The organism is Galliscardovia ingluviei (genome assembly GCF_014635685.1).
GTDB lineage: Bacteria > Actinomycetota > Actinomycetes > Actinomycetales > Bifidobacteriaceae > Galliscardovia > Galliscardovia ingluviei.
This window is the reverse complement of sequence record NZ_BMDH01000005.1, coordinates 1-57,671: the sequence shown is the minus strand read 5'-3', so window position 1 is coordinate 57,671 and position 57,671 is coordinate 1. Positions and strand designations below refer to the sequence as shown.

Genomic DNA, 57,671 nt, shown 5'->3' with positions numbered 1-57,671 from the left:
CGTATGCGCATGCAGAGATTTTGTTAAAGACGGTTACACTCTATATGATTTCCGTAATCTGAAAAACTCGGTTAATGATGAACTCACTGGATTCTCTCAAGATGCTTCAGACGGCATGAGTGTAGTACTCCCTGATGTGATAGCCGCGATAGCGCATATAGATGTGTTCAAAGACATCCCTAACGTGCTTGAACGTTTCTGGGATATGTTTGTCACGGATGCTTTTATTCGTAATATTGATCGCAATAATACGAATTGGGGTGTGCTGATTAGTGATACTGCCATGAAGCTTGCCCCAGTATTTGCCAATAGTAACTCATTCAACAATAAGCGGACACCACACGCTATCAGCCAGCGATTACATGATACTGATTTACTACGTCAAGATGCGCTTGATGTGCACTCCTGCTTTGTGAGCACACAAGGTAAACCCATCGCGCCACTGAAATATATTGCCTCCGGTCAAGACCCTGACTGCAATGCAGCATTACAACGCTTTATCAAACACTTAGACATGCACACGATTATTGACATGTTCTACAATATCCCAGACACCGTGCGCGGTGTCGATATTATTGACGAGGACTACCGCCAATACCACTTAGCCCTACTACAATACCGCGTTGAACACGTACTCTTGCCAACCTACCAACGTTTACAAGCCGCTCAATAGTAAACCCTAAACTGAGCTACTCAAAATATCACTCTTCTCAATCATCCATAGTGTGTCAAATACATCATTACACCAACACCTAAGGCTACAATAACAAAAATACTACAGTATGAAAAAAGGTATGCAATGAAGCAGTACTCTGTGGGTCTAGATATTGGCACAGCATCAATTGGGTGGGTTGCACTTACCCCTCAAAATCGTCTAATGCGCGCAAAGGGTCATGAAATCGCAGCAAGCAGACGATATTCCCAACACCCTACAACAACTAGCTGCGAGTAAAGATAATACTTCTAAGGAGACTATACTTACTATCACAAAGGCATTAGTTGGACTAACAGCCAATTTGGATACACTGTTCCCCTAAAAAGGTTTAACTAAGAACAATAAAGATCATTGTAAAATCAAGATACCGAATGTAAGAGGATCCGACTCAAATAAACGACCAAACAAATGGGTTGCTGAAGCTTTTTCTCAAAAATTCAGCAGACATGGTACATAAAATGAAATCACTAATGCCTTGCACACAGTTTTAAGACGTGATGGCGGATATAAGGTGTAGGAGGTAAGAGCATTGTTATACGATCCAAAAGCATTCCTATGGATGGATAACCCTACATGGTATCGCAAAGTATATTTTGACGATGGTCGTCCAGACATAGTGACTGATAAGCAAGGTCATGAATACCATGTTGACCATGAATTTAGATACGAACTCACTGACGAAGCACCAGAAGAAGCGCGCAAATCATTCGAGCGTTTCAAACTCTTTAGCCAGCTTACCTGTGATGATGCATTTGAACCGTCACCAGCGTATGAAGCTTATCAAGCTTACGTCGAGCGAGAAGACAGCGAAAGTGAATAAGCTGAAATAAGTCATAACTAAGCCACCCTACAGTGACCGTTTCAGATGTCTGTCATACCAAATGCGTATTAAGTCATAATTACATACATTCACATATGCAATATCTATGCGCTCTTAACAGATAATAATATCTGCAGTCAAGCGCATAGATTACAAACGGAAAACGTATAGTAAGCAAACTACGAATCATACGTTATTACTCGTCATTGCTCTCGTGAATGCCGATAACCATTTACACGCAACACACTCATACCAACCAACCCGATAAGTGCCATAACAACTCCGACTCCAATAAGAGTCACTGTATGCGCGCCAGTCTGAGCAAGCTCGTGAGGCTCCTCGGGTGGTGTCTGCGGTGGTGAAGGAGGCTCTTCTACAGTAGTCACCTCACCTTTTATACCGAGCGGATGTGAAGCAAGCACATCTCCTCCAGCACTCCAAAGCGTGGCCTTCCAATACACTTTCCCACTCTTCGCGACCTGAATATGCTTGCTAGAGACATACAATGTACCGTCTTGAGCATAGATCGATTCACTAGTAGCACGCTCATCTTCACTAAACTTGCCGTTGTTTTGCTTACTTGTTTCCATCAACGTATTACTGTTTTCTGGAAGCTCAACTCTGTACTCGTCAAGTAATACCTTCCAAGCAGTATTTATGTTGCTACGTATAGAGCCGCCATCATCACTATCATCCTCATCAGTACTTGCAGCACTGCTAATGGATTCAGGAACTTCATATGCTGAGAACGTTATATACGCACCTTTTGGCAAAGAACCACGTATACGTGCCGTATCAAATACCGTATCTCCAGGAGCAGCACGATCAGCATTAACCGCAGTTGTCATAGTAATTGGTTCAGTTGTGGGACTAGGTGTGGGCGGCACCCATACTCGTTCCCATGCATTGTTGTATTCACTTTGAGCGGGCATTACACGGCTATCACCTTCAAAATCAAGTACAAAAACATAATATCCTGGCTCATTAGCCTCAATATTAACTGGTTTACCATGGATATCTTTGGAACCATTACCCACGCGAATAGTGCCATTAACCGCACGATACTGCCATTGTCCAACTAAAGTATGGTGTTCATCTAAACCCGGTATTTCGGTAGTACTCGGTTTATACTCCTCATTGCGAGCGCTGTTATTATGGTCACCAGCCCAGTAGAGTTCCACCGTCATATATTCGAGATCTGCACTAAAACCTGCTTGAGTATCTCCTCTAAACTTCCCATGGTCTTTAGGGAATCCTTGGACAGTAATGGTGTCACTTATGGAAGAGCCTATATGCGCTGTATGCTCGGTAACCGTTGAATCAATCTTCAGCGGTTGCCGTGTAGATGTTGACTCAGTTTTTTCAATAAATGTACTAATATAATTTCCTTGTAACCATGAAGCTACATCTTTATCCTGCTTCGCCTTATCGATTACCCATACCCATGTTCCAATACCATCTCTTTCTGTTGCGCGATATGTTTTACTCTGTGCTTGGAAATCTTGCTTGGCTATTACATGGATTTGTTGCCCGTCGCGAGTGAAATGTGCACTTGCATATGCTGTGGGCACATATCCTAGCGTCTTTAAACGTTTGATAAACTGTGATGGCTGTTCTTGTGCTGTGGGTTGTATTGGGCTCTGTAATTGTTCAGTGGTCAATCCTGTATAATAGTAGCCTTGAGCTAATACGCCAATATGGTTATGCCATACTTCATTTTTCCCTATTCGCACTGTAACCGTGTCTGAAACCGTTTCACCAGGGGTGAGCACATGTGGTACCGCTTGGGAAGTGAGTTGAGGTTGGAATCGTGCATCAACCTCAAAATCGACGCCTTCACCATCACCGTATGAGTATTCTGCGAATCTTACGTAATCTTGTGTACTTACTAAGCGCTCTAATGTGCCATGAGCATATCGTACTACTGCTTTCACTTTACCAGTGCCTGTAGCATGCCATGATATTTTTTCAGGTTGTTGCTGTGTAATCCCACGAATTTTTTGCTCGTTGTTACTGTCAAAGGCTGCTGGTCCTTGCAACACTACCTCAAATGGTATTCCTGCGACCTGCTGCTGTTGAGAGTTACTCACCTGAATATTAATATTGCCCTGTCTTATTGCTTTACTGTATTGCACCTGAGCTTTGGCTGATTGGGCGATATGTCCTTCTGATTCTTGCCATAATTGCTGTGCAAGAGGTGCTACATCTGGGTACTGTTCTGCAATCCATGGCTTCCAAATTGTCCATAAATGTTTTGTATCCGCATCTAAATGTTCATGTGCTAAATATGCGATAGCAGCGTGAGTCTTCGCATCTTTATATTGCTTATAGTGTGAGATAAGCCAAGCTATTCGCTGGTTATCAACATTATCCGCTAACTTTTCAGTAGCCGTATATTGCAGCTCTTCTTGCTCTCCCGCTTCAATGCAATATAAGTTACGTCCATCGGCACTTGTTGCCATTACCCCAAGGCGAACTGGCACATTATTTCGTTGCACAAATGAAATATATTGCTCTGTTGTTGCTAATAAATCATTTGCATATGCTTTTTTCTTTCCATAATATCCGCCTATGCAGATTGCAATAATCATTGCAAAACATATTATGGCAGTGTATAGAGGCGCACATTTATTCCTCATAGTTTTGAATTGCTTCATGGTCACTCCTATTCATTCCTAAATGTGTAGACGCGCGTATTAGTACTGTGTCAGAAAAGAACAGGAATACATATTGTTTTGAGGCACTGTTTACCAATATATGTAAACTTTTAGACTACAGAATCTTACTCGATATGCGACTTATCAAATACAGACTGCAATTAGGTTATTCCCCAAAAATATATTGCAGAATATATATTTCAAATATACAAAATGGCTGCGCTAACCACACAGCCATTGAAAATAACCTCTTCACCAACAGTCCATGCTGTGACACATAAACTGTCGATATCAGATACGCCAATATCAGATGTATCCCACTTTTATGCAAACGACATGATACAATTTCCGAGCAGAGACACAATCAGTAACTAGTTACGCTTCATATACTGCTCAGGATTAGCATCAAAACGCTCGGCACAACCTGTAGAGCAGAAGTACACTGTAGTGCCCTCATATTCGCGCTGAGCAGCAGCATGATCGGCACTCACACTCATACCACACACTGGATCCACATGCATTGCTGCATCACCTTGTGGCGCATGCATATCCATATGATGGTGCATATTATGTTCTTGTGTATGAGCATGGTCTCTGTTAAATAATGCCATTATTTTTCCTTTCCACGTAGGTTGTAGTGATTGGGCTTGAGTGCGCACCGTCCAACGATGTTGCTGGTTATCATGCGCATCAAATCTTGTTAATCGGCTGGCATTTAACACCACAGATAGTGACGAACATGCCATCGCAGCGCCCGCTATCATTGGATTGAGCATAATAGCAAATGCTGGGTAAAGTATGCCTGCTGCAATCGGAATTCCAAGTACGTTGTACCCAAATGCAAATCCGAGGTTCTGCCTAATATTACGCATCGCCGCATGAGCAATATCAAATGCTACTCCTACAGATTCCAAGGATTGAGCCATTATCGTAATATCAGCAGACTCGATAGCAATATCAGTACCAGTACCAAGTGCAAAACCAACATCAGCACGTGCGAGCGCTGGAGCATCATTAATGCCGTCACCAACCATGGCAACTCGATGCCCTTGAGCTTGCAATTGTGCGATTACTTGTGCTTTTTCCTCTGGTTTGACTTGAGCAATAACAGTGTCAATACCAACCTGCTCGGCAATAGCATGTGCAGTACGCTCATTATCTCCAGAAAGCATAACCGTTGCAATACCGTGTGATTGCAACGTAGCAATCGCCTGCTGGGAAGTTGGACGTACCGTATCAGCAATATTTATAACCACTGACAATACACCGTCAATCGCTCCCAGCACACTTGTGTATCCGCGATCAGAGGCGCTATCCATAACCTCAAATACTTGGTTTACATCGCCGCCTTCAGGCATAGCAATATTGCAGTCATCTACAAATTGCGGATTGCCAATGACTACACTATGCCCATTAACCTGTGCTTGCACACCCAAACCAGCATGTGCCTTAAACTCTGTGACATCATATGCTGACATTTGATCTGCGTTCACGCTCGCACGTATTGCTTGCGCCAATGGATGTTCTGAACGCGCTTCTACTACTGCCATCATTGTAAGTGCTTCATGCACCCTTTGCTCATACTGTCCAAAACCTACCGTTTGCACAACTTGCGGCGTTCCAACAGTAAGTGTGCCTGTTTTATCAAATACTACAGTGTCAATATTGGCGCTTTGTTCTAAAGCAGCTGCTGAACGAATCAGTATGCCATGCTGCGCGGCCTTCCCCATGGCAATAGTGACAGAAAGTGGGGTTGCTAAACCAAGTGCACACGGGCATGCAATAACTAATACACTTACTAGAGCAACGAGCGCATGAGGTATGCTCAGTTCTTGACCAAATACGAGCCATAGCGCACCAGACCATAATGCAATAATTACCACAATAGGCACAAAAATTGCAGAAACCTTATCCGCCAAACGCTGCACCGGAGCTTGCGTTGCTTGAGCTGCTGAAACAACTTCAATAATATTCGCGAGCACAGTATCTTTACCCACGCTAGTTGCACGGTATTCAATAGTGCCGGAACCATTAATTGTGGCTCCAGTAACATTATCACCCTGTGTTTTAGTTACAGGCATCGACTCGCCAGTAAGCATTGATTCATCAATTTGCGTGTATCCGCTAGTTACCACACCATCAACCGGCAGTTTTTCCCCAGGTTTTACCACAACAATGTCACCAATGTGCACATCATTGGCATCAATAGTCTGTTCTACACCATCTTTCAATACATGCGCTTCAACCGGCTGCAAGTCCATAAGTCCACGCACTGCCTGATGAGTACCCGCTCTTGCTCTCGCTTCTAAGACCTGTCCTACAAGCATAAGGGTGATAATCATACCAACTGATTCAAAATATGGTTCACGTGCCTGCTGAGGAAATACTGTTGGCACAATCATTACAGCAATCGAATACACCAATGCCGCTATCACACCTAGAGTAACCAGCGCATTCATTTCTGCCGCACGATGGGCAATAGCCGAGATTCCAGAAATAATAATTGGCCAAGCACTAAACCCAACAACTGGAAGCATGAACGCGAATTGCACCCATGCAGGCATCACAAACAGATGAAGCATTGTCGCCGCAAAAACAGGCAACGTACACACTGCCGCAACAATAAGACGAGCTACCAACATACGATATTCGCGCTGAGCAGCTAGCTGCATCTCTGCTTCGTCAGTATCTTGTTGAACTGTATCTTGGCGTGCTCTATCTTGATGTTCTGCATGCTCGATTGGTTTGGAATTCTCTGCATGCTGAGTATGCGCTGTACTTTCAGTTCCAGTTACATCGGTTAAACCAGTTACATCGGTATGAGTAGCCACATCAATGTGATTGGTTACTTTTGCACGATTCTCTGCGTCATCACGCGCACTTATCGCATGACCTACGACATGCAGCGTGCCATGCAACATATTCATACCGCAAGCAAAAGGATAATCCCCAGATTGTTGAGCTGTTAACTGTACTACAGTACTACGAAAGGCCGGTAAACTTTGATCAATACCAAAATCAGGAAATACAACATGAGATGAGCACTCCCCTGATTCTTGTCTATTAAAAATCAACCGAGCAGGGACGCCGGCTTGAATTTCGATAGATGCTGGAGAATATCCGCCTTTAACATCAATAACAATTTCCTGCATGCCTTGCTTCATTGCTGCTCGTACAATGCGCTTCGGCGCTAGAGCCAGCCACAAAATCACTGCTGTCAGTACTACAGTTATCAGCACAACTAATATATGCATTTGCACTCGCTTACTCTTTCCGTATAACTCTACATACCATATACCCCTATAGGGTATATGTCCAGCTATACTAAAAGAAATTTCCAAAAGCGAACTATAGTCAAACTAAAATCAACGATAGCCTATGAAAACAGCAAACAACGAACATCATCAACATGGTTATGCACAAGATCAGCAAGCCCTAATACACCGGCTCAGTCGCATTGAAGGGCAAGTACGTGCTATTAAAGCTATGACAGAACGCGGTGAATACTGCATTGATATTGTGACGCAAATATCCGCAACCACAAGTGCCCTCAAATCGGTTGCACAACTGATGCTTAATGACCATCTTGAACACTGTGTACACGACGCTGTGCACACTGGAGGAGAAGTTGCCGACCAAAAAATTCAAGAAGTGCAAAAAGTTGTTGCCAAACTTATGAAAGCCTAGCGTGCACATAAAAGACCAGCGCACACATGAAGCCTAACTTATATATGAAAACATAGATTAAGCAAAAAACTAGTACACAAACGAAAAGCTCTGCTTATAGGCTTGTACCACTACAGCAGAGCTTTATGTATAGCCGTTATGTAGCATGAATAGCATACTAAAGCATCGCAACCCTCTTGCTTTAAGCTTTAAGCCGCTGACATGCTAGAGACGCGGTTTACCAATTATTAGAGCCAGGTCCTTCAATTCGCACACTAAAGCCATTCTCATAATGGAGGAACATCTTAGCACCATAGCGATCAACATCGCGATGTGTAAATAGCATACGAATAGCGAATGCTATCTGTACATCCTTTGGCAAATCGCGGAAGGCCTTGTATGCGTCCCAACCATCATGCGCAACAGCCTGATCTGATACGAATGCATATCCATAGCCATCTTCATTTACATACCCCATAAATGGCAGATCCCAAGCATCATGGTCAGTAAGTTCAGCTTTATAGTGTTCTACTTGCGCAAGAGCTTCATCGCTGATGCCAAAGGAACGTGCAACTTCGTTCGCTGCTGCTGTTTTCTTATCAGGATCTACTCCGTACATGGAGGTGTTTACTGTAATTTTCCTATCCTGTGCCATATATCCTCCTTGATCTGACTACACCAACATTACACGGATTTTGTTGAAAGAACAGTATCTTTTCCTAAGTTTGCAGCCAGCATTTTCACTATTGTTTTCTTAGACCGTTCCAGCCAAAAATAGTGTTCTAAATTGAACGAATTTCCTAGGGGATAATGTTCATTTTTGTCATGTTTTGCCTTATCATGACGCGAAACTTCAATAAAATGAGCAAATGCACGGCGTGTCGCATACTGCACCGTACAATAGACGCATGAGTGATTTACATATCGAAGATAAGTCATCTACATCACGGTCGCAGTCTACGAAGACTCGCGCTACTGCATCAGTAATTACCTCATCATCGCCAACTTCTACCGCAACGAAGCGCACCACTACTCGCAAACGCACAGCTCATACTGAGCGATCCAGTAGCACCAAGGCACGCACCCGTAAAACAGCAGTTGTCGATCTTGCTCACAGTGCCGCCCCAGCGCCAACATTGCCTGTGGAAGAGCCAGGACAATTCGGCCGTGTAGCTATCCTCGATATCACACCAAATGAAGAACGAGGTCTGTACCCTGCACGTGTTGAGATTGGAGAGCAATTCCATGTCAGCGCCGAAGTATTCATCGAAGGACGCGCAAAAGCACAAGCCACAGCAGTATTGCGTACACCGCGAGGCAAAATTGAAGCCCGTATTCCTATGGTTTGCACCAATGCCGGACTAGACCGTTTTGAAGCCGACCTAGTTGCAGGAACCGCAAGTAATACACTGCCTTGGAATGATGATTTTGCTGCAGTACGCCGACACCTTGGCTTATGGAGTATCACTATCGAAGGCTGGGAAGATGTATTCGCCACTTGGCTACACGATGCAACCATTAAAATTGGCGTGCGCGATATTGATAGCAACAACGCTCTTCTTGAAGGTGCAGATATTCTAGACCGTTGGGCAGCCAGCAGCAACAAAGACTCTGGACTCAATGCTGCAGAACGCAAAGAGCTCAAAGCTGCAGCAGCACAGTTACGCAACGCCGAACTTTCTCTTGACGAACGCTTGCAAGCTGTACGCACAGCAACAATCGAACAACTACATACTACAAAACCATTGCGCGAGGCTCTGAGCGAATCTAGCCCACAAACTCTTTTAGTACAACGCCCTAAGTCCAGCTTTGCCGCATGGTATCAATTCTTTCCACGTTCAGAGGGCGCCACTTACCGCGAGGATGGAAGTATTGAGCAAGGCACTTTCGCGACTGCAATCTCAGGTCTTGAGCGGGCCAAACAAGAAGGTTTTGATATCGTCTACCTTCCTCCAATTTTCCCAATCGGCGTTACTAATCGCAAAGGTCGCAATAATACGCTTGTTGCAGGCCCGGCAGATCCTGGTTCACCGTTTGGTATCGGCTCTGAGCTCGGCGGTCACGATACTGTAGACCCACTACTCGGTACCATGGATGATTTCAAAGCATTCTGCGCCAAAGCACATGAACTTGGACTAGAAATCGCACTTGATTTTGCCTTGCAATGCTCACCTGACCACCCTTGGGTTACAGAACACCCAACATGGTTCCGTCACAAAGCCGATGGCACTATTGCCTTTGCTGAAAACCCACCGAAAAAGTATCAGGATATTTATCCTATTGATTTCAACGCTGATATGCCTGGAATCATTAAGGAAACTGTACGACTGATGAATTTGTGGATCGATGCAGGCGTGACAATATTCCGCGTTGACAATCCACACACCAAGCCAGTGCGGTTCTGGCAAGAGGTAATCGCGCAAGTAACCCATAAGCATCCAGAAACACTGTTCCTTGCTGAGGCATTTACTCGCCCTGGCATGATGCGCGCACTAAGCTATGCTGGTTTCACTCAGTCACACTGCTACTTCCCTTGGCGCAACACCAAGGAAGAAATTTCACAGTATCTGCTGGAAACTAATGGAGACAATGGCTATTATCAGCACAATACGTTCTGGCCAACGACACCAGATATTCTAACGGATTATGTGCGAGACAATGGCATTGCAGGTCATGCTGTACGTGCTGTACTTGCTGCTATGGGTAGCCCTTCATGGGGTATTTACAACGGTTTCGAGCTCATTGAAAACTGCCAGCGCCCAGGGGTCGAAGAGCAAATCGATAACGAAAAATACGAGATCAAGGTACGCGATTGGTCCAAGGCTGAAGAATACGGTATTGCAGGACTGCTAACTGCCCTAAATCGTATTCGTCGTGCTCATATGGCAACGCGCAGTTACCACAATGTGCAATTAGTGCCAACAAGTGATCCAAATATTGTGGCTTTTATGCGTCACACTCCTGCATACCTCAGTGAAGATGGTAAACCAGATACACTGATTATTGTTGTGAATTTGGATGGCCATAATGCTCACCAATCTGAGCTTGATCTTGATTTAGCAGCAATTGGCTTAGGCGATCGCCAATCTATTCGTGTACACGATGAGCTTACCGACCGCGCCTTTGAATGGGGATCCCATAATTTCGTATCCCTAGCTCCTTGGGCGGATGTCGCTCATATTCTCAGCGTGCAGTACTAGTATGCAGTAAATATAGTCTTCCGCACACTCCGCAGAAGACTGTATTTACAACCACTATTAGGTATACAAAAGTGGAGGATACCTCAACCGGTTATCCTCCACAACTTTTTCTAAACCACTGTTGTAGTCTAAGTGAGCCGTTGCTCAATACTCTCCCTCAGTTACCTATTGGGCAACTAGAGGCTAGTGTAAATTATTCCGGCGCACCAATATAAAAATTGCGCATCCTATAACAGCAAGCACAGCACACACTCCTACAAAAAGAAGTGTGGATACACCAGTTTGAGCAAGACCATCTTGCTGTCCATTCACCGCTGTAGAAGACTTTGAAGATGTCTGAGATTCATGCTGAGCATCTGTATCCGTCTGCGTAATGGTGTCTTTATCAGGTTGCTTGGTCGAGTCAGTTTGCGTACCATCATGTTCCGTTGCAGAAGCAGGAGTGAATGTGTAGCTGGCTATATCAAAGAGATACGGATGAGTTACACTACGCTCTCCTTGGGCGGGTGAAGCATGGAACGTGAATACTACATGATGCACACCAGTAACATTATCCAACGCAACGCTATAATCCCTAAACGTTGTATCTTCTCCAGACGCAGGAATAGCAACTGTTGCTATTGGATTACTATCAGGTGTATCAAGTCGCACTTCAATATTGCCACCTGCAAGCCCTGCAGCACGTACTGTAAGATTTTTTGCCCCTTGAACACCAAAATCAACATTAGATAATGCTACCCACTCACCATCGTTGATATTACTGAGTTTTTGTCCTTGGCTGTTATCTGCAGTTATATCCACAACGCGCACACCAGATGTAAGATCATATGCATTAGTAATTCCAGAATCCCACGCAATTGTTGATGCTGGGATGCCACCTTGCATATAGGCATCAAGATGCTTAACTTGTTGGAGACCGTGATACGTCATGGTAATGTCTGAGATACTGCCATCAGTTTGAACAGTCATTGGATCAAGATGCGTGTTACGATACCCCTGAGCCTGCTCCAAATTGCCACCTTGCGTGAGTGCTTTTGCAACGGTCTGCGCATGGTATGCCATATACCATTGATCTCCGAGCTTAACCATAGCATGATGATTATTACCGCCAACACCAAAATACGTTCCTGGATTCTTCATAATCTCACCTTGGTAGGTGAATGGACCCATCGGAGAATCTGCTGTCATATAAGCAATATTCCCCATACCAATCGTATGCCCATCAATTTGACGATTATGCGAAAAATTCGTGCAATATGAGTAATAGTACTTATTACCAATCTTGGCAATACCAGAATCTTCAAACATTGCGGGAGCATCAATAACTTGAGGCTTGCCAACAGTATGGATCATATCATCAGCAAGCTGAATTACACGTGCCGTCTTTGGATGCTCTTTGCCACCCTCACTATTGGGAACTCCGCCACCATAATAGAGATAGCCCGTGCCATCGTCATCCACAAATACAGCAGGGTCGAAGAGCCATACTACACCCTCAGATTCTGGAGTACCACCACGAACCAATAGCTTACCGCTCTCATCATGCCATGGTCCGACTGGGGAATCCGAAGTCAGAACACCAATACCACTGCCACCATTAGCAAAATATAAGAAGAACTTCTCTTTGCCGTCAATTGTTTTGTGTGCGACAGCAGGAGCCCACGAATTATTAGCCCATGTCGCTACGCCTTGAGGGCCAGCAACACGAATATAGCCATCATTGCGCCAATTGACCATATCATCGGTAGAGAGGACATTGATTGTGCGCACATCGCGGAAAGAATTATTCTTGATATGCCCTTTTGCATCGTACTCATAATCATATGTCAGCGAACCGTCAGCATTGATTGCCGTTGCATCTCCTGTGGTATAAACATACACACGACCGTTGTATTCCATTGCCCATGGGTCGGCACCATACCAATAATCGATAATAGGATTGGCATTACTACCAAATGCTTTTGCCGGCTGTGCAGTGCCAGTGGTAGGCGGTTCAAAAGGCACATATCCCGGATCAGTTATGGTAATATCATCTACACTAAAGTCAGCCGTACTTGTACCATATGTATTTTCAATAACTAACGATGGGTTTGAAAAATCACCATTCCCGTCAAGCTCATGCGTACCTGTGATTTGCGTCCATTCACCAGCTTTTGCTTGTCCTTTTGCAATTTGTGCACAACCAGATCCATTACCAGAGCATACAGTAATATTAAAAGTCGCAGTTTCCGTAGCTTTTATCCACATACTGCCGCTGTATTCATGCCCTTTTTCTACTTTACCGTTGAGTGACTGTATCACTCCAGCGTCAGAGGATTTTCTCGAAGTTATTTGTAAAGCAGCTTTTCCAGAATGAGCATCCTCAGTAATATTGACTTTGGAAGCACTACTATTCCATACCGTTCCAGATTTCCACGAATCTGTACCATGTTCAAAATCGCCATTGACTACAAGGTTAGGGAGTTCTGCTGCTTGAGCAGATTGCGCCGGTAACTGTGCAATGGTTAGTGTAAAACCAAGAGCACACACCACGGATACTATACTCCCTCCCAGACGCATTGCTGGGCTAATATGAGTATTCATAATGTAAGTATTCCCTTCAAAGCAGCTTATGCATCGACGCATAAGCTATCGAGAGTATATGTCTGATTCATTATGATTTTTTATTTATATACACGCTCAACTGATAGCGCATATTGGTGAGGAGATATCCATATTCGCGGCTTATGGTTCATGTAATCTATCATATTAGCTAGGACATTAAGTTAAATACTTATTCCTCTGCCCAAATAATGAACCATAAACACTGCTTGCTATACACACTTTGTACAGGACAATGGGCTTCCGTTGGAGCATACGAGTATGATGTTGCAGGTACAACCTGCATAAGGAGTAACTATGGCAGAAACATTTAATGTTGTTGTGGAAATCCCACGCGGCTCAAAGAATAAGTACGAAGTTGACCACGAAACTGGTCGTGTATTCCTCGATCGCACACTATTTACTTCTATGGGCTACCCAGACGACTACGGCTATATTGAGGGCACCTTGGGTGAAGATGGCGATCCACTTGATGCACTCGTCATGATTCCAAACTCAGTATTCCCAGGCTGCGTAGTAGAGTGCCGCGCTGTGGGTCTCTATCACATGGTTGATGAGGCTGGCGGAGATGACAAGGTATTGTGCGTACCTGCAGATGTTCGCTTTGACGATATCAAGGATATTGAGGATGTATCTGAATATCACAAGGCAGAAATTAAGCACTTCTTCGAGCAGTACAAGGCTTTGGAACCAGGCAAGGAAGTAATGCCAGGAGATTACTGGACTGGCGTTTCCGAGGCGGAAAAGGAAATCGTCGCCGCTAAGGAACGCCTAGCAGCATCCGAGCAGTAGTTTTACTGAACTCAAATACGCGAGTGCCCGCTTACCATGAGTAAGTGGGCATTCACTTTGTCAGATAACAATGTACTGAAAAACTTATAGTAATGCGTCAATAGCTAAAGTAGAGGCTGCTACAACGTATGTAGCATAGCCGCTCATCATAGCCATAGCAATACCACGGCCGAGCGCCTGACCAATCGCATCAAGAGAATTCATCGAAGCAGGGTCATTACCCCAGTGCGCGCCCTGAATCCACATCACCGTCGATGCCACTGAAATTAGCATCACCACGATAAGAGCCGCAAGCAGCCAAACACCATAGCTACGCCGCATACTTTGCGACACAGCAACTGGCAGGAATGTCCATGAAGCCCCACCCAAGGTCACAATCGATGCAACAAGCCCCGTAGAAAGAGACATAATCAAATGAGTACGCGGCTCTCTGACCATTTGCCGCACAAATAGCGCAACGAGCACCAATACCAGCGTAACTACAATAGCGGCTGCCCAATGCAAAATAAGCCGTTTACCATACATATCAATATCGCCATCATGCACTAGCCAATTAAACTCACCAAGCATACCGGTGCGTTCTAGTTCAAGAACAGCAACCACCATAGCTAGGGAAGCCAGCAACCGCGAGAAATTCAAAGTCTCATCACGATATCCGAACGGCCAAAAATTCAGCACAACTGCACAGCCAGCAACAGCAAGTAATACCAATACCGTCATTGCAATAAGTAACGATAAATCAGCAAATACTACTGCCAGACCGACAAGCAGCATCACTGCATATACAGTAAGTTGTGCCGCTAGTGCAATGGTAATCATCTGCCTCTCACGCTTGCGATTCGTTATGGTGCGTGCTGGCTTGCCTTGTGGACTCATGCATAACTCCCATGACTATTTCTTCTTTTAGTGTAGTGCATGCACTTCCAAATAGTCGACAACGCGCCACACATGACATAAATTGCGTTACAATATAGCCAGCTTGCATACTGTATTTTGCTGAATCAAGAGCACGTTATGCAACTAATATTTAAGCATCACGTGTTATGTATTTAAGGAGGTCACTTGACAGATTTAACACTTATGACCTCCGTCAGTGACCCTGCTAGTGTACTTCCAGCGCTCGCCTTACTTTCTCATCGCGTGCGCGTACTTCCTATGGATGTGGCGTCTATTGTGCGCATGCCAGAGAGCACAATTTTGTTTGTTGACGCACGAGAAGATTTGGCAACAGCACGCACTATCTGCCGTATGGTTGCTTCACATGGGTTTGCAACACCAATTATTCTAGTGCTTTCAGAAGGCGGGTTTACGGTAGTTAATGCTCTGTGGGGTATTACCGATATGGTGGTTGCTTCGGCTTCCCCAGCGGAAGTTGAAGCACGATTGCGTATTATCAGCGAGCGCGGTCCCTTGCACAGTGCTTCAGCTCCGAGTGATGAACGCGAAGAGGATGGCGAGGGCGTTATTCGTTCTGGCGACTTGATGGTTGATATTAACGGCTATACCGCAAGTTTGCATGGTGAACCTATTGATTTAGCATACAAAGAGTTTGAACTACTTAAGTACTTAGTGCAGCACCCTGGTCGGGTGTTTACTCGAGCACAACTATTGCAAGAAGTGTGGGGGTATGACTATTACGGTGGCACGCGCACAGTAGACGTGCATATTCGTCGTCTGCGAGCAAAACTCGGTGGTGAATACGAGCATATTATTGGTACAGTACGTAATGTCGGATACCGTTTTGACCCACCACAGGAGGCATCGCATGCCGAGGGAAACGAAGGCAGCTAAACAGCAGCGTGTAGCACAGGAGTATGAGATTCTCTGCCAAGAAATTCCTGAACCTAAGTGTGCGCTACATTTTTCTTCTCCTCTCGAATTACTGATTGCTACAGTGCTTAGTGCACAAACTACTGATAAGCGTGTTAATTCGGTAACTCCTGAACTTTTTGACACCTACCCTACTGCGCAAGCGTATGCTCAGGCTAATCCAGAGGATATTGAGCAGATTATCCATCCTCTAGGGTTTTATCGCGCAAAAACCAAGCACCTGATTGGTCTGGGGGCTGCATTAGTACAGCAATTCGATGGCGTTGTACCTCATACTATGGAAGAACTCGTCACTCTGCCCGGTGTAGGACGCAAAACTGCCAACGTAGTGCTTGGCAATGCCTTTAACATTCCCGGGCTTCCTGTGGATACGCACGTAATGCGTGTGAGTGGCAGACTGCATTGGCGTAGCGGCTGGACTAAACCAAATCCAGATCCTGTAAAGATTGAGCAAGAGCTTTGTGCGCTATTTCCACCAAGTGAGTGGACTAATGTGTCACATCGCCTTATTCTCTTTGGACGGTCCACTTGCCATGCTCGAAACCCGCAGTGTGGGACGTGTCCTCTTGCTGAGACGTGTCCAAGCGCAGGTAGTATGCGCTGACCCACTCGCGAAATACACTTGGCACTCAGTCCGTGTCACTCAAATACGTGTCACGGGTGCCATATTGGACACTATCCCTATCGCCTAGGTAAACATTTCGTCGAGTTACTGCACATGCAGTTTCTATCAGCGTACCTGGCATCTTTATATGCGTCTTGAACACACGCTACATTTACGTTATGCATACCACATCACACTCATCAGCAAAAACTGCAAACATGCGAAAAGTAGGCGTGCGTTCTACAGCAATCTTTCTTGTGCTACTTCTCGTTTTTGGCACGTGTGGCTGGTTTGCATATGCTGCCATCGTACATCATCAAACACCAACGCAACTCATTACGCAGCAAGGCCCCAATACTACACTGACTATTGGTAGCACCGAAGCCTTACCATCATTAGATATCCAAAAGGATACTAGTACTGCTCTTGATCAAGTTTTACTCAATAATGTGTATGAAACATTGTTGAACAGAGATCAACATAATAATCCTGTTGCCGGTATTGCTCAATCATGGCAACAAAGTGACGATGGTTTGCAATACACCTTCCAATTACATAATGCTATGCAATTTGCTAGTGGACATACGCTTGATGCTGATGATGTCGTGTGGTCATTACAACAAGTAATTGAACACCAATTTATCGGACATGAGCAATTACGTAATATTAGTGAAGTTTCTGCCCCTAATAAACATACAGTGCATATTACGCTAAGTTCTCCTAATCCAGAACTAGCATGGGCGCTTACTGGCAGAGCTGGCATTGTGTATGACAGTGAATCTCATATAGATTACACAAAACAAGTTGCAGGATCTGGTCCCTTTACTATTGGTAATTTCACAGCTGGACAGCCGATCACTCTTACTTATAATGCGCAGTATTGGGGAGAAAAAGCTCATATCGGTAGCATAGTCGTCAAACCGTATGCAGACGCACATCAAGCTGCGCAGGATTTTATTGCAGGATCACTTGATGCCCTTATTCCAGTAGATATAGCGCAAATTAGCATGCTGCAAGAACAAGCAAAAAAACACGATTTCACACTACAACAAGGCACAAGTGCCGCTAAAGTAGTGCTCGGATTTAACAGCAGCCCTGATTCACTATTTTCTGATCAATTATTACGTACTGCTGCACGACAAAGCATTGATAAAACAGCGCTCGCCAAAACTTATAACGGCACTCCTCTATACGGCCCACTCACCACACTTGACCCGGGATATGAAGATTTATCATCGAAATTCCCCTACGATCCTGCAAGCGCTCGTAGACGAATGTCCTTCTTCTACTTATCTGCTGTAAAAACATTAGTTTACCCAGATACATTCGGTGAACAAATTGGTCACACTATTGCTGATCAACTGCACCAAGTCGGCTTTAATATTGATGTCCAAATGGTAGATACTCAGACTTGGAAGGATCGTATTGCCAATAATCAATTTGATTTAACCTTGTACGAGCTACCAGATGCTCATGATTACGATTGGTATATAGCCAACGGCAATCCTTTACATTTTACTGATGCACAAAGCGAAGAACTGTATGCCAAAGCTATGCAAGCTACAAATCAACAAGACTATGCGCAAGCGTTGTCACAATATGCCGAAAGGCTCAGCGATGTATCTCCTGTTGACTGGCTGTATCAAGATAGCCCTTGGATTGTTTGGCATAACAAGGTGCAACATTTGCCAACTGCTATGGTAAGCCAGTATTTGCCACTACGCGATGTGAATATACAAGAGTGAAACTAATCTATATCCACATTAAACTTACTCTGAAATGAGATATTAGCGTGAAATAACAGCTCTTGTCACGAGACGTTTTTAGACTTGACGCTATGACTGACAGTGCAAATTCAGGGAGCATTCACGCTCATTTAACTGCCTTGCCGGATAAGGTGAGCGTAGACGGATTAGAAGATAAGTGGACTGAACAGTGGGATAACACTGGGGTGTACACTTTTGGCGGTACGCGAGATCGCAAAGCAGTGTACTCAATTGATACTCCTCCTCCAACTGTTTCCGGTTCCCTTCACGTAGGACACGTATTTAGCTATACTCACACCGATACTATTGCGCGATACAAGCGCATGCGCGGTTTTGATGTGTTTTACCCGATGGGTTGGGATGACAACGGACTTCCAACAGAACGCCGCGTGCAAAATTACTTTGGTGTGCGCGTAGACACATCCTTGCCATACGATCCTGATTTCAAGCCTCCTTTTGAGGGTACTGAAGGCAAGAAGATCCAAGCGAAAGATCAAGTACCTTGCTCTCGCCAAAACTTTATTGAACTGTGCGAACGCTTAACAAGCCAAGATGAAAAGCAGTTTGAGGCGCTATGGCGTGCTCTTGGCCTTTCTGTGGATTGGAAGCAGACCTACCATACTATTGGTGAGCATCCACGCCGCGTTGCTCAAAAAGCATTTTTGCGTAATTTGGCACGTGGTGAAGCCTACACTAAGGAAGCTCCTGGCTTATGGGATGTTACCTTCCAAACTGCAGTAGCACAAGCTGAGTTGGAAAGTCGCGAATACGCTGGCTTCTATCACCGTATTGCGTTCTATTTTGAAGACGGTACGCCAATTTATATTGAAACTACTCGTCCTGAATTATTACCTGCCTGCGGTGCGTTAATTGCTCACCCAGATGATACGCGCTACCAGAAATATTTCGGTCAGTATGTCACATCGCCACTGTTTGGTGTGAAAGTTCCAGTTTTGGCTCACACTGCTGCAGAAATGGATAAGGGCGCCGGTATTGCTATGTGCTGTACGTTCGGTGATGTTACCGACGTGCAGTGGTGGCGCGATTTGAATTTGCCAACACGTTCTATTATTCAGCGTAATGGTCGCATTATTCAGGAGACTCCAGATTGGATTGAATCTGAGTCCGGTCGCGCTATGTTTGCTCGTATTGCTGGTAAAACAACATTCTCTGCTCGTCAGGAAGTTGTGGAAGCACTGCGCGAATCTGGCGATATGGATGGCGAACCAAAGCCAACCACTCGTATGACAAACTTCTATGAAAAGGGCGATAAGCCTTTGGAGATTGTCACCTCACGCCAATGGTATTTGAAGAACGGCGGTACGGACGCGCAGCTCAATGCCGAGCTAATTGCTCGTGGTAAAGAGCTTGAATTCCATCCTGATTTCATGCGCGTGCGTTATGAGAACTGGGTTGGCGGTTTAAATGGTGATTGGTTGATTTCTCGTCAGCGTTTCTTTGGTGTGCCATTCCCATTATGGTATCCAGTACTTGCTGATGGCTCTGCGGATTATGAGCATCCTATTGTGCCAAGTGAGGATGTACTGCCAATCGACCCAACCAGTGATACTCCTGCAGGATATAGTGAAGATCAGCGCGATGTTCCAGGTGGTTTTACTGCAGAGAAAGACATTATGGATACGTGGGCTACTTCATCGCTTACCCCACAAATTGTTACCCGATGGGAAGAGCCTGGTGAAGAGAACCAAGCGATTTTCAATGCCACATTCCCTATGGATTTGCGTCCACAAGGTCAGGATATTATTCGTACTTGGCTCTTTAGCTCTGTAGACCGTGCTCATTTGGAAAATAAATGCTTACCTTGGGCACATACTGCACTCTCAGGGTGGATTTTGGATCCTGACCATAAGAAGATGTCAAAGTCCAAAGGCAATGTGGTCGTGCCGAATGAGCCATTGCAGAAGTTTGGTGCTGATGCTGTACGCTACTGGGCTGCTTCTGCACGTCTTGGCTTAGATGCCACCTACGACGAGGGCCAAATGAAAATTGGTCGTCGCTTGGCTATTAAGCTGCTTAATGCTACAAAATTTGCGTTGGCTATTGGTCGTGAGGACGAGCAGCATCATGTTGCTGCTGGCGCTGATGCAGTGTGGGATCCGCAGAATGTGACTGAGCCACTGGATCGCGCTGCCATGGCTAAGATGGCGTTAGTCGTACGTGAAGCTACTGAGGCTTTTGAAGCATACGAGCATTCTAAGGCACTGGAAGCTATTGAAAGCTACTTCTGGCAGTTCTGTGATGATTATATTGAGCTGGTGAAGAACCGTGCATATGGTACTGCTGATGTATTAGGTCATGTACCTAGCGAGGCTGCTACTCTGTCTGCACGCACTGCTCTTGGTCTCGGCTTGGATGCCTTTGCACGCCTGTTTGCGCCATTCCTGCCATATGCTACTGAAGAAGTATGGGGATGGATGCATGAGGGTGAAGGCTCAGTACATCGTGCTGCTTGGCCAGAGGCAAGCTTGTATGAGCAGGCTGCGTTCCATGAAGCTCCTGAGCTCTTAACTCGTGCTGGCGTAGCGTTAACAGCATTGCGCGGCATTAAGTCAAAGGCTAAGGTTTCAATGCGCACGCCAATCAATTCGGTAACCTTGGGCGCTAGTGAAGAAGTACGTAAGTCGTTGCAAAGCGCGCTAGGTGATATTGCTCAAGCTGCACGTGTAGTTGGCAAAATCGCTTTCGCTGGACTTGAAGCTTCTGCTAAGGCAGCGCATGACGCTATCGATGAGGCAGTGGCTGCACACGCTGACGGTGAAGCTGCTGGTGCTGCTGATATGCAGATTGAAGTTGCTGAAGCCGAGCTTGGTGAACCTCCTGCTAAGAAGCCAAAGGCAGCAAAGTAATAGTTATTGGGTTATTGGCGATGAATGTCATGAAAGCTAGAACCATCGCCAGTAGATAGACCAGTAAAGAGTATTTGGGCGGTATCATTCACAGCGTGGAAGGTACCACCCAATTTTATTTATTGTTGTTGAAATGCTTTATCAAACCATTGTGTAAAAACAAATAACAGACTTTGAAAATCCTCATCGTTGAGCTGAGCAATCTTGGGGACACGATGCTCCAATCGTGCACGTAACTCATCACTGGTAAGTGTCTCATCACGTGCTTTCAAAATAGTTATAGCGATTTTATCGTGTTCATCTTTTGTCAAGCCGTGACGTAAGCAAAACAGATTAGTCGATATTGGTTGCGTAGGAGTATCACCAAGTACCGCGGCAATTTCAAACAGCGCATCACGCAATAATGCATAATCCTGTGCAGTTCCCACTCTATATTCCATTGACGGACCTCCGTCGCTGCGAAGATTTTTAGTAAAAGCTTGAATCATATCTTCCACAACTTCATCAACCATATTTTTGATTGATGGAATATGCTGTTCAAGCTGTTTGCGAACCTTTCGAATATCCTTTGTATCACATCCCTGCGTTAGGAACTTAGCAATGACATATCGATCTTCCACAGTTAAACCATGACTGAGACAGAACTCGCTTACAGAGACCGTGTTATCAAACTTATCTGCAATCTGGAATAACGCATCACGTAGCAACAGATACTGTTCCACTGCTACCATTTCGTCTTCTGTCATAACGCCCAGCTCAGAACATCTCTAATAACTAAAGCAACAGTTGAAGCCATTCCTTCAGGAACTTTTGCTTCTTTCAAGGCTCGATATACTGCATCATATGCTGCCCTTTCTGGTATCTCTGTCCACTCTAGAAGAGGTGTTATAGCTTTTGATATGGTGTCATAATGCCGAGAAACTTGTTGCGCAACTTCTTTCCCTCCGTACCTTTCTGCTGCGGCAACAACCGCGCCTTTACTTTTTAGGGCAGCTCTTATAGCTGACTTCGCAATCTTAGTCCATATACTTCGTTCTTGTTTTAGATAAGTATAATCACTTTCCTGCGGAGGCTGACTGGTAACTACGGAAGTACTATATTGAGTAGAAGTATCCGCATAAGCAGAAGTTAACGATACTGTTGGGAATACCATGCATGAGAGCGAAAAGCTTAAACTCAGAGCAATAAATTTATTCTTTTTCATTTCTTCCTCTAAACAGTGTTTACGTAGCCTAAGATTCATCCACGCTTCTTTGCGTAGATAGTTCTTGAAATTACACCACCCGTATAATACTCATAAACTAGTTATGAGATACAGGCATATCAGCCCAATTCGACTGGATAGTCAACTTTCAAGAGCACTACCGTATATGTAATCTACACTATTCAAATATATATCCGTTAGGCAAATACATCGAGTACGCCAGCATCACCGCCAGCATCAGCAATGCGCTTATGACGCTTCTTTGCCTCAGTGACGACAAATTCGCGATACATTTCTGCAATCTGAGGGTCAAGTCCTGCGTCTTGAGCAATACGCTGTAGACGTCGAATTTGATATTCTTCACGAGAATAGTCAGCTGGAGCAAAACCAGCTTGCGCCTTGCACACACCGACACGAGATGTAGCCTTGAAGCGCTCAGCAAGCAGGTGAATAACCGCCCCATCAATATTATCAATGGTTTCGCGAAGCTCAGTAATACGCTCTACTGCGGCTTTAATCTCAGGTGAATCAGTATCAGCAGCACTAATCGTCGTGGAATGCGCTGCATCAGTTTGTTCCGCATCAGGAAGCGCTTGTGCAATATCCTTGGCTGATTGAGGTTGCCAATCATCTTGAATTTCTTCCACATCACCTAATGCTAATTCACCTTGTACTCTATTCATGCTGCGAAACCACCACGTTCTACTCGTCTGTTGTACTATAAACGATTTGCCATGAGCTATTGCAATGTGCTCACACTTCTACCCTCTAGTGTAGCGCACAGTGGCGTATAGTATTGGGGCTTATCAGACATTTGCACCATAACAATAAGGCGACCACATGATTGTAGCCGCCTTAGCTTCTCCCTTGTACAGACCCTCTAGCCTGCAATACATAGCATGTTACTTTTGATTTCCTGCAGCAATACCTGCTAAGAACTCGTGATTATTCTGCGTTTTCTTCAAACGAGGCACTAATGTCTGGTATGCCTGTTCTGGTTCCATACCGCCCATCAAACGGCGCAAGCGGTATACAATAGCAAGCTCAGACTGAGGTGTAATCAGCTCTTCACGGCGAGTACCAGAAGCATTGATATCAATTGCTGGGAAGAGACGCTTATCAGCCAAATCGCGACTTAAGCGCAATTCCATATTGCCAGTGCCCTTGAACTCTTCGAAAATAACCTCATCCATCTTGGAACCAGTTTCCACCAAGGCAGAGGAAATAATCGTCAAAGAGCCACCATTTTCAATATTGCGTGCAGCACCGAAGAACTTCTTTGGAGGATACAATGCCTGAGCATCGACACCGCCAGAAAGAATACGCCCAGATGCCGGCTGCGCAATATTGTATGCACGAGCCAAACGGGTCATAGAATCCAGCAAAACTACTACATCCTGTCCAAGCTCTACCAAACGCTTAGCACGTTCAATAGCAAGCTCAGCAACAATAGTATGGTCAGAAGCCGGACGGTCGAAAGTAGAAGAAATAACTTCGCCTTGTACCGTGCGCTCCATATCGGTAACTTCCTCAGGGCGCTCGTCCACCAGCACAACCATCAAATGCACTTCTGGGTTATTAGCAGTAATGGAGTTTGCAATATTTTGCAAAGTAATAGTCTTGCCAGCTTTTGGAGGAGAAACAATTAAACCGCGCTGACCCTTACCAATTGGCGAAACAATATCAATCAAGCGCCCAGTCAGCTTTGATGGCACTGTTTCCATGCGCAAACGCTCTTGTGGATACAGTGGCGTGAGCTTATTGAAGTGTGGACGCTGCTGTGCTTCCTCCACAGTCATACCATTAATAGACTCAATAGTCTGCAATGGTACAAACTTTTGGCGTTGTGAACGTCCTTCATGAGGAGGACGTGTAGTGCCTTGTACAGCGTCTCCCTTACGCAAGCCGTACTTCTTGACCTGCCCCATAGAAACATACACATCATTTGGACCCGGCAGATAGCCTGAGGTGCGTACGAATGCGTATGATTCCAGCACATCAATAATGCCTGCAACTGGTACTAATTCTTCAGCAGAATTCTGTTCTTCTTCTGCCTGTGCATTATGTGCGTTGCGTGATTCATGCTCTGCCTCACGCAAATCGCGTGCTACTGCTTCACGGGTGTCACGCTCTTGGCGGGCATTTTCGCGATCAGCTCGGTCAGCACGGTGCAAGCGGTCATTCTGCTCTGCACGAGTATTACGATCAGCGTTGCGATCATTGCGATCTTGACGGCTGTTAGCGTTGCGATCAACATTGCGATTACGGCGAGATTTGCGATCAGCATTACGGTCGGTATTGCGTTCAGCACGCTCTGAACGGTCTGGTAATGCATCCAAAATATCACTTAAATCGCGAGCACGCGCACTGCGCACTTCTGCTGACTCTTCATTGGTATCACGACGACGGCGACGTGGTAAGTTCAAATCTAAATCTAACCCACCAATCGTACGATTTTCTGTATGCTCTTCACGATTGGAATCTTCTTCTTGTATGTTGCGAACATTGCGGCGCACATGCTCACGACGAGAATGTGAAGCACGTTCTGCCTGATCTTGTCGCTCATCACGATCAGCGTGTGAACCACGATGCTGCTGCGCACTAGCACGGCGAGAGCGTCGTTCTGTACTATCACCATCTTCAGCGCCGTGCGCGCGAACTGTCTCAGCTGCGCCCAATTCTTCTGCTACGTCAAGTGCAGCTTGTTCATCATGTTCATGCTTGGAAGAACGCACCTCGCGGCGATTGTGCACAGGCTGTTCTTGCTGATCATCCTGTTCGTCAGCATTATGCTGTGCACTGCTAACACCAGAACCCTCAACACTGCCATCAACTGGTGTAGCACTAACGCGAATACTGACACCAGCTGGTGCTTGTCCCCCAGATCGCGCTGCTTGAATAGTTTCTACCAACTCATTCTTGCGCATCGTCGATACACCGCGCAACCCCATGCGCTTGGCAAGTTCCTTGAGTTCAGGAAGCTTCATTCCTGCAAGATTGAGGCTATCTGCCACGTGTTATGCCTTTCATGTCTACCACCACAATTGCCCTATGGCTTGTGATGATTCATAATTCGAATACATAGAGAAATCAATGAAGTATTCATGACATCTCATCTGCTTTGGAAATCCTGCAATCTATGTGCCGGACTGCCCCTTACTATACGACATCATAGCGACGAACACAACACGCGCCACACGTGAATTTGCCTGCTAGGTATTGCTGTTGAAGCCCTCTTATGGAAATTAACCGCAAATCTACAGTAATCAACTGCATTTCATTACAAATCTTCTGCAACGCAAAATGCAAAAGAGGTACAGCCGAAGCCATACCTCTATATATCACAGCGCAATCTGCAAGCGCAAATTGCAAAACGCAATAGTGCAATAGTGCAAATTCCGTAATACGGCGCACAGTATGCACATCAAGCACACCATGCGCCCATGCATTACATACTATTCCGTATTACTTGCGATGTGCGCGGTAGAACTGGATCAAGCTCTGGGTAGAAGCATCCTGAGCCGCCAAAGCATCATCATCCTGAGAAATAGCAGGAGTAATCTGCTTAGCCAACTGCTTACCCAGCTCTACACCCCACTGATCGTAGGAATCAACACCCCAAACAGTGCCTTCTACCAAAGTCACATGCTCATAGAGTGCAATAAGCTCACCAAGTGAGAATGGGGTCAAAGCATCACCCAAAATAGATGTGGTTGGGCGATTGCCTTCAAATACGCGAGCTGGAACAATCTCTTCTGGAGTGCCCTCTGCACGCACTTCATCAGCAGTCTTACCGAACGCCAATGCCTTAGTCTGTGCCAAGTAGTTGCCCAAGAAGAGCTCATGAACATCCTGATCGCCATCCTTAGTTGGGTTTGGCGTATTCACGAATGCAATGAAATCAGCTGGAATAAGCTGGGTGCCTTGGTGAATCAGCTGGTAGAAAGCATGCTGACCGTTAGTGCCAGGTTCGCCCCAGAAGATTTCACCAGTATCGGTGGTCACAGGAGTGCCATCCCAGCGTACAGACTTACCATTGGATTCCATGGTCAGCTGCTGCAAGTAAGCAGGGAAACGATGCAAATACTGATCATATGGGAGTACTGCATGGCTGGCAACCTTGAAGAAGTTGCGATACCACACATTGAGCATACCCATAATAACTACAGCATTCTTCTCAAATGGTGTAGTAGCAAAGTACTCATCAATAGCGTGGAAGCCCTGCAAGAACTCTTCAAAGCGCTCTGGACCAAAGACTACAGCCAAAGAAGTACCAACAGCAGAATCTACAGAGTAGCGTCCGCCAACCCAGTTCCAGAAGCCAAATGCATTATTTGGATCAATACCAAATTCTGCAACCTTCTCCAAGTTCGTAGAAACAGCAACAAAGTGCTTAGCAACAGCATCCTTGCGAGCGGCTTCAGAACCATCAATAGCACCGTTAGCTTGCAAAGCATCGAGCAACCAAGTGCGAGCACAACGAGCATTGGTCAAGGTTTCCAAAGTGGTAAAGGTCTTAGAAACAACAATGAACAGTGTGGTTTCTGGATCCAAGCCCTTGGTCTTTTCTGCCAAGTCGTTAGGATCAATATTGGACACGTAGCGTGCGCTAATGCCGGCATCAGCATATGGCTTCAATGCTTCATATACCATTACCGGACCCAAATCAGAGCCACCGATACCGATATTAACTACGGTTTCGATCTTCTTGCCGCTGACACCAGTCCATTCGCCAGAACGCACGCGGTTTGCAAATGCGTAAATGCGATCGAGAGTCTCACGAACATCCTTCACTACATCCTGACCGTCAACAATATACTTGCCTTCGTCGGATGCTGGACGGCGCAATGCAGTGTGCAATACTGCGCGATCCTCAGTATTGTTAATGTGTACACCAGTGTACTGCTGGTTAATGCGCTCATCGAGCTTCACTTGCTTAGCCAAATCAGCAAATAATGCCAATGTTTGAGGCTTAATCAAGTTCTTAGAAAAATCAAAATGCAAATCGCCTGCATCAAAGCTCAAAGCATCAACGCGGTCTGCGTCATCTGCAAACCACTGCTTCAAGTTAATACCTTCGGCACGAAGAGCGCTCAAATGCTCATCCAGTGCCTTCCAAGCCTGTGTAGTTGTTGCGTCAACAGGAGGATTAATGGCCATTTCGGTCCTTTCATCACAATCCATGACGTTGCCGCATTGTGCAGCAACTAGCTTTACCTTACCTCGATTAAGAGACACTACACTCTATAGTTTTGCGCTTGTATCAAGGGTTAGAACGTGCAAGTATTGAGCAAGTATCAAGCGGCTATAAGACAGTAATTAACTTGATTTTCCTGCCCTGCATCATTTGCCACGCGACACGCTACTTAAGAAATTTGCTTCACACATCGTTGTCCACTATTATCATGTCTTTGTGCAGTATTTGTACTTTACATTTGCTGTGTTGCCACTTTAGCTCAGTCGGTAGAGCGGCTCACTCGTAATGAGCAGGTCGACAGTTCGATTCTGTCAAGTGGCTCAAATCCTAAGCGTTTCCACCGTCTTAGGATGTTGCGCGAGTGGCGGAATTGGTAGACGCGCAGGATTTAGGTTCCTGTGTCTTTGACGTGTGGGTTCAAGTCCCATCTCGCGCACTGTATTATTCTCGCGCACTTTCTGAGCGAAAATCATGACAATTTCCTACATGCTTTCCGTGCATGCCTTATTATGATGTATGTCTATGGGGAAATACTGTCAAGCCAGCCCATATCATTTTGCCAATATGTAGCGAACAGATGCGAGGTATTATGTCTGCTTTACTCCATCCACTCACCCTGCTTGCTATTATTCTTGTTGGCTATATTTTCAAACGAACACATATTTTTGGACAACGTGATTATCGTGTCATCCAACGCATTGTCTTTAACCTCACGTTACCATGCGCCATTATAGTGTCATTTGCTACACGCGAGCACGACAATACACTACTGTGGATTTCGTTATTTGGCTTATTTTGCGGGTTCCTGCCTACCCCATTTCTCTTCTGGATTAGCCGTAAACGACCAGTTCGGGAACGCGCTTTTTTAATGCTGAACGGCGCTGGTTTTAATATCGGCAATTTCTGCTTTCCAGTAATGCAAGGGCTACTTGGCCCCGCATCTCTCGTACCAGGAGCCATGTTTGATGTCGGCAATTGCGTAGTCGTTTCTGCAGGCAATAATCTGCTCACCCAGCGTTTACTCCATATCGACCCAGAGCGTCCACTGCATGAACAAAATCCAGGTTCTGCACCTACTTTACCGTATCGCAAACCAACAGATCCTGATGCCAGGCGCTTGGCTCGTAGGGCGACATTGCGTAGTATTGCTAAAGGGTTTTTCACATCGGTGCCGTTTGACACCTATATCATCATGATTGTATTGATGCTTGCTAATGTGCACTTACCTCAGTGGATTCCGCAAGTTCTTGACCCTGTTGCACAGGCTAATGGTTTCTGCTCAATGCTTATGGTCGGTATGCTGATGGAGCTGCCTTCAACCAAATTAGAAACTACTGAAGTGTTGCGCGTAGTACTACTGCGCATACCATTTGCCATACTCTTTGCTCTTATCAGCTGGTATATTATGCCATTCGACGACATAACGCGCAAAGCATTGGTGATGCTCTCTCTTGCTCCAACATCCGTTTTTGGCACTCTATTTTCTGATAGAGTACTTGATAATGCGCGTATGGCAGGATTCTGCATGTCTATTACTGCAATTATTGGACTTGCCGCAATGACAGGAGTAAATATCCTGCTATAGGTCGCAGCAGAAGTGCAAGTGCATTACAGGAGTAGTAGCCTAGAGCAATGGTCAAATAAATCATACTAATGACTTGAGTAAAGCATGCTCTAGATGAATAAGTATGCCTCGCTCAAGCCATGTCGTATATTAACTATCAGCACTAAGCCGTACTGCATTGGGATATGGATTACCAGCTATTAGTTATCTGCACTAAACAGCTGCTTAACAATCACCGGAGCAATAGCATGCAATGCCTTTGAACGGTGAGAAATAGCATTCTTTTCTTCTGGTGTCATCTGTGCACTAGACAACTGACGGCCAAGCTCATCAGTACGTCCTGGCTGATCTTGTGGCACAAAAATCGGGTCATAGCCAAACCCATGCTCACCACGAGGAGCACGAATAATTCTACCAACCATATCGCCAAGCTCAACCACCTCAGTGCGCACCGCTTCACGAATATCGAAAGACACCGTATCCAAAGAACCCTGATATGGCAGTGCGGCGCATAAGCCAGAATCCACAAACCGATGCTGCGCAAAACCAGGCTCAGGAATAACCAGTGCTGCCGCACAACGGAAGCGTGCAGAACGATTCGCATCTGGAATATCTTGAATCTGATCAAGTAACAGCTGATAGTTCGCCACATCATCACCATGCTGACCGGACCAGCGTGCAGACAAAATACCAGGAGCCGAACCCAAAACATCAACAATCAGACCAGAATCATCAGCCACAGCAGGAAGTCCAGTCCTAATTGCCACATCACGCGCCTTAATAAGCGCATTTTGTTCAAAACTGATACCCGTCTCTTTAGGGTCTGGCAATCCCAAACTACCAGCAGACACCAGGCGCAGATTGGAAGCAAGATCACCAAGCTGCTGACCCAAAATACGGTTCATTTCAACAAGTTTGCCTTCATTATGTGTGGCAACAACAATAGTGCGCTCCTGCTGCATAGATCTTCCTCCCATTACTTCCGCTGATTCCACTGCTCTACTGATACTGAGCCCTACTGAAACTGATTTACTACTAGAACTGATGCTCTACCAAATTCGTTGTACTATCTACTTATTAGCTACTTATTAGCTACTTATTGAGCAAGGGCCTGCGCTTGTAACGCCTGCAATTGGCGATTACCTACTGTAGCCAAATCAAGCAATGTATTAAGCTCATCACGGCTAAACGGACGATGCTCAGCCGTGCCCTGAATTTCAATAAAATCGCCTGAACCAGTCATCGCCACATTCATATCAGTCATCGCCTGAGAATCCTCAATATATGGCAAATCAAGCATAGGCTTACCGTTGATAACACCCACAGAAACCGCAGAAACACAGTCTTTCAACACTTTTTTATTCTGCTTAATCACACCATGAGCTTTAGCCCACGCCACGGCATCAGCAAGCGCAACATACGCTCCGGTAATAGAAGCCGTACGAGTACCGCCATCAGCCTGCAACACATCGCAATCAATCTGAATCTGATTCTCACCAAGAGCACGCATATCTACAACACCGCGCAAACAACGCCCAATCAGACGGCTGATTTCATGAGTGCGCCCACCAATTTTTCCTTTAACAGACTCACGATCCGTACGTTCGCTCGTAGCTCTCGGCAGCATGGCATATTCTGCAGTCACCCAGCCTTCTCCAGAATCTCTACGCCAACGAGGCACACCTTGAGTAAAAGTTGCTGTGCACAGCACACGAGTATCACCGCATTCGATGAGGACGGAACCTTCTGGTGCTTTAGTCCAATGCCGCGTAATAGTGACCGGACGCAACTCATCCACTGCACGCCCATCTGGACGAAGCGTAATATCCTGGTTCATTAAATCCTTAATCTGCACCATAACTCCCCTATCCGTATGCACGCACCACAGGTACTTGCCTGTAGACACTTGCAAGCACTGCACTCAAGCACATAGAAACCATGCACTCAAACGCAGTCGCGCAACACACTCACACAATATACTCATTTAGACTACCAAAACAGCATGCATTAGCAATAGCTTTTCACCAGCGACTATACTTGTACAAACCTACAACACCGATTTGTGAGAACCTACAATGCGCCGCCAGCTCACACACGGTAGAATTACAGGCTATGACATTACCCACGCGAATTATTGCATCCCTATGGCGCTTTATTCTTGCAGGATTCTCAATTGCAGGCACACTCGAATTTTGGTGGATGCACAATACCACAAAGCTGGTGTATTTCACATTTCAAACGAACCTACTACTCGCCTTTATTATGATTTGGGCAGGATGCGCAACCCTTTTGGACGGTATTCAACCCCCAGCTTGGCTAAAGGGCCTAGTAACACTCAATATTATTATCACTGGCTTAGTGGCATGGCTTGTACTGCCACCCACTGACCCAAATACCGCGGTATTCCTTTTTGGCATGATGACCGCAACTATGGTGCATGTTATTTCGCCAATTATGGCAACCGTGGACTTCATACTCTTTGATGAACATCGCAGATTCCCTTGGCATTACGCGCTTTCTTGGCTTATTTACTTCCCCGTATATTTAATTTTCGTATTGGTTCGCGCGCATATTGCACCGCATTCCGGTCCAGGAAATGGCGGTAATCCATACCCATACGGGTTTATTGATTTGCAAGCACTCGGTTGGACACAACTCGGCATCAATATTGTGGTCTATCTTGCTATTTTTGCACTCTTAGCAGGGCTTCTTGTCGGCATTGATCACATTTTGCCACAAGCTACACCATTAACAGCAACTGCACGACTTGGCAAACTCAATAAACGAACATCCTCCAAAAATCGCTGATATACCGCAATTGCTTATATTGCCATTTGGTCAGTGCTATAGTGCTAACAGCAGAACGTACTACAGTCAATGGCGTACCCTATCTCACGCTAATAACGCTTGAGGGCGAGAATGAGAGGAAGCATATGAATTCTCCAGCAATGCTTACCGATATGTACGAATACACTATGCTTGACGCCGCCTTACAAGACGGAACTGCCAATAGACGATGCGTATTTGAAGTTTTTACTAGACATTTACCAACGGGTAGGCGCTACGGTATTGCAGCAGGATTAGGACGAATTCTAGAATACCTACCACATTTCAAACCAAGCGAGGACGACATCGCATTCCTCGTAGACCGCCATGTGATTAGCAAAACCACAGCACAATGGTTAGAAAACTTCCAATTCACAGGCACTATTCGAGCTTATCCAGAAGGTGAAGCTTTCTTTGCCAACTCTCCAATTGTGCAAGTTGAAGGCACATTCGCAGAGTGCACACTGCTTGAAACATTGATTCTTTCAGTACTGAACTTCGACTGTGCAGTAGCAAGCGCCGCATCGCGCATGACCAGTGCCGCAGGAGGACGACCATGCATGGACATGGGCGGTCGACGCACTAACGAGTATGCAGCAATTGCCGCAGCACGCGCCTCTATTGTGGGAGGATTCCAGGGGACCGCAAATCTGGCAGCAGCCCAAGCGTACAATCTGCCATGCATTGGCACCGCAGCACATGCCTTTACCTTGCTGCATGATAGCGAGCGCGATGCATTCGTATCACAAATTAACGCCCTAGGCGTTGGCACCACGCTGCTAACAGACACGTATAGCATTGAGGATGCTATTACTACGGCGGTTGAAGTCGCGGGGACCGAGCTCGGCGGGATTCGTATTGATTCCGGTGATTTGGCTTCCTTGGCACAGCAGGCTCGCAAACAGCTTGATGCCCTGGGCGCCACCTCCACCACTATTACCGTGACTAATGATCTTGACGAGTACGCTATTGCCGCACTGGCAACCGCTCCGGTTGATTCCTATGGCGTAGGGACTCAACTGGTAACAGGCTCTGGGCAGCCAACCTGCGCCATGGTGTACAAGCTCGTGGAGCGTGAAGGCTCCGATGGGCGCATGCACCCGGTTGCGAAGCGCTCATTTGGCAAACGCACCGATGGGTGGCGTAAGCAGGCATTGCGCTCGTATCGCTATGGGCTGGCGCAGGGCGAGCTTGTGCTGTGTGGCAGCGCAGATGATCTTGCCAAGTGGGAGCCGAGCGAAGAATACGGCGAAGTGCGCGATATGCTTATTTGCGCAGTGGATCATGGCGATATTGACACGTCACTCACCACTACTGACGCGTTATTTGCGGCACGCGATCATCATTGGAAGTCATTGCAAGATTTGCCAGTAACTGCTTTGTCACTATCTCAAGGTGATCAGGCAATTCCTACAGAAGTGCTCAATATTAGCGAATAAAATAATATTACTAGGCGTACAGTTGCTAGGAACATAACAGGGCGCAAAACCTCATATCACTGTAGGAATTGCGCCCTTACCTATTATCCTTACCTATATCGTTTTGCTTGCCAAGACCTGCAAGAACTCATAACAATATCTAGCTATGCTGTTATCAGTTATTTCATTGAGTCATAAATCGCCTTGCATTCAGGGCATACTGGATAGCCCTCAGGATTGCGCTTAGGCACCCATACTTTACCGCATAACGCTACAACCGGTCGTCCTGTTAAACGCGACTCAGCAATACGATCTGCCGGAGCATAATGCGCATAGCGGTCTGCATCGCCCGTATTGTCATCAAGTTTAGTTTCTTCTTGAATCTCAGGGCGTTCTAGTACCGCAGTGCCTGTAGAAGAATCAGGGTCTGATAGTGGAGAAAAGGTTTCCTCACTATCAACAATTCCATAACGCTTTGCATATTGATTATTAGCACTCATTGCTACCACACCATTCATACCACATTATTCACCGCATTGCATCCATATTCATAGTACCTATTAACTACGGTGTATGCACGCAACGTATTCCAGCGTTATTGTATCGCATAGTTATAAGACCTCAAAACACTGAGCCCTCGGCTAACTTCCAACATTCGCGCTAGTCTACAAGTATGACTATTGCTGTATGCCCAGGCTCGTTTGATCCAGTAACCTCTGGACATCTCGACGTAATTGAACGCTGCACTCAATTTTTTGACAACGTTCATGTTGTTGTAGCCATTAACGCTAACAAGCATCCTATGTTTAGCGCACAAGAGCGAGTAGCCATGATTAGTCAGGCACTACACGATGACGGATATCCAGATGTTGTAGTCACCACCACGGATGGTCTTATTACTGACTACTGCACTCGTGTAGGGGCGAGCGTTATTGTAAAAGGTTTACGCCAAAACGGAGATTACGAAGCTGAACTTGGCATGGCATTAGTCAATAAGCAGCTCGGCAAAGTCGAGACACTCTTTTTACCAGCAAATCCGCTAAAAGAGCATATTTCTAGTTCTATAGTTAAAGATGTAGCACGTCATGGCGGCGATGTTACAGGACTTGTGCCCCCTAGCGTGGCACCACGTCTTACCGAAGCACTTCGCAATGAATCGAGGGCATTATGAGCACACCATTTAGTAGTGATCCGTCGCCTGTCAACGATGATACTGGCGAATCAGAGGTAATCACACACGCATTTAGCGCAAATCCATCATCAGCACAGCCAGCTCAATCCGAGGTGGACGCTGCTGCTTCACCAATTCCAACATTCGCGCCAGAATTTGACACTGATGATAGCGATGATACTGGCTCTTCTCAAACAGTGCACGCTGACCAGCCAGCAAACCAGTCACCATACGTTGCTACATCACATAATACTGCTTTTACCAATTTTGATAATGACGATACTGGAGCTGCACATACTGTTGCCGCTTCCTATAGTGAGCCGTATCAACCATATACACCAACTTCTGCAGCACCATCTCAACAGCACGCAAGCGAACCACATATCGATGAGCAAGTACGCGCTGTAATGCTTGACGACGATGAGCCGCAGCAAGATAGCACCCATAGCCAATACGGCACAGTATTCGACATCGTAGAAGCAATCGAAGCACTGGTAGCAGAAGGAAAAGTAAGTGTCTTTTCAGGCGGTTTAGTACGTGTGGATCGCGATGAGTTACTCACTCTGATGAGCCAACTCAAAGAAGATCTCCCTGTACAGCTTGAACGCGCATCTGCACTAATGCGTGAAGCAGAAACCCGTCTTGATAATGCTCAATCTCAAGCTAACGCCATCATCTCTGCTTCCCAAGCACGTGCCGCAACTATTGTGCATGAAGCAGAAGAGCAAGCGGAGTTCCTAGCCAGTCAAGACAATATTGTGGCGATTGCGCGCGATAAAGCACGCGATATTGTGCACACTGCTCAGTTACAAGCTGACAAACTCACTCAGGGTGCTAACACCTACTCAAGCACAGTACTTACTCAGGTGCAAGACCAGTTAAATACTTTGCAGCAAAGTGTAACCAACGGTATTCAAGTGCTTCATGAGCGCCAACAAAAAGAAGCCGAGCAATTACGCTTATTGCAAGAAGATCACCATTAACTGAATTTGCACGTATAGTCAGTACAAACTTAACAAACTGCAACTATGCAAAACTAGTTAGTACACGAGAGCATACGCAAGCTGCAAAGGCGACTTGAATTAACTACATTTCAACCGAATAGAAAGCACTACAACACCACATGAGCCAACATGAAAACGAATCCCCTTGGGCAATTGCTGTTGACCTAGTATCAAGCAGAACCGGCTTGAGCAAAGATATTGATAGCGACTACCCTGTGCCAAGCGGCATTGGTGATGAAGTTGTACACGTTACCGAAGGCAAACCAGTACACTTAACCGCACGTATTGACTCACTAGTTGATGGGTTACTCTTAACCGGTACGCTTGACGCGCCATTAAGTGCCGAATGTACGCGCTGTTTAACACCATTGCACCGCACAGACCATATCAATATCACTGCTTTTTACCCATATGACGCGGATCCAAAAGCACATGACTTCACTGGAGATGTTGAAGTGATTGCTGGCGAAGATGAAGGCGGAGACACCTACGCATTGACTGCCAGCGGTAGATTTATGGATATAGAGGATTTGCTGCGCGATACGCTTGTAGAAGCAATGCCTTTGCAGCCGCTGTGCCGTCCTGATTGTGCGGGGCTTTGCCCGCAATGTGGTATCAATCTTAACGAGCACCCAGAGCATGAGCACACCGTTACTGATATGCGTTGGTCGGCGTTAGAGCAATTGCGCGACGCGCTCGCTCGCAACGATGAAGAGTGACACTACGTAGCGTGTACACAAAAATAAACCCGTAAGTTGGCAATGTTCGTCGTACGCGCTATAATACCGAAGGCTTAAGCTTAATGTAGATCGATCGAATAGAAGGTTTTAGAAATGGCACTGCCTAAGTATAAGATGTCGCGCGCCAATACACATTCTCGCCGCGCAAACTGGAAGACCACTGCAACTGTAACAGTAAGCTGCCCTAACTGCGGTCAGCCATCATTGCCACACATGGCATGCCCTAACTGCGGTTCATTCCGTGGTCGCGTGTATCGCTCCGCAATCAAGTCAACTCTTGCTGAGTAATACTATTTACTTGTGAATGCCTCGCCAGTACACCGTGACTAGGCGGGGCTTTCTTTATTCCAACCGTACTTGAAGAGGCATATATGACTGATTCAGCAGCAATACCAGAAACAACTACATCACAACAGCAGGAATCACACAATATGGCAGCACAGGAGCTGTTTGAACATCTTGGTGCTTCTTTGGAACCTGAATTACTCATCCATGCACTCACTCACCGTTCCTTTGCTCACGAACATGAAGGCATGCCTCATAACGAACGCCTCGAATTCCTCGGCGACGCAGTGCTGGAATTAGTTGTTACTGAAACACTATTTACGCGCCATCCAGACTATAGCGAAGGGCAAATGGCGAAAATGCGCGCAAAAGCGGTTTCTGAAGAGTCCCTTTCTGCTATTGCTCGAAACCCATTGCATTTAGGACAGTACATTCTGCTGGGCAACGGCGAACGTGATTCGGGTGGCGCTGATAAAGATTCTATTTTATGCGATACTGTTGAGGCTCTTATCGGCGCAGTTTTTGTGCAGCATGGTATTGAAACAGCACGTACCACAGTTCATAAACTTATTGATCATACGCTAGATGCTGTATCTCACGCAGGCCCAGCTTTGGATTGGAAAACCTCGTTAACAGTGAAATCGCATAGTTTGGGACTTGGCGACCCACGCTACCGTATGGAAACTGGCGGCCCGGAATACGCGCAAGAATTCACTGCTCATGCAGTATTACTTGATATTCATGGCAATGATCTCTTTGAAGTTGCACAAGCTACTGGCTCTTCCAAGCGTAAAGCCCAGTTAGCTGCTGCTGAAATTGCATGGCATGAGCTTGGTCGCGAGTCTATTCAAGAGCGTATTCACGAATTCAAGCGCAACCAAGCGTAGCAAATAGAGTTACAGAGATATAGTACTAGCACAGCAATTGCAGAAAAATAGTATAAAGTGACCACCTGCTGAACGATTACTGCAAATTACGCGCTAAGCCCATAAACTAGTGCCAACCAGCGAACGCATACGTCACAAGCGTATATGTTCGCGAGCTCCGCCACTCGTGCGGACCGGTACACACTTGAGCAGCACACTACACCCGCGTGTGCCAGCTAAGTTACCTTGGAACCACTTATCCTTGGATTTTAACCGGAAATGAGAGGACGTTATGGCACTACCAACTCCACTGCAAGCTTTTAGTGCAGTGCCCAAATCACCAACATCGCAATCACAACCTACGCAAGGCGAACCAATGACGGGTGCGCAAGCGTTGGTCCGCACTTTGGATGATTTGGGTATTATGGATGTTTTCGGACTTCCTGGTGGCGCGATTTTGCCGGTATATGACGCGCTATATGAGGAAGCAAAATTCCGCTTTGTTCTCGTGCGCCATGAACAAGCTGCAGGACATATGGCAGAAGGCTACGCTATTGCAACAGGCAAAGTTGGCGTATGCATTGTAACTTCTGGTCCTGGAGCTACAAATATGATTACCGCAATTGCTGACGCCAATATGGATTCAGTGCCAATGATTGTAATTACCGGTCAGGTTGGGGTGAATGCTATCGGAACTGACGCTTTCCAAGAAGCAGATATTGTGGGCGCCACCTACCCAATGGTGAAGCATTCATATTTAGTGACACAAGCTCAAGATATTCCACGCGTACTTGCGGAAGCGCACTATATTGCTACAACAGGTCGCCCAGGTCCAGTGCTAGTGGACCTGACAAAAACTGCGCAGACTGGCATGATGCAATACTCTTGGCCACAACGGTTAATTTTGCCAGGCTATAACCCAACTACCCAAGCGCACGGTCGCGTGATTGAACAGGCTGCAAAACTGTTTAGCACCTCATACCGCCCGGTCTTGTATGTCGGCGGTGGCGCTATTCGTTCAAAGGCAAGCGCACAAGTGCAAGCTCTAACCAAGCTCACCAACGCTCCAGTAGCCACTACTTTGACAGCACGCGGCATTATTCCAGAGCGCGATGAGCACTGTCTTGGCATGCTCGGTATGCATGGTACTATTGCCGCTACCGGAGCTGTACAACAATGCGATTTGTTAGTAGCTATTGGCGCACGTTTCGACGATCGCGTTACCGGTTCGTTGCCTGATTTTGCCCCAAGTGCGCGCGTTATCCATATTGATATTGATCCTGCAGAAATTGGCAAAAACCGTGCGCCTGATGTACCAATTGTAGGCGATGTTGCTACCGTACTTGACGCGCTTATCGAGCAGATTCAGCAAGATCAGCAGACAAACGGAGCGCCAGATATTGACGCTTGGTGGCAGCAGATTCGCGCTTGGAAGCAAGATTATCCTACGACTTACGAAGAATCCCCTGACGGCTCTTTAGCACCGCAATGGGTGGTGCGTGAGCTGTCCAATCGCGCTGCAGATGACACTATTTGGGTGGCAGGCGTAGGTCAGCATCAAATGTGGGCTTCGCAGTTTATCGACTTCAACCGGCCTAATTCTTGGCTTTCTTCTGCTGGAGCTGGCACTATGGGCTACGGTTTGCCTGCTGCTATCGGCGCCGCAGTAAGTGCACAACGCGATAAGATGGATGGCGAGCGCGAGCATCCTGTGTGGCTTATTGATGGCGATGGCAGCTTCCAAATGACTAGTGAAGAGCTGGCTACAGCGTTCTTTGAGCGCACTCCAGTGAAAATTGCGTTACTGAATAATTCAGTGTTTGGCATGGTACGTCAATGGCAAACGCTATTTTATGACAAGCATTATTCACATACCAATCTATTTGATGGCGAAGTTGGCAAAGCGGATGCACAAGCTCCAACATTTGCAGGTGCCGGGCAACCAGATTATACTCAGGCTACCGATAATCAGGAAATTATTGATGTTCCTGATTTTGTTAAGCTTGCTGAAGCATATGGCTGCGTAGGCATGCGGGCTTTTACTAAAGAAGAGGCTATTGCATGTATCAATCGTGCGAATGAAATCAACGATCGTCCGGTGCTGATTGATTTTAGAGTGTGGAAAGACGCCATGGTGTGGCCAATGGTTGCCGCCGGTCAGTCTAATTCCACAGTGAACTACCGTCCTGGCATTCAGCCACTCAAAGCACATAGTGAACACAAGGAGGGATGATATGCCAAACTATCCTGCTTCTGGACCTCATTCACATCGTCACACGCTGTCTGTGCTTGTAGAAAACCGACCAGGCGTATTGGCTCGCGTCTCTGGGCTGTTTGCAAGGCGCGCCTTTAACATCAACTCACTGTCAGTGTCACCAACAGAGCGCCCTGATATTTCGCGTATTACGGTAACTGCTGATGTTGATGATGTGCCGTTAGAGCAGATTATTAAGCAGCTTAACAAGCTACTTCATGTGCTCAAAATTGTGGAATTGGACGCGGATAATACTGTTGACCGTGAGCTTGTACTAGTTAAGGTTGCAGCAACTGCTCAGACGCGCTCTGATATTCTAGAAATTGTGCAAACATTCCGCGTGCGCGTAGTGGATATGCACCCAGAGTCGCTGGTTATTGAAGCAACAGGTTCTGGCGCAAAGCTAGATTCGCTACTGAGTTTGCTTGGCGATTATGGCGTTATCGAACTGGTACGCTCCGGATCTGTAGCATTGAGCCGAGGACCGAAGGCGCTGAGCGAAAAAGTTGTAGGATCAGAAATTACTGGTCGTTAAACTCGTGCACATAAGCACATACGCAGGTGTGATAATAGGTGTAATACAGGCATGATGAGTAGATAAAATGACGTATTCATGCGCATAATACACATAGTGCCCAAGTGCTCACTGATACATATGATCGTAAGTACTTGGGCATCAACGTATGTGTATTGTCAATGTATGTGCATTATGTTTATGCAGCGCTATTGTGCAATGCTACTTATGCAAATTCTCTAATGCCCTATGCAATACTCCAAGTAGATCCTGCAGCACTATCTTCAACAATAATACCTGCCTGTGTAAGTGTGTCACGGATAGCATCTGCAGTAGCAAAATCTTTGACAGCACGAGCCTGAGCACGCTGCTCTAATAATGCAGAAACCATAGTATCTAATGCTTCATACTCACGATTGTCTGCTTGCTGCACATGCCATTGGCTATTGTATGGATCTAATCCAAGCGTATCGAGCATAGCGCGCACTTGCAAGGTAAGCTGAGCCAAAGTGCTACGCAATGTCTCACTCTCCTGCAACTGACCAGAAGCCTGAGCAGTATCCAACTCAGCCAGCACACTATTACCTTGACGAACCAGCGCAAATACTTGAGCTAAGGCACCAGAAACATTGATGTCATCATTCATTGCGGCGACGAATGCCTCAGGAAGCTCATCCGCACGCACTGCCTGTACTTGGTTCTCATCAAAGTGCACACCTGCAGCAGTGGCATGATCTAAGAAATTCATGATGCGTTCGTATGCAGCTTTGGCCTCTACTAAAGTTTGTTCAGACCATTCAAGCATAGAACGATACTGCACGCTAGCTAAGGCATAGCGCAGTACCCAAGGTGTGCCGCACTGAGCCACTACTACTGGTACTGACAAGCCATTACCCAGTGATTTGCTCATTTTCTCACCTTTTGCAGTCACCCATGCTGAGTGCATCCACAAATGCGCAAAACCCCACCCAGCTGCACGAGACTGCGCAGTTTCATTCTCATGATGAGGGAAGCGCAAATCAAGACCGCCACCGTGAATATCAAAATCATCCCCTAAATAGCGGTGACTCATCGCAGAGCATTCCAAATGCCAGCCTGGGCGACCTGTGCCGAATGGCGTTTGCCAGCGAGCGTCAAGCGGATCAGTATCTTTTGGCGCTTTCCATAGTGCAAAATCACGAGGATTATGCTTGTCACTACTCGCGTCGGCAACATCAACAGGATTGTATTTATCTTCTCCCGTCGCGTCTACACTCGGTCCCATTTGTTCAGCAATTCGCGCAGCATCGTCAAGAGCTGCTCGAGTACCAGATTCTTGGTGCGTAAGCTCTCCATAGCGTGGCCAACTTGGTACATCAAAGTACACGTTGCCGCTCGGATTACCATGCTCATCAGGTACTACATAAGCATGTCCTCGCTCAATTAAGCGCTGAACTAACGCAATCATGTCTGGCACATGCCCAGTAGCACGTGGCTCTACAGTCGGAGCGAGCACACCCAAGGTCTGGTATGCAGTATTAAATTCGCGCTCGTAGTAGTATGCGCGAGCCCACCATTGTTGTCCTGCTGCGCTTGCTTTATCAAGGATTTTATCGTCAATATCCGTAACATTGCGCACAAAAGTTACGTCAAAACCAAGTCGCAACAACCAACGACGCACTACGTCAAAAGCAACAGCTGCACGAACATGCCCAATATGAGGAGAGCTCTGCACTGTCGCACCACACACGTACATACCCACATGACCTTCACGCAGTGGCACAAACTGCTCAACACTATGCGATGCAGTATTGTACAGGCGTAATTGCGATGCCACGGAACTGTTCATTTCAAGCGGTTGTGGAGTATGTGTCATGGTTCAAACTTTAGTTGCGTTAGTAGACAGCACTTGCACTCCAGCTCGTGTAGCACATATTCCTAGATTCGCGCACCAAGTGTTCCTATAGTGTGCCACAATAGAGGTATGGCACAACCGCAAGTTTTGATTATTCAGCATGTCCCTTGGGAGAAGCCGGGAAGGATCCTGGACTCGCTTGAAGAGCTGAACATTGCCACGCAAACGCTTACCATTCTCGATACTAAGAAACCTGATCTGCCAAATTTTGCAGATATAGCAGGTCTGGTTATTATGGGCGGACCAATGGGAGCTCTTGATTTTGACAAGTATCCCGGGCTGAAGGCAGAGGCAAAACTTGCAAAAGCTGCTATTGCTGTAGGCAAGCCTGTGATTGGCATTTGTTTAGGGCATCAAATTATTGGTACAGCGCTGGGTGGCAAATTAAAACAAGGTAAACAACCAGAGATTGGTTTTGCGCCTATTGAGCGTGTGGGGCAGCATCATTATTTTGATATGTGGGCGAAAGAACTTAATGTGCTGCATTGGCACAATGATGTGGTTAGCCTTCCTGAGGGCGCGCAATTGCTAGCAAAGTCCAAATATACAAAAAATCAGGCGTTCCGCTTTGGCTCGGCATTGGCGTTGCAATTCCATATTGAGGTCACTCCTCCACTTTTTGAAGAATGGCTTTCTACAGAACCTATGGTTGAGGGTTTGAAAAAATCTCAAATTGCTAAATTACGCGAAGAATACGCACTGTATAATCCGCAAATGCAACCGATGGCCGACACTATTTGCTCTGGCTTTGCGGCGCGATGTGCCAGCACAATAGCAAGTATGTAAGTTTATAAGCATGTAATTGTGTAATTGAAGCAGAGGCTACAGTTCTAGGCACTATTGCGTATAAGCACTCTTACTTGTAGGCATACCTGTAAGCATAATTTCATTGGGTTCAGGTACATTTGCCCTGTGCCTACCTATGATATTGGATTTGAACAAGTTTCGTTAAGTTTTGCTACAACGACTATCGCTACGAATATTACGCAAGGCGTATTTGAAGGCGACCGCATTGGTATTGTGGGTCGTAATGGCGATGGTAAATCAACGCTACTGCGCGTATTAAAAGGTGACATTGAACCTGATTCCGGTCGCGTTACCAAGCGCGGTGACTTACGTTTTGGAATGCTTGGTCAGTCTGATCAGCTTGATGATCAGGCAACAGTGCGCGAGGCAGCATTAGAAGGTCGTCAGGATTATGAGTGGGCCTCAGAACCTCAGTCACGCTCTATTGTAGAAGCATTATTAGGTGGCATAAATTTAGAGGCTCGAATTGGCGAGCTTTCCGGCGGGCAACGCCGACGAGCAGATTTGGCACGATTACTGCTCAAAGACTGGGATATATTAGCCCTTGACGAGCCAACAAATCATTTAGATGTTATTACTATTCATTGGCTTGCTAAGCATTTGGAGCAGCGTTGGCCAAAAGGTTCTGGAGCGTTACTGATTGTTACACACGACCGCTGGTTTTTAGATGAGGTATGCACTTCGATGTGGGAAGTGCATGATGCCACAATTGAGCCATTTGAAGGCGGCTATAGTGCGTACATGCTGCAACGAGTGGAGCGTGACCGTCAAGCAGATGTTCGAGAAAGTCGTCGCCGTAATTTGGCACGAAAAGAATTGGCTTGGCTGACCCGTGGTGCTAGAGCACGTTCTACTAAACAAAAGTTCCACGTGAAAACTGCGCGCGCATTGATTGCAGATGTGCCACCTGTGCGCAATAGTATTGAGCTTAAGCAGATGGCTACCTCGCGCCTTGGTAAGCAAGTTGTTGATTTAGTTGATGTTACTAATATTGTGCCTGTACCTACTGGAGTTGATGGTTCTGCTGATGTAGTAACGCCACTAGTGCAAGAGCCACAAATTTTTGGCTCGGTGGAAGTAGTTCGTGAAACTGCACAGTCTGATGATGCATCAACTGATACTGCACATGCTACTGAATCTCATGAAACTCGTGCAGCAAGCCGCGTAACTATCCGTGGACGTAAACTCCTCGATAACGTCACTTGGCTCATTGGCCCGGGTGACCGATTTGGCATTGTGGGCGCAAATGGTGCTGGTAAAACTACGTTGCTGAAACTTATTGACGGCTCACTCAAACCAACTGTCGGCAGAGTAAATATTGGTAAAACAGTAAAATTTGCCGTGCTTTCACAGCGTCTTGATGAGCTTGAGGCACTGGGTAAATACAAAATTAAAGAAGTGCTCAGCCGTTATAAGCCAACCTATATTGTCGATGGTAAAGAAGTAAGTACCGGCCAACTCATGGAACGGCTTGGCTTTAGCGCAGCCCAGCTGATGACGCCAATTAAGGATCTTTCCGGCGGTCAAAAGCGGCGTATGCAATTGCTACTTATCCTCCTTGATGAGCCAAATGTGCTGATTATGGACGAGCCTGGTAATGATTTGGATACCGACATGCTCGCCGTTATGGAAGATTTGCTCGATACTTGGCCGGGCACACTGATTGTAGTTAGCCATGACCGATACTTACTTGAGCGCGTCACCGATCAACAGTTTGCGCTGATTGGTGGCAAAATTCGACATCTACCGGGCGGCGTTGATGATTACCTTGATATGATTGAGCGCTTGCAACATGGGCAGTCTCTTGATTTCGTACCAACTAGCACTGCGCTAGGAAATCTTGGGAATGCTGATAATGCGACACCTGACGCTCATGTCAAGGGCTCCAGCACTAAGAATGCTAGCAGTCAAACCGATACCAATACTGCGAGCACCGGCACATCGACAGATACTGCACTCAGCGGCAAGGCCTTCCATGAGGCCACCAAGCGTATGAATGCTATTGAGCGCAAACTCACCAAGCTGCAAGAAGAAAAAGCCACGGTTGAAGAGCGTATGGCAGCGCATGATCAAACTGATTTTGAAGGATTAGCACAGTTTACTGCGCAGCTCACTAATATTCAAAGCCAAACTGATGAGCTTGAGACAGAGTGGATGGAGCTGAGCGAACAGCTTGAGGGGTAGCACTAGTCAACCCTGTCGATTAACAACAATACTGCCCTGCTCAAACACCATCTAGTCAAAAGCAAAATCCACATCAACTAAGCCCAACTGGCGTGTAAGCTCATGTTCAAGTGTGCGCTTACATGCCAGCATATGCACCACGTCAAGATGCGTTCCAACAGCGCGTAATTGCACATCAATGCGATAGTTCATGCCGGTTTTGAAAACCAGCACTTGCTCAAACTCAGTTTGTTCGGGAATATGTTGCACAGCATATTCTTCTACCAGCTGTTGCACATCACTATCTGTATGCACACCACCAACTAACTCAATAAATGCAGCTTTGAGCACTCCTACTGGTTCTTTAATAGCGCAAAGCGCAATCACCAGAGTTATCCAGAAATCCCCTGTGTAATGAATCCACGCAAATGCAGCATTCTGAGGAAGAAGTACAATTGCCAGCGCTGCAATTCCAATCCCCAAAGAAATAGCACCATCAATAAACGTACTATTCATTTCAGCTTGTACCATAGTACTTGCGCCACGAATACGCGCATCGTAATGCTTATACAATGCCAATAATCCGGCGCACATGAGCACGGTAATAATTTCATATACCAACACTGGCTCAGCTTTAATCGGCTCGCCTTCGCCATATAGCAGCCATTCCACAGCCACGCTTGAAGCGTCTAATACAGCAAAAATCAGCAGCGATAGCGTAAACATAGCTTTTGCAATGGCATACATAGGTTCCAATGCAAACATACCACGAGGGAAACGCTCGCTAGTTCTACCACTCTTGCGCGATAATATCACTGCAATTATGCCGGAAACCACTGAAATTACAGTAAAAGAAGCATCTAGGAACATGGCTTTTAAGCCAGTAATCATAAATACAGAGTAGCCGGCAAGCACCATAAGTATGTTGATGGCGATACCAATACGCAGTGCTTTACGCTCTATGGATTTAATATCAGTGGCTTTATTTGCCGTGGCTTTACCTTCTAGGGGTTTACTTGCTGTGGGTACACTGTGAGTATTTGCAATATCTACAGATGTAGTGTTTATGGAGGTAGTGTTTTCAGAAGTATGGTGTTGAGTTGTGATTGATGAAATAGTAGAAGTAGTGCTCGATTGAAGGTGAGCATTAAGTGGCATAGTTGGGCCTTCCTGTGCTGGGCGAGACCTTGCAACGCAGGGTGGGGCTCGCACCGGGGTGTCCGTTTTATACATGCACGTGCTATATCGCACACATAAGCACAGCCTATGATAACAAATGTAATGCTCTCTGCCAGCATAGTATGAATAAATCCCACCAAACAGTTACACTAGAGAGCATTATGGCTTTCTCATCTTTGACTGACAGACTATCGAACGCATTTAAGAATTTGCGTTCCAAAGGCAAGCTGACGAATGCGGATATTGATGGCACTATCCGCGAAATTCGCCGTGCTTTGCTCGACGCCGATGTGGCACTTGAAGTAGTTCGTTCCTTTACTGCGCGTATTCGTGAGCGTGCTTTAGGCGAAGAAGTTTCTGAGGCATTAAACCCAGCGCAGCAAGTAGTTAAAATCGTCAATGACGAACTTACTGAGATTCTGGGTGCTGGCGTTGATCGCCCGCTGAATTTCGCGAAGAATCCTCCAACGGTTATTATGCTGGCAGGTTTGCAGGGTGCTGGTAAAACTACGCTGGCTGGCAAACTTGGTCATTGGCTGAAAGAAGCTGGACATACTCCTATGCTGGTTGCCGCTGATTTGCAACGACCAAATGCAGTAACCCAGTTGCAGGTTGTTGGCGAGCGCGCAGGAGTGCCAGTATATGCTCCAGAAAAAGGTGTTCAGTCTGATGGTGGCGACCAAGTAGCACTTCCTGGAGAAACTTCGGGAGACCCTGTTGCTGTCGCCCGTCAATCTATTGAGGTAGCACGTCAGAAGCTCTACGATACGGTTATTATTGATACCGCAGGTCGCTTAGGCGTTGATGAAACGTTGATGCAGCAGGCGCGCGATATTCGTGATGCGGTTAATCCTCAAGAAATTCTGTTCGTTATCGATGCCATGATTGGTCAGGACGCAGTGCGAACCGCTCAGGCGTTTGATGAAGGTGTAGATTTCACTGGCGTAGTGTTGTCTAAACTTGATGGTGATGCTCGTGGCGGTGCGGCGCTTTCTGTAGCATCAGTTACCGGTAAGCCAATTATGTTCTCGTCCACTGGCGAAGGTTTGGAAGATTTTGAGGTTTTCCATCCTGATCGTATGGCTTCCAGAATTCTTGATATGGGTGATATTCTCACTCTTATTGAGCAGGCGCAGAAGCAGTTTGATGAAGAGCAGGCACGTGAGGCTGCGGCGAAACTTGCTGAGGGCGAGTTTGGATTAGACGACTTCTTGGATCAGCTGCAGCAAGTGCGCAAGCTTGGTCCAATGAAGAATCTTCTCGGTATGATTCCTGGCATGGCTCAGCATCGCAAAGAGCTTGAGATGTTTGATGAGCGCGAGGTGGATCGTACAGAGGCTATTATTCGCTCAATGACCCCTGCAGAACGTCGCAACCCTAAGATTATTGACGGTTCCCGCCGTGCCCGTATCGCATATGGTTCTGGTACGACTGTTTCTGCTGTTAATGCGTTACTCCAGCGATTTGAGCAAGCCGCTAAGATGATGAAGCGCTTAAGTAATGGCTCGCGCTCTATGCCAGGTATGGGCGGTTTTGGCGCCCCTGGTGGCTCTGGTAAGTCGGCTCGTAAGGGCGGCAAGAAGAAGCGTAAGGGCGGCAAGTCTGGCAATCCTATGAAGCGTGAAGCTGAGGCACAGGCATTAAAAGCTAAGCTGCAAGGCAAGGCTCAAGGCGCCGGCTCTGGTGAAGGTCAGCAGTCTGGTTCTGCCTTCCGCAAGCAACCACAGAATCCAGCTCTTCCAGCAGGATTAGGCGATTTGCTTGGCTCTAATGGTAGCGCTGATGGGCTTGAACTGCCTCCAAATCTTGGTGGAGGTTTAGGCGGATTGCTCGGCCGCTAATCTTACATGATGTTTGCGTTTGGAACAATGGTATCCGTTTTGGCTACGGCAATATATGCTGTAGCCATTCTTGTGTTGGTACTCTGTATAGGGTGTTTGGCGCTACGTTGGCTACCTGCAGGTGCAGAAGCACGAGCACCACTTCCCTACTGCATAGCGCTTATTCCTTTGCTTTGGGCTCCACTACTCGCATGTGCAGGTATACTGCTTGCTCTTCGTGCATGGCTGTGGGGCGCATTCGCGATAGCTGGACTACTGCTGTGGCTGGCTACAAGAATTCATATGCGTATGCAGCGGCTATCAAAAACAACGCAAGCAATGCAGAGTACTATGCGTGATCGCGATATTCGCCGTTGCAATCAGTTAGCTGCTGACCATCGTGCTCAGCAGCACCATAAGCCATTACTGCCTATTGCCCGCGTCATGACACTGAATTGCCGATATGGCCGAGCCGATGCACAAGAGATTATCGAGGCAGTACGTGCTCATCACGTGCAATGCGTCGCCTTGCAGGAAGTGCAACCTGAGCTCCTCGCACGTCTTGATACAGCCGGATTGCGCGATACACTGCCGTATAGATGTGCTGGCATTGCAACCAACGCAGACAATGGCGGTTGCAATGTAATATTGTCAGCATTCCCCCTAGAAGATTGCCATACAAGTAGCGTTGACCTTGATGCTGCTGCCGTTCCGCTGGCTACGGTACATATTCCTATGCCAACACTTAGCGCTTTCGATTCAAGTTCTTCCAATCTAGATGTTTCCGCCCCTAGTTCATCCGAACCTAATCCTTTCAATCCTAACTCTGCCGATTCTAACTCATCTGGGACTAACTCATCTGGAACATCACATTATACAGTGCGCATTGCAAGTGCACACCCTAAGTCACCAATGCGTGGGTGTGCAAGTTGGTCAACTGGTATACGTGCTCTTAGTCAGTTAGCATGCCATAATGCAATTCCTACGGTAGTAATGGGCGACTTAAATTCACACAGCGACCACCCAAGTTTCCGAGCATTGCTACGAAGTGGTTTTATTGACGCCCTTGCTTCGCACAATCTGGTGCTACGGCAGCAGCTTGGTTTGAGTCGTCTCAGTGGCAACCCTATATTAACATTCCCTCGATGGATCACATGGCCGCGTATTGAGCTAGACCATATTTTAGTTTCTCAAGCCGCCTCACCATCAACTTACCGCCTCGTAGCACTTGACGCACATGCCCACGCAATTGGAGGAACCGATCACTTGGCAGTGATAGCCACTTTGGCAATGCAACAGTAAAGACACTCCAATTAACAATAATTTATTATTAGTGATAATATTTTATTGTCATTAGCCGAGACGACAAGGGAGTCGATATGGGCACAGGAGCACTTGTTGCCATACTATTAGCATCAATTGCACTAGTAGTAGTTCTCATTATCACATGTAAAATGCATGCTTCACTGGCACTACTTCTTGCTGCATTCTTCGTTGCAATCACTACAGGGCTAGATCTTGGCTCAGTAGGAGATATCTTAGAAAAAGGCGTTGGAGGGACGCTAGGATTCCTCACATTAATCATTGGATTTGGTGCCGTTTTAGGCAAATTATTAGAGGTCTCTGGTGGAGCTCAGCGGCTTGCCTCCACCTTGGTACGCGCTATCGGCAAGCAGCGAGCAACTATAGTTATAGCGCTACTCGGCCTAATCTGCGGCATTCCTGTATTCGTCGAAGTCGGATTCGTACTTCTTGTGCCACTGGTTTTCGTTGTTGCAAAAGAAGCAGGCATTTCCAGAATCAAAGTCGGTATTCCACTAGCAACTTCCTTGATGGTCGTCCACTGTATTTTACCGCCACACCCAGCAGCTACAGCAATTGCAGGCACACTTGGCGCAGATATTGGCACTGTTATTATGCTCGGTCTTTGTGTAGCCATTCCTTCAGTACTCGTTGGCGGTCCACTCTTTGCTCATTTTGCTATTCGCAATAATGAAAAGCCTCAGGAAGAAGACATCGCTGCCGAAGAAAAGCTACCAACAATTGATGAAAAGAATCTTCCAAGCTTCGGCCTTACGCTTTTCACCATTTTGCTGCCTCTGCTGATTATGATTACGAGGACAATAGCAACAAAACTCATGCCAGCAGATTTACTTGCCACTAAAATTATTGAAATTATTGGTAACCCAATCACGGCACTCATGATTTCAGTACTATTCGCTTACTGGTCACTCGGTTTACACCGCAAGCGCACACTGCGCGATTTACAGAGCATAACAGACGGATCTTTCGGACCGATTGGCGGCATTCTTCTCATCATTGGCGCTGGCGGCGCATTCAATCAAGTTCTTACTGAATCAGGTGTCGCTCCCGCTCTTGCAGATGCCCTATCAGGTCTGCCAGTAAGCCCAATTATTCTCGCTTGGCTTATTGCACTTGTATTACACTTTGCTGTTGGTTCAGCAACTGTCGCCATGATTAGTGCAGCTGGCATCGTATTACCAATGCTATCCATCAATCCAAACCTCTCACCAGCAATATTGGCTTTGGCTATAGGAGCCGGAGCTATCGGCTTTACCCATGTTACCGATTCACTATTCTGGATGGTAAAAGAATATCTTCACATGAGTGTGCCTCAAGCATTACGCACACTTACTGTGAGCACCACTATCACTTCAGTAGTCGCACTGTGCATCACGCTACTACTGTCGCTCGTAGTGTAAGGCATCTGCCAACTGTTCAAAAAATTTCGCACTCAGAGTTTTATATAAGTGTTATATAAGTAATACAAAGGAGCAACTATGTCACAGCAACTTGATCCAACTACCAAAGTATTGGATAAACCAATTGCACAATGGGTTGAAGAATTTCCAAAACTACAAGAGTTGATCGACTTGCAGCCAAGCACTTGGTTTAATCCAAATGTACAACCAGCAGCACAAGCACTGCCAGATGTAGGCCTTACTCGTGAAGATATTGATGATGCTGCAGCCCGTCTTAAGCGATTTGCTCCACTCTTCATGGAGCTTTTCCCAGAAACCAAGAAGACTGAAGGAATTCTCGAATCTCCACTCGTCGCAGTTCCAGATCAGCAGGCAGCTATTGGCGAGCGCTATGGCAGCCACATGCCCGGACAACTCTGGGCAAAACTCGATAGCGAATTGCCAATCAGCGGCTCGATTAAGGCTCGCGGCGGTATTTACGAAGTTCTGAAGCACGCAGAAGATTTAGCCATCGAAGCCGGATTACTCTCACTTGATGATGACTATCGTATTCTTGCAAGCGAACGTATGCACAAGTTTTTCAGCGGCTATAAGGTTGCTGTTGGTTCCACAGGAAATCTTGGGCTTTCTATCGGTATTATGAGTGCCGCCCTCGGTTTTGATGCCAGCGTACACATGTCAGCTGACGCACGACAGTGGAAAAAGGATAAGCTACGCGAGCATGGCGTACATGTGTATGAATATGAGTCAGACTATTCTGTTGCAGTTGCCTCCGGCAGAAAAGAAGCAGAATCTGATCCGACAGCATACTTTGTCGATGACGAAAACTCTTCGACCTTGTTCCTCGGATATGCTGTTGCTGCACGCAGGCTTGCAGGACAACTCAAAACGATGGATATTACTGTCGATAGTGAGCATCCACTCTTTGTATATCTCCCATGCGGTGTTGGCGGTGGACCAGGAGGAGTCGCTTTTGGTCTCAAAACTGAGTTTGGCGACAATGTTCATTGCATTTTTGCAGAACCAACCCATGCCCCATGTATGTATTTAGGTGTACTTACCGGCGCACACAATGCTGTATGTGTGCAGGACTTTGGTATCGATAACCTCACAGCTGCAGACGGATTAGCAGTTGGTAGGGCATCAGGATTTGTAGGACATGCAATGCAGCACTTACTAGACGGTTTCTATACCATTGATGACGACGAACTCTATCGCCTCATCGCTTTACTCGACCACACGAGCAATATTGATATTGAACCGTCAAGCTCAGCTGGATTTGCAGGACCTTGGCGTGTAATGCAAGACGCCGAATATCGCGATCGCATGGGTCTTACCGATGAACGTATGTGCAATGCCACCCATATTGCTTGGGCAACAGGTGGCTCAATGGTCCCACGTGAGGAAATGCGAAGCTATATTGAAAAAGGTATGGCACTTTTATAGGCATCCATAACTTTTAGTACTGTATTCCATATCTTGTATTACATCACTAAAAGTTAGTAACGCATATAGCACAATTTACACATATCCCAAATGGTATGGTTCGATATGCTATATTGAGCCATACCATCACCATGAACAACAATACTCAACTATTCAACAGATGTGGAATATTATGGATCAAACACATACATCAGCAATAGAAGAAGATATAGCATTAGTGCAATCCTACATCCCACTGGTTGAATTTTTGGGACTCGCACTAGGTTCATCAACGGAAGTAGTGCTCCATGATGTTGCGCATCCTGACCAATCTGTTATTGCCATTGCAAATGGTCATGTTAGCGGACGCAGTATTGGTTCGCCTTCCACAGATCTTATGTATAAAGTACTGCGAGACGGCATACGAGATGGGAAAGATTACGTTATCGGTTACGAAGCACATAGCGTGTTACATGACATTCCTCTTGTATCATCGACATTTTTTATTCGCAGAGAAGGTCGTATTGTTGGAGCATTGTGTCTCAACACTGACCCAAGTGCCTTTGTTACCGTGAAACAAAGTATTGAACGTCTGGGGGCACTCTATTTCCCAAATCTGCAACCAGCATCAGCAAGTACCGAGCATACCGGAGTGCAGGAAGAGAATCTTGTTGCATCAGTCTCAGATATGGCCGCAGATACTATTACTGCAATGTGTGTGAGGCGCGGTATTAGCGCTCATAAACTCAGTGTTGATGACCGACTATCTATTATTCGCACGCTAAATGAGCGTGGATATTTTCGCTTTAAGGGGGCTATTGGCACAGTTGCAGATCAGCTGGGAGTAGCAGAATCCTCGGTATATCGCTATCTTCACACCATCCAAAAAAACAAATAATGGCTTGCACGCTCACAGCAAAATTTTATTATTTTTCTTGAAGATAGTTGCGTAAGCAAGTATAGTACTTCCTGATTCAAATAAAACGCTGCGAACTGCATGCGTTTGTAGAGACGTAGAAATACTCAAGTTCACCTAAGGGGAATCATGTCAGCACTTGTAGATGTTTTGAATAAGCGCCACTCACAGTATGTACTTGACGGCAACGTCACACTTTCTAACGATGAAATCGTCAAGGTTATCAAGGACACCGCTGCAGCAGTACCAAGCGCATTTAACTCCAACCCACAGCGCATGGTTATTGTATTTGGCGAAGAACACAAGGCACTGTGGAACGATATCGTACTTGGTGCCTTGAAAAACGTTACCGCAGAAGAGCAGTTCGCCAAGACTCAGGAAAAGATTGCCGGCTTTGCAGCAGCATACGGCACCGTGCTTTTCTTTGACGACACCGATGTAACCAAGGGCTTGCAGGAGAACTTCCCACTGTATGCTGATAACTTCCCACGCTGGGCAAACGAAGCCAATGGCTCCTTGCAGCTCGCTGTATGGACTGCTCTTGCTGAGGCAGGCTTGGGTGCTTCTGTGCAGCACTACAACCCACTGATTGATGACGAAGTTGCTTCACACTTCAACATTCCTGCTTCCTGGAAGCTCATTGCCCAGATGCCATTTGGTCATGTAGTTCAGGCAACTGGCGCTGAAAACCACGGTGACATTAACGAGCGCGTGCGCGTTATCGGCGAGTAACTTTGAGCAATTTATTGAGCAGTAAATCAATTAATTAATACCGTATTACTCATAACTAACCTATACAAATAAGTCCTGTACAGCAGTATACAGCTACTGTACAGGACTTTTGATATTACATGTCTTACTAAAATGTGCCTTTTGCAAAACACGTAATATTGAGGCTACTTATTCAATTGATTTTTACGTACAGCAAGCACAATACCTGTAGCAGCTACAAGTACTATGATTGCAAACGCGAACATCATAATAGTGGAGCCTGTTTGTGAAAGCATTGATACTCTAGCTTCTGAACCATACTTGGCATCTACAGCAGGTTGAGATGTACCACTATGAGAACCAGAGTTGCCATCACTTGGAGAAGTAGTGCTACTACTAGATCCGTTAGTAGTAGTCCCAGCTGACTTGACGTTCACCTTAATAGATTGCTGTGCACTAATATTCTCATTAGCACTATCAATTGCAACTATCTGATGCTCACCTTTCACAGTATCTGCTGGAATAGTAGCTTCCAATACTGCCTCACCATCAGCATTTACTTCTACTTCACCAAGTACTACAGGCTGCGAATGTAGTTCAAAACGCACAGTATGTCCTGCAGTAAATCCTTGAGCCGTGAGCTTCACAGTATCTCCAGGATGCACTTGAGACTCAGCAAGCTGCAACTTCACTTGAGGCGGCACGCGGAATGATGTTAATTGACACTCACTGGCGGTAATAACCTTGTTATAGATATCCTTTGTAGACACACCCTCTTTGCCATACCATTGTGTCTCATTAGCAAAACTGCCGTCATCAATTTTCTTGGTAAACGCATCAGGATCTGCAAAGAATGCATCCACTACTGTTGTGGCACAATCTGACTTACCATACGCACAATGCTGCTCATTAGCCACGGTAAGCAATGTGCCGTGTAAGGCATGCGCAGCAATCACACCATTAGGATATGGAGTTGCTGGATCATACGAAGAAGACACTACAAGAACATTTGGCGCATGGTCGATTTCATGACCAGTAGCCAACTGACCACGAGTCTTATAATATTGACACACACCGTATTGTGGCTCTTCTCCGCGCTTAGTGCCATCAGCATTCACACCTGGATCAATAAATGGTGCAACTTCGTATGATTGTCTGAGGGTTGTCGCCACAACATTCCTATCCGAATGATCTTCTCGCGAGTCCACACAACTAATCGTATTGAAACTAGCCATCATAAAGTCATATTTGCCTTGACCGTCACGCCCCTGATACATGTCTGCAAGCTGCAACATCATGCCAGGATTATTCTTGATTTTCATCAGGAGCAAAGCATAGTTCAGATACTTCCACAAAGAGCTTGCATACATGGACTGAATAGTTCCAGTAGTGGTATCGGCAAACGATAACACGCGACCATGGTACGCATACTTTTGCGCACCCCAGTTAGCTTGTGCAATCTGCTGATAGGCTTTATAGGCAGCATTAATATCATCATCCGTTGGATTCGATACGGTTTCACCTAATGCACATGGCAGTGCATCACCCTCTGACCAAATATTCGTAGTCTCTGCAGAGGTCAAACACCAACCAAGGAACTGCTTGAAGGTCTCCCCGAAGCCTCGCATTTGCGCAACATCTGGAGATTCCTTAACATCACTTTGTGGCAGATACGATACGTATGGTTCACTCTTACTTAAGGCTTCATTATTCTCGAGAGGGTTCACCACACCATCAAGTACCACTGCGCGCATGTTCCCAGGGAACTGCATAGCATAGTGATAACCAATGCTCGTACCGTAGCTAAAGCCAATATAGTTCAACTTGGTATCGCCCACGATAGAGCGCATAACGTCGAGATCTTTCACCACGTTTTCTGTACCAACAGTTGGAATGAACATGTCACCAGTAATGCCGTTATACCCACGAGCAGTGTTCGCATAGCATTGTTGGGTATTGTATGCTGTTACTTGATCAATCTGCTCGCCAGTGAAACCATCCATACCTTGGCGCTGCTTGTCTAGTGCATCAGATGATTGGCAGCGCAACTGCGGCAGTGAAACACCTGTTCCGCGAGGGTCAAAACCAATCACATCGTAACGTTGTAAAGTTTCGCTTTCTGACCCCACCATGCCAGAGGCATATTCAGTTCCAGAACCACCAGGGCCGCCCGGATCGGTAAAAATAGTGCCAAGTTTTTCAAATTCAGCATTATGCTCAATTTTATACATTGCAATTTTTACTGACGGTCCAGTTGGATTATTGTAATCAAGCGGTACTGTAGCATAACCACATTGCGTACCCTCAGCTTCTTCATAGCCAAACTCAGTACAACTAAACCAATCTACCTGTTGAGCATAGTAGTTTTCCAGCCCAGCTGGCACTGTACCAGCAGATTGTCCACCAGCTTGCGGTCCCGAAAGAGTAATACCGCCATCAGTCATATAGCGCTGTGCAGCCTCAGGCAAGCGATAATACACATCATCTTGCTTAATCGTGTCAAAATCAAGTGGATTTGGCGCAACTTGCGTTGGAGCAGCAGGTTTTACAGTTGTAGATGTAGTTGTAGGCGAGCTTGTGGCAGAGTTTGCAGTAACCACATTTTCTTGTGCAACTTGATTGAGTTCACTAATATCCTGCTGAGTTACTGGTCGCGGATTCAGTGGCACCTTGTCTTGTAGTAAAGTTACTGCACCATTAAAGCTCAAGAATTGACTTGGCGTGTATGCTGTTACTTCATTAGTAGTGGCAGCTGAAGCAATACCTGTTGGTAATAGCAATGCAGCAGTAACTGCTACCCCTATAGTAATTTTGGTAATCCCCTTCATAATCCTCCAAACGTAGATGTTCCAGCGTTTCTCGTGGAGAGAAATTCTAGGATATCTGAATATGAAGCGCTTTGTCGTGTGCTTTTCAGATATTGAAAATCGATCCTGTTTCTAGATGATTCAGTAATTATTCAGGAGTACTGAGTCGCAATATTAGCTCGCAATACTGGATTATCTTAGCTCGCAATGCTGGATTGCATATTGGGTTACTGATTCGAAAGGTTTGAGGAAATTTTGCTTAACACGTATAGGCAGAAAAGGTATATGAGTAGCCAATTATATGTGCTAACGTCAAACACCAAATAAAAGTTTGAAAAGATATTATATTGCTATAACTTTACTGAATAGTGTTCTGCATATATAACAGAGGTGATCAGCCATCATGTTGTGAATAGGGGAGAATAGTTTGTGTACTGCGCCCTGTTGTGGTTCGTATTTTTGTTGTGCTGTTGAGCCTATAAGCCCTTATCGTGTTGTGGGTGTGTGTGGTTAGTGCAAGAAGAAGAATCACGCACACTCGTGTTAGAATGCAAGAAAGCCACCTCAATGGGTGGCTTTTCTTTAAGAGTGTGTCCGTGGCGGTGTGCTACTCTCCCACACCCTACCGAGTGCAGTACCATCGCCGTGCCGGGTCTTGGCTTCCA

Annotated in this window: 45 protein-coding genes and 2 tRNA genes (1 of these 47 running past the window's edge); 30 read left to right on the top strand and 17 right to left on the bottom strand. The window is 46.1% G+C overall.

Translation table 11 applies throughout. The features are described from left to right. The 3 genes from IEU85_RS07495 to IEU85_RS07485 all read left to right on the top strand — a co-directional run. Positions 1-673 carry the 3' portion of a HipA domain-containing protein gene (locus IEU85_RS07495; protein WP_188355642.1) on the top strand. It extends 254 nt beyond the left edge of the window, so only the last 673 of its 927 coding nucleotides appear in the window; its start codon lies beyond the left edge, outside the window; its stop codon occupies positions 671-673. A 220-nt stretch (positions 674-893) separates the two neighbouring features. Next, a complete protein-coding gene (locus IEU85_RS07490; protein WP_188355641.1) occupies positions 894-1,037 on the top strand; it encodes a hypothetical protein in 144 nt (47 codons plus the stop codon). Between the two features lie 207 nt (positions 1,038-1,244). Then, positions 1,245-1,535, top strand: a complete 291-nt coding sequence (locus IEU85_RS07485; RefSeq protein ID WP_188355640.1) for a hypothetical protein — start codon at positions 1,245-1,247, stop codon at positions 1,533-1,535. A gap of 203 nt (positions 1,536-1,738) precedes the next feature. Here the strand turns inward: IEU85_RS07485 and IEU85_RS07480 are convergent, their stop codons facing one another. Both IEU85_RS07480 and IEU85_RS07475 read right to left on the bottom strand, forming a co-directional pair. Continuing rightward, complete coding sequence (locus tag IEU85_RS07480) at positions 1,739-4,126, bottom strand: hypothetical protein (RefSeq protein WP_188355639.1); 2,388 nt, start codon at positions 4,124-4,126, stop codon at positions 1,739-1,741. Positions 4,127-4,563: 437 nt separating this feature from the next. Beyond that, positions 4,564-7,446 (bottom strand): heavy metal translocating P-type ATPase, encoded by a 2,883-nt coding sequence (locus IEU85_RS07475; protein WP_188355674.1) that lies wholly within the window; start codon positions 7,444-7,446, stop codon positions 4,564-4,566. A 124-nt stretch (positions 7,447-7,570) separates the two neighbouring features. Between IEU85_RS07475 and IEU85_RS07470 the strand changes: the two genes are divergently transcribed. After that, positions 7,571-7,879: a metal-sensitive transcriptional regulator gene (locus IEU85_RS07470; RefSeq protein ID WP_188355638.1), complete on the top strand. Its 309-nt coding sequence runs from the start codon at positions 7,571-7,573 to the stop codon at positions 7,877-7,879. Between the two features lie 217 nt (positions 7,880-8,096). On the opposite strand, the gene IEU85_RS07465 is transcribed toward IEU85_RS07470, so the two are convergent. After that, complete coding sequence (locus tag IEU85_RS07465; RefSeq protein WP_188355637.1) at positions 8,097-8,513, bottom strand: glycerophosphodiester phosphodiesterase; 417 nt, start codon at positions 8,511-8,513, stop codon at positions 8,097-8,099. A 253-nt stretch (positions 8,514-8,766) separates the two neighbouring features. Here IEU85_RS07465 and IEU85_RS07460 point away from each other — a divergent pair, with 253 nt between their 5' ends. After that, positions 8,767-11,058, top strand: coding sequence for an alpha-1,4-glucan--maltose-1-phosphate maltosyltransferase (locus IEU85_RS07460; protein WP_188355636.1), 2,292 nt, complete (start codon positions 8,767-8,769; stop codon positions 11,056-11,058). A 183-nt stretch (positions 11,059-11,241) separates the two neighbouring features. Here IEU85_RS07460 and IEU85_RS07455 read toward each other — a convergent pair whose 3' ends face one another. Continuing rightward, positions 11,242-13,641, bottom strand: coding sequence for a family 43 glycosylhydrolase (locus IEU85_RS07455; protein ID WP_229714833.1), 2,400 nt, complete (start codon positions 13,639-13,641; stop codon positions 11,242-11,244). Positions 13,642-13,956: 315 nt separating this feature from the next. Between IEU85_RS07455 and IEU85_RS07450 the strand changes: the two genes are divergently transcribed. After that, positions 13,957-14,451 carry an inorganic diphosphatase gene (locus tag IEU85_RS07450; protein ID WP_188355635.1) on the top strand — a complete coding sequence of 165 codons (495 nt, stop codon included), beginning with the start codon at positions 13,957-13,959 and terminating at the stop codon, positions 14,449-14,451. 84 nt (positions 14,452-14,535) lie between these two features. Here IEU85_RS07450 and IEU85_RS07445 read toward each other — a convergent pair whose 3' ends face one another. Then, a complete protein-coding gene (locus tag IEU85_RS07445) occupies positions 14,536-15,327 on the bottom strand; it encodes a hypothetical protein (protein WP_188355634.1) in 792 nt (263 codons plus the stop codon). A gap of 186 nt (positions 15,328-15,513) precedes the next feature. Between IEU85_RS07445 and IEU85_RS07440 the strand changes: the two genes are divergently transcribed. The 4 genes from IEU85_RS07440 (at position 15,514) to valS (ending at position 21,518) form a co-directional block, all read left to right on the top strand. Then, complete coding sequence (locus IEU85_RS07440) at positions 15,514-16,242, top strand: winged helix-turn-helix transcriptional regulator (RefSeq protein ID WP_188355633.1); 729 nt, start codon at positions 15,514-15,516, stop codon at positions 16,240-16,242. Then, positions 16,217-16,885, top strand: coding sequence for an endonuclease III (nth, locus tag IEU85_RS07435; RefSeq protein ID WP_188355632.1), 669 nt, complete (start codon positions 16,217-16,219; stop codon positions 16,883-16,885). The genes IEU85_RS07440 and nth overlap by 26 nt, the downstream gene beginning before the upstream one ends. A gap of 179 nt (positions 16,886-17,064) precedes the next feature. Beyond that, positions 17,065-18,630, top strand: a complete 1,566-nt coding sequence (locus tag IEU85_RS07430; RefSeq protein ID WP_188355631.1) for an ABC transporter substrate-binding protein — start codon at positions 17,065-17,067, stop codon at positions 18,628-18,630. 92 nt (positions 18,631-18,722) lie between these two features. Next, positions 18,723-21,518 carry a valine--tRNA ligase gene (valS, locus tag IEU85_RS07425; RefSeq protein ID WP_188355630.1) on the top strand — a complete coding sequence of 932 codons (2,796 nt, stop codon included), beginning with the start codon at positions 18,723-18,725 and terminating at the stop codon, positions 21,516-21,518. A 119-nt stretch (positions 21,519-21,637) separates the two neighbouring features. Here valS and IEU85_RS07420 read toward each other — a convergent pair whose 3' ends face one another. The 5 genes from IEU85_RS07420 to pgi form a co-directional block, all read right to left on the bottom strand. Next, the gene (locus IEU85_RS07420; protein WP_188355629.1) at positions 21,638-22,264 is read right to left on the bottom strand and encodes a hypothetical protein; all 627 of its coding nucleotides are present in this window, start codon (positions 22,262-22,264) and stop codon (positions 21,638-21,640) included. Further along, a complete protein-coding gene (locus tag IEU85_RS07415; RefSeq protein ID WP_188355628.1) occupies positions 22,261-22,722 on the bottom strand; it encodes a YqxI family protein in 462 nt (153 codons plus the stop codon). Before IEU85_RS07415 ends, IEU85_RS07420 begins: the two co-directional genes overlap by 4 nt. A 197-nt stretch (positions 22,723-22,919) precedes the next feature. Beyond that, positions 22,920-23,369: a chorismate mutase gene (locus tag IEU85_RS07410; RefSeq protein WP_371866658.1), complete on the bottom strand. Its 450-nt coding sequence runs from the start codon at positions 23,367-23,369 to the stop codon at positions 22,920-22,922. Between the two features lie 255 nt (positions 23,370-23,624). After that, positions 23,625-25,736 carry a transcription termination factor Rho gene (gene rho, locus IEU85_RS07405; RefSeq protein ID WP_188355626.1) on the bottom strand — a complete coding sequence of 704 codons (2,112 nt, stop codon included), beginning with the start codon at positions 25,734-25,736 and terminating at the stop codon, positions 23,625-23,627. Positions 25,737-26,187: 451 nt separating this feature from the next. Next, complete coding sequence (gene pgi / locus IEU85_RS07400; protein WP_188355625.1) at positions 26,188-27,882, bottom strand: glucose-6-phosphate isomerase; 1,695 nt, start codon at positions 27,880-27,882, stop codon at positions 26,188-26,190. Between the two features lie 285 nt (positions 27,883-28,167). On the opposite strand from pgi, the gene IEU85_RS07395 reads away from it, so the two are divergent. From IEU85_RS07395 to IEU85_RS07385, 3 genes are all read left to right on the top strand, one after another. Then, positions 28,168-28,240, top strand: a tRNA-Thr gene (locus IEU85_RS07395). 34 nt (positions 28,241-28,274) lie between these two features. Further along, a tRNA-Leu gene (locus IEU85_RS07390) sits at positions 28,275-28,355 on the top strand. A 153-nt stretch (positions 28,356-28,508) separates the two neighbouring features. Continuing rightward, positions 28,509-29,504: an AEC family transporter gene (locus tag IEU85_RS07385; RefSeq protein WP_188355624.1), complete on the top strand. Its 996-nt coding sequence runs from the start codon at positions 28,509-28,511 to the stop codon at positions 29,502-29,504. Positions 29,505-29,683: 179 nt separating this feature from the next. Here the strand turns inward: IEU85_RS07385 and IEU85_RS07380 are convergent, their stop codons facing one another. Both IEU85_RS07380 and rph read right to left on the bottom strand, forming a co-directional pair. Further along, positions 29,684-30,445: a non-canonical purine NTP pyrophosphatase gene (locus tag IEU85_RS07380; RefSeq protein ID WP_188355623.1), complete on the bottom strand. Its 762-nt coding sequence runs from the start codon at positions 30,443-30,445 to the stop codon at positions 29,684-29,686. Between the two features lie 134 nt (positions 30,446-30,579). Continuing rightward, the gene (gene rph / locus IEU85_RS07375) at positions 30,580-31,341 is read right to left on the bottom strand and encodes a ribonuclease PH (RefSeq protein ID WP_188355622.1); all 762 of its coding nucleotides are present in this window, start codon (positions 31,339-31,341) and stop codon (positions 30,580-30,582) included. A gap of 254 nt (positions 31,342-31,595) precedes the next feature. Here rph and IEU85_RS07370 point away from each other — a divergent pair, with 254 nt between their 5' ends. Together IEU85_RS07370 and IEU85_RS07365 are read left to right on the top strand one after the other, a co-directional pair. Then, on the top strand, positions 31,596-32,291 hold the full coding sequence (locus IEU85_RS07370) for a Pr6Pr family membrane protein (protein ID WP_229714832.1): 696 nt from the start codon (positions 31,596-31,598) through the stop codon (positions 32,289-32,291). Between the two features lie 92 nt (positions 32,292-32,383). Then, on the top strand, positions 32,384-33,748 hold the full coding sequence (locus IEU85_RS07365; RefSeq protein WP_268234215.1) for a nicotinate phosphoribosyltransferase: 1,365 nt from the start codon (positions 32,384-32,386) through the stop codon (positions 33,746-33,748). 158 nt (positions 33,749-33,906) lie between these two features. Here IEU85_RS07365 and IEU85_RS07360 read toward each other — a convergent pair whose 3' ends face one another. Continuing rightward, positions 33,907-34,227 carry a DUF3039 domain-containing protein gene (locus tag IEU85_RS07360; protein ID WP_188355620.1) on the bottom strand — a complete coding sequence of 107 codons (321 nt, stop codon included), beginning with the start codon at positions 34,225-34,227 and terminating at the stop codon, positions 33,907-33,909. Between the two features lie 173 nt (positions 34,228-34,400). On the opposite strand from IEU85_RS07360, the gene coaD reads away from it, so the two are divergent. The 7 genes from coaD to ilvN all read left to right on the top strand — a co-directional run bounded on the left by coaD (position 34,401) and on the right by ilvN (position 40,582). Further along, positions 34,401-34,898: a pantetheine-phosphate adenylyltransferase gene (gene coaD, locus IEU85_RS07355; RefSeq protein WP_188355619.1), complete on the top strand. Its 498-nt coding sequence runs from the start codon at positions 34,401-34,403 to the stop codon at positions 34,896-34,898. Continuing rightward, on the top strand, positions 34,895-35,881 hold the full coding sequence (locus IEU85_RS07350; RefSeq protein ID WP_188355618.1) for a hypothetical protein: 987 nt from the start codon (positions 34,895-34,897) through the stop codon (positions 35,879-35,881). Before coaD ends, IEU85_RS07350 begins: the two co-directional genes overlap by 4 nt. 140 nt (positions 35,882-36,021) lie before the next feature. Next, positions 36,022-36,621 (top strand): YceD family protein, encoded by a 600-nt coding sequence (locus IEU85_RS07345; protein ID WP_188355617.1) that lies wholly within the window; start codon positions 36,022-36,024, stop codon positions 36,619-36,621. Positions 36,622-36,735: 114 nt separating this feature from the next. Then, positions 36,736-36,930, top strand: a complete 195-nt coding sequence (rpmF, locus tag IEU85_RS07340) for a 50S ribosomal protein L32 (protein WP_188355616.1) — start codon at positions 36,736-36,738, stop codon at positions 36,928-36,930. A 143-nt stretch (positions 36,931-37,073) separates the two neighbouring features. Next, positions 37,074-37,814: a ribonuclease III gene (rnc, locus tag IEU85_RS07335; RefSeq protein ID WP_229714837.1), complete on the top strand. Its 741-nt coding sequence runs from the start codon at positions 37,074-37,076 to the stop codon at positions 37,812-37,814. A gap of 271 nt (positions 37,815-38,085) precedes the next feature. Further along, entirely contained in the window at positions 38,086-40,026 is a 1,941-nt protein-coding gene (locus IEU85_RS07330) for an acetolactate synthase large subunit (RefSeq protein ID WP_188355614.1), read from the top strand. 1 nt (position 40,027) lies between these two features. Continuing rightward, complete coding sequence (gene ilvN, locus IEU85_RS07325; protein ID WP_188355613.1) at positions 40,028-40,582, top strand: acetolactate synthase small subunit; 555 nt, start codon at positions 40,028-40,030, stop codon at positions 40,580-40,582. A gap of 226 nt (positions 40,583-40,808) precedes the next feature. Here the strand turns inward: ilvN and cysS are convergent, their stop codons facing one another. Then, a complete protein-coding gene (gene cysS / locus IEU85_RS07320) occupies positions 40,809-42,416 on the bottom strand; it encodes a cysteine--tRNA ligase (protein WP_188355612.1) in 1,608 nt (535 codons plus the stop codon). 108 nt (positions 42,417-42,524) lie between these two features. On the opposite strand from cysS, the gene IEU85_RS07315 reads away from it, so the two are divergent. Together IEU85_RS07315 and IEU85_RS07310 are read left to right on the top strand one after the other, a co-directional pair. After that, positions 42,525-43,241, top strand: a complete 717-nt coding sequence (locus IEU85_RS07315; RefSeq protein WP_188355611.1) for a type 1 glutamine amidotransferase — start codon at positions 42,525-42,527, stop codon at positions 43,239-43,241. A gap of 126 nt (positions 43,242-43,367) precedes the next feature. Further along, the gene (locus tag IEU85_RS07310) at positions 43,368-45,446 is read left to right on the top strand and encodes an ABC-F family ATP-binding cassette domain-containing protein (RefSeq protein ID WP_188355610.1); all 2,079 of its coding nucleotides are present in this window, start codon (positions 43,368-43,370) and stop codon (positions 45,444-45,446) included. Between the two features lie 51 nt (positions 45,447-45,497). Here IEU85_RS07310 and IEU85_RS07305 read toward each other — a convergent pair whose 3' ends face one another. After that, the gene (locus IEU85_RS07305) at positions 45,498-46,583 is read right to left on the bottom strand and encodes a cation transporter (protein ID WP_188355609.1); all 1,086 of its coding nucleotides are present in this window, start codon (positions 46,581-46,583) and stop codon (positions 45,498-45,500) included. A gap of 179 nt (positions 46,584-46,762) precedes the next feature. Here IEU85_RS07305 and ffh point away from each other — a divergent pair, with 179 nt between their 5' ends. From ffh to IEU85_RS07275, 6 genes are all read left to right on the top strand, one after another. Beyond that, entirely contained in the window at positions 46,763-48,445 is a 1,683-nt protein-coding gene (gene ffh / locus IEU85_RS07300; RefSeq protein ID WP_188355671.1) for a signal recognition particle protein, read from the top strand. A gap of 39 nt (positions 48,446-48,484) precedes the next feature. After that, entirely contained in the window at positions 48,485-49,726 is a 1,242-nt protein-coding gene (locus IEU85_RS07295; protein ID WP_188355608.1) for an endonuclease/exonuclease/phosphatase family protein, read from the top strand. Between the two features lie 77 nt (positions 49,727-49,803). Further along, positions 49,804-51,147 (top strand): GntT/GntP/DsdX family permease, encoded by a 1,344-nt coding sequence (locus IEU85_RS07290; protein WP_188355607.1) that lies wholly within the window; start codon positions 49,804-49,806, stop codon positions 51,145-51,147. 78 nt (positions 51,148-51,225) lie between these two features. Continuing rightward, the gene (dsdA, locus tag IEU85_RS07285; RefSeq protein ID WP_188355606.1) at positions 51,226-52,593 is read left to right on the top strand and encodes a D-serine ammonia-lyase; all 1,368 of its coding nucleotides are present in this window, start codon (positions 51,226-51,228) and stop codon (positions 52,591-52,593) included. A gap of 172 nt (positions 52,594-52,765) precedes the next feature. Next, positions 52,766-53,470, top strand: coding sequence for a helix-turn-helix transcriptional regulator (locus IEU85_RS07280; protein ID WP_188355605.1), 705 nt, complete (start codon positions 52,766-52,768; stop codon positions 53,468-53,470). A 147-nt stretch (positions 53,471-53,617) separates the two neighbouring features. Further along, positions 53,618-54,220: a nitroreductase family protein gene (locus IEU85_RS07275; protein WP_188355604.1), complete on the top strand. Its 603-nt coding sequence runs from the start codon at positions 53,618-53,620 to the stop codon at positions 54,218-54,220. A 164-nt stretch (positions 54,221-54,384) separates the two neighbouring features. Here the strand turns inward: IEU85_RS07275 and IEU85_RS07270 are convergent, their stop codons facing one another. Both IEU85_RS07270 and IEU85_RS08745 read right to left on the bottom strand, forming a co-directional pair. Beyond that, positions 54,385-57,027, bottom strand: coding sequence for an alpha/beta fold hydrolase (locus tag IEU85_RS07270; RefSeq protein ID WP_188355603.1), 2,643 nt, complete (start codon positions 57,025-57,027; stop codon positions 54,385-54,387). Positions 57,028-57,482: 455 nt separating this feature from the next. Beyond that, on the bottom strand, positions 57,483-57,671 hold a 189-nt coding region (locus IEU85_RS08745), incomplete at its 5' end, for a hypothetical protein (protein ID WP_229714831.1).

Bases quoted from the DNA above. Each gene is read 5' to 3' on its own strand.
- IEU85_RS07460 (WP_188355636.1), top strand. From the start codon at position 8,767: ATGAGTGATTTACATATCGAAGATAAGTCATCTACATCACGGTCGCAG.
- rpmF (WP_188355616.1), top strand. From the start codon at position 36,736: ATGGCACTGCCTAAGTATAAGATGTCGCGCGCCAATACACATTCTCGC.
- IEU85_RS07475 (WP_188355674.1), bottom strand. From the start codon at position 7,446: ATGCATATATTAGTTGTGCTGATAACTGTAGTACTGACAGCAGTGATT.
- IEU85_RS07480 (WP_188355639.1), bottom strand. From the start codon at position 4,126: ATGATTATTGCAATCTGCATAGGCGGATATTATGGAAAGAAAAAAGCA.
- dsdA (WP_188355606.1), top strand. From the start codon at position 51,226: ATGTCACAGCAACTTGATCCAACTACCAAAGTATTGGATAAACCAATT.
- IEU85_RS07275 (WP_188355604.1), top strand. From the start codon at position 53,618: ATGTCAGCACTTGTAGATGTTTTGAATAAGCGCCACTCACAGTATGTA.
- IEU85_RS07350 (WP_188355618.1), top strand. From the start codon at position 34,895: ATGAGCACACCATTTAGTAGTGATCCGTCGCCTGTCAACGATGATACT.
- IEU85_RS07450 (WP_188355635.1), top strand. From the start codon at position 13,957: ATGGCAGAAACATTTAATGTTGTTGTGGAAATCCCACGCGGCTCAAAG.
- IEU85_RS07270 (WP_188355603.1), bottom strand. From the start codon at position 57,027: ATGAAGGGGATTACCAAAATTACTATAGGGGTAGCAGTTACTGCTGCA.
- ilvN (WP_188355613.1), top strand. From the start codon at position 40,028: ATGCCAAACTATCCTGCTTCTGGACCTCATTCACATCGTCACACGCTG.
- IEU85_RS07470 (WP_188355638.1), top strand. From the start codon at position 7,571: ATGAAAACAGCAAACAACGAACATCATCAACATGGTTATGCACAAGAT.
- IEU85_RS07490 (WP_188355641.1), top strand. From the start codon at position 894: ATGAAATCGCAGCAAGCAGACGATATTCCCAACACCCTACAACAACTA.
- nth (WP_188355632.1), top strand. From the start codon at position 16,217: ATGCCGAGGGAAACGAAGGCAGCTAAACAGCAGCGTGTAGCACAGGAG.
- IEU85_RS07345 (WP_188355617.1), top strand. From the start codon at position 36,022: ATGAGCCAACATGAAAACGAATCCCCTTGGGCAATTGCTGTTGACCTA.
- IEU85_RS07430 (WP_188355631.1), top strand. From the start codon at position 17,065: ATGCATACCACATCACACTCATCAGCAAAAACTGCAAACATGCGAAAA.
- IEU85_RS07385 (WP_188355624.1), top strand. From the start codon at position 28,509: ATGTCTGCTTTACTCCATCCACTCACCCTGCTTGCTATTATTCTTGTT.
- IEU85_RS07465 (WP_188355637.1), bottom strand. From the start codon at position 8,513: ATGGCACAGGATAGGAAAATTACAGTAAACACCTCCATGTACGGAGTA.
- IEU85_RS07360 (WP_188355620.1), bottom strand. From the start codon at position 34,227: ATGAGTGCTAATAATCAATATGCAAAGCGTTATGGAATTGTTGATAGT.
- IEU85_RS07455 (WP_229714833.1), bottom strand. From the start codon at position 13,641: ATGAATACTCATATTAGCCCAGCAATGCGTCTGGGAGGGAGTATAGTA.
- IEU85_RS07305 (WP_188355609.1), bottom strand. From the start codon at position 46,583: ATGCCACTTAATGCTCACCTTCAATCGAGCACTACTTCTACTATTTCA.
- IEU85_RS07415 (WP_188355628.1), bottom strand. From the start codon at position 22,722: ATGAAAAAGAATAAATTTATTGCTCTGAGTTTAAGCTTTTCGCTCTCA.
- IEU85_RS07445 (WP_188355634.1), bottom strand. From the start codon at position 15,327: ATGAGTCCACAAGGCAAGCCAGCACGCACCATAACGAATCGCAAGCGT.
- rnc (WP_229714837.1), top strand. From the start codon at position 37,074: ATGGCAGCACAGGAGCTGTTTGAACATCTTGGTGCTTCTTTGGAACCT.
- IEU85_RS07330 (WP_188355614.1), top strand. From the start codon at position 38,086: ATGGCACTACCAACTCCACTGCAAGCTTTTAGTGCAGTGCCCAAATCA.
- IEU85_RS07315 (WP_188355611.1), top strand. From the start codon at position 42,525: ATGGCACAACCGCAAGTTTTGATTATTCAGCATGTCCCTTGGGAGAAG.
- cysS (WP_188355612.1), bottom strand. From the start codon at position 42,416: ATGACACATACTCCACAACCGCTTGAAATGAACAGTTCCGTGGCATCG.
- IEU85_RS07290 (WP_188355607.1), top strand. From the start codon at position 49,804: ATGGGCACAGGAGCACTTGTTGCCATACTATTAGCATCAATTGCACTA.
- rph (WP_188355622.1), bottom strand. From the start codon at position 31,341: ATGGTGCAGATTAAGGATTTAATGAACCAGGATATTACGCTTCGTCCA.
- valS (WP_188355630.1), top strand. From the start codon at position 18,723: ATGACTGACAGTGCAAATTCAGGGAGCATTCACGCTCATTTAACTGCC.
- IEU85_RS07380 (WP_188355623.1), bottom strand. From the start codon at position 30,445: ATGCAGCAGGAGCGCACTATTGTTGTTGCCACACATAATGAAGGCAAA.
- pgi (WP_188355625.1), bottom strand. From the start codon at position 27,882: ATGGCCATTAATCCTCCTGTTGACGCAACAACTACACAGGCTTGGAAG.
- coaD (WP_188355619.1), top strand. From the start codon at position 34,401: ATGACTATTGCTGTATGCCCAGGCTCGTTTGATCCAGTAACCTCTGGA.
- IEU85_RS07280 (WP_188355605.1), top strand. From the start codon at position 52,766: ATGGATCAAACACATACATCAGCAATAGAAGAAGATATAGCATTAGTG.
- IEU85_RS07420 (WP_188355629.1), bottom strand. From the start codon at position 22,264: ATGACAGAAGACGAAATGGTAGCAGTGGAACAGTATCTGTTGCTACGT.
- IEU85_RS07370 (WP_229714832.1), top strand. From the start codon at position 31,596: ATGACATTACCCACGCGAATTATTGCATCCCTATGGCGCTTTATTCTT.